At 64.0% G+C, this 57,671-nt stretch carries 48 protein-coding genes and 1 pseudogene (1 of these 49 cut by a window edge); 18 read left to right on the forward strand and 31 right to left on the reverse strand.

What is annotated here, in order from left to right; genetic code table 11:
- The 9 genes from FHR95_RS01610 to FHR95_RS01650 form a co-directional block, all read right to left on the reverse strand.
- Positions 1 to 691 carry the 5' portion of an urease accessory protein UreD gene (locus FHR95_RS01610; protein ID WP_183313105.1) on the reverse strand. It extends 218 nt beyond the left edge of the window, so the window shows 691 of its 909 coding nt (coding positions 1-691); the start codon lies at positions 689 to 691; its stop codon lies beyond the left edge, outside the window.
- A 303-nt stretch (positions 692 to 994) separates the two neighbouring features.
- Entirely contained in the window at positions 995 to 1,693 is a 699-nt protein-coding gene (gene urtE, locus FHR95_RS01615; protein WP_040186391.1) for an urea ABC transporter ATP-binding subunit UrtE, read from the reverse strand.
- Entirely contained in the window at positions 1,693 to 2,538 is an 846-nt protein-coding gene (gene urtD / locus FHR95_RS01620) for an urea ABC transporter ATP-binding protein UrtD (protein WP_183313106.1), read from the reverse strand. Before urtD ends, urtE begins: the two co-directional genes overlap by 1 nt.
- Positions 2,535 to 3,689, reverse strand: coding sequence for an urea ABC transporter permease subunit UrtC (urtC, locus tag FHR95_RS01625; RefSeq protein ID WP_183313107.1), 1,155 nt, complete (start codon positions 3,687 to 3,689; stop codon positions 2,535 to 2,537). The genes urtD and urtC overlap by 4 nt, the downstream gene beginning before the upstream one ends.
- 3 nt (positions 3,690 to 3,692) lie before the next feature.
- Positions 3,693 to 5,291: an urea ABC transporter permease subunit UrtB gene (urtB, locus tag FHR95_RS01630; protein ID WP_040186387.1), complete on the reverse strand. Its 1,599-nt coding sequence runs from the start codon at positions 5,289 to 5,291 to the stop codon at positions 3,693 to 3,695.
- 76 nt (positions 5,292 to 5,367) lie between these two features.
- Positions 5,368 to 6,690, reverse strand: a complete 1,323-nt coding sequence (urtA, locus tag FHR95_RS01635) for an urea ABC transporter substrate-binding protein (protein WP_183313108.1) — start codon at positions 6,688 to 6,690, stop codon at positions 5,368 to 5,370.
- 335 nt (positions 6,691 to 7,025) lie between these two features.
- Entirely contained in the window at positions 7,026 to 8,552 is a 1,527-nt protein-coding gene (locus FHR95_RS01640) for a tripartite tricarboxylate transporter permease (protein WP_183313109.1), read from the reverse strand.
- Complete coding sequence (locus tag FHR95_RS01645) at positions 8,552 to 9,004, reverse strand: tripartite tricarboxylate transporter TctB family protein (RefSeq protein WP_183313110.1); 453 nt, start codon at positions 9,002 to 9,004, stop codon at positions 8,552 to 8,554. The genes FHR95_RS01640 and FHR95_RS01645 overlap by 1 nt, the downstream gene beginning before the upstream one ends.
- Positions 9,004 to 9,990, reverse strand: a complete 987-nt coding sequence (locus tag FHR95_RS01650) for a Bug family tripartite tricarboxylate transporter substrate binding protein (RefSeq protein ID WP_040186383.1) — start codon at positions 9,988 to 9,990, stop codon at positions 9,004 to 9,006. The genes FHR95_RS01645 and FHR95_RS01650 overlap by 1 nt, the downstream gene beginning before the upstream one ends.
- A gap of 210 nt (positions 9,991 to 10,200) precedes the next feature.
- Here FHR95_RS01650 and FHR95_RS01655 point away from each other — a divergent pair, with 210 nt between their 5' ends.
- The 4 genes from FHR95_RS01655 to FHR95_RS01670 are packed head-to-tail and all read left to right on the forward strand — an operon-like array spanning position 10,201 to position 13,905.
- Entirely contained in the window at positions 10,201 to 10,803 is a 603-nt protein-coding gene (locus tag FHR95_RS01655; RefSeq protein ID WP_183313111.1) for a helix-turn-helix domain-containing protein, read from the forward strand.
- Positions 10,800 to 11,462 carry a response regulator transcription factor gene (locus tag FHR95_RS01660; RefSeq protein ID WP_183313112.1) on the forward strand — a complete coding sequence of 221 codons (663 nt, stop codon included), beginning with the start codon at positions 10,800 to 10,802 and terminating at the stop codon, positions 11,460 to 11,462. The genes FHR95_RS01655 and FHR95_RS01660 overlap by 4 nt, the downstream gene beginning before the upstream one ends.
- Entirely contained in the window at positions 11,459 to 12,832 is a 1,374-nt protein-coding gene (locus FHR95_RS01665) for a sensor histidine kinase N-terminal domain-containing protein (RefSeq protein WP_183313113.1), read from the forward strand. Before FHR95_RS01660 ends, FHR95_RS01665 begins: the two co-directional genes overlap by 4 nt.
- Positions 12,829 to 13,905, forward strand: coding sequence for an ABC transporter substrate-binding protein (locus FHR95_RS01670; protein ID WP_183313114.1), 1,077 nt, complete (start codon positions 12,829 to 12,831; stop codon positions 13,903 to 13,905). Before FHR95_RS01665 ends, FHR95_RS01670 begins: the two co-directional genes overlap by 4 nt.
- Positions 13,906 to 13,934: 29 nt before the next feature.
- Here FHR95_RS01670 and FHR95_RS01675 read toward each other — a convergent pair whose 3' ends face one another.
- The 5 genes from FHR95_RS01675 to FHR95_RS01695 all read right to left on the reverse strand — a co-directional run bounded on the left by FHR95_RS01675 (position 13,935) and on the right by FHR95_RS01695 (position 18,746).
- Entirely contained in the window at positions 13,935 to 14,321 is a 387-nt protein-coding gene (locus FHR95_RS01675; RefSeq protein WP_040186378.1) for a septal ring lytic transglycosylase RlpA family protein, read from the reverse strand.
- Positions 14,322 to 14,369: 48 nt separating this feature from the next.
- Complete coding sequence (gene cobA / locus FHR95_RS01680; protein ID WP_183313115.1) at positions 14,370 to 15,251, reverse strand: uroporphyrinogen-III C-methyltransferase; 882 nt, start codon at positions 15,249 to 15,251, stop codon at positions 14,370 to 14,372.
- A 162-nt stretch (positions 15,252 to 15,413) separates the two neighbouring features.
- Positions 15,414 to 16,874: a sodium-dependent transporter gene (locus FHR95_RS01685; RefSeq protein WP_040186377.1), complete on the reverse strand. Its 1,461-nt coding sequence runs from the start codon at positions 16,872 to 16,874 to the stop codon at positions 15,414 to 15,416.
- A 168-nt stretch (positions 16,875 to 17,042) separates the two neighbouring features.
- Positions 17,043 to 18,143: a 4-hydroxyphenylpyruvate dioxygenase gene (gene hppD, locus FHR95_RS01690; RefSeq protein ID WP_040186376.1), complete on the reverse strand. Its 1,101-nt coding sequence runs from the start codon at positions 18,141 to 18,143 to the stop codon at positions 17,043 to 17,045.
- A gap of 297 nt (positions 18,144 to 18,440) precedes the next feature.
- The gene (locus FHR95_RS01695) at positions 18,441 to 18,746 is read right to left on the reverse strand and encodes an MTH1187 family thiamine-binding protein (protein WP_040186375.1); all 306 of its coding nucleotides are present in this window, start codon (positions 18,744 to 18,746) and stop codon (positions 18,441 to 18,443) included.
- A gap of 144 nt (positions 18,747 to 18,890) precedes the next feature.
- Here FHR95_RS01695 and cfa point away from each other — a divergent pair, with 144 nt between their 5' ends.
- A complete protein-coding gene (gene cfa / locus FHR95_RS01700; RefSeq protein ID WP_183313116.1) occupies positions 18,891 to 20,042 on the forward strand; it encodes a cyclopropane fatty acyl phospholipid synthase in 1,152 nt (383 codons plus the stop codon).
- Between the two features lie 207 nt (positions 20,043 to 20,249).
- On the forward strand, positions 20,250 to 21,164 hold the full coding sequence (locus FHR95_RS01705; RefSeq protein ID WP_183313117.1) for a GGDEF domain-containing protein: 915 nt from the start codon (positions 20,250 to 20,252) through the stop codon (positions 21,162 to 21,164).
- An 8-nt stretch (positions 21,165 to 21,172) separates the two neighbouring features.
- On the opposite strand, the gene FHR95_RS01710 is transcribed toward FHR95_RS01705, so the two are convergent.
- Entirely contained in the window at positions 21,173 to 21,820 is a 648-nt protein-coding gene (locus FHR95_RS01710) for a dienelactone hydrolase family protein (protein ID WP_040186372.1), read from the reverse strand.
- A 155-nt stretch (positions 21,821 to 21,975) separates the two neighbouring features.
- On the opposite strand from FHR95_RS01710, the gene FHR95_RS01715 reads away from it, so the two are divergent.
- Positions 21,976 to 23,937: a RecQ family ATP-dependent DNA helicase gene (locus FHR95_RS01715; RefSeq protein WP_183313118.1), complete on the forward strand. Its 1,962-nt coding sequence runs from the start codon at positions 21,976 to 21,978 to the stop codon at positions 23,935 to 23,937.
- 5 nt (positions 23,938 to 23,942) lie between these two features.
- Here the strand turns inward: FHR95_RS01715 and FHR95_RS01720 are convergent, their stop codons facing one another.
- Complete coding sequence (locus FHR95_RS01720) at positions 23,943 to 24,587, reverse strand: hypothetical protein (RefSeq protein WP_183313119.1); 645 nt, start codon at positions 24,585 to 24,587, stop codon at positions 23,943 to 23,945.
- Complete coding sequence (locus FHR95_RS01725; protein ID WP_040186370.1) at positions 24,587 to 26,146, reverse strand: sigma-54-dependent transcriptional regulator; 1,560 nt, start codon at positions 26,144 to 26,146, stop codon at positions 24,587 to 24,589. The genes FHR95_RS01720 and FHR95_RS01725 overlap by 1 nt, the downstream gene beginning before the upstream one ends.
- A gap of 277 nt (positions 26,147 to 26,423) precedes the next feature.
- Between FHR95_RS01725 and phhA the strand changes: the two genes are divergently transcribed.
- From phhA to FHR95_RS01740, 3 genes are all read left to right on the forward strand, one after another.
- On the forward strand, positions 26,424 to 27,260 hold the full coding sequence (gene phhA, locus FHR95_RS01730) for a phenylalanine 4-monooxygenase (protein WP_183313120.1): 837 nt from the start codon (positions 26,424 to 26,426) through the stop codon (positions 27,258 to 27,260).
- Between the two features lie 214 nt (positions 27,261 to 27,474).
- Positions 27,475 to 27,813 carry a 4a-hydroxytetrahydrobiopterin dehydratase gene (locus tag FHR95_RS01735; protein WP_040186369.1) on the forward strand — a complete coding sequence of 113 codons (339 nt, stop codon included), beginning with the start codon at positions 27,475 to 27,477 and terminating at the stop codon, positions 27,811 to 27,813.
- Complete coding sequence (locus FHR95_RS01740) at positions 27,814 to 29,001, forward strand: amino acid aminotransferase (protein WP_040186367.1); 1,188 nt, start codon at positions 27,814 to 27,816, stop codon at positions 28,999 to 29,001. It begins immediately after the preceding gene.
- A gap of 60 nt (positions 29,002 to 29,061) precedes the next feature.
- On the opposite strand, the gene FHR95_RS01745 is transcribed toward FHR95_RS01740, so the two are convergent.
- Positions 29,062 to 30,360 (reverse strand): MATE family efflux transporter, encoded by a 1,299-nt coding sequence (locus tag FHR95_RS01745; RefSeq protein WP_183313368.1) that lies wholly within the window; start codon positions 30,358 to 30,360, stop codon positions 29,062 to 29,064.
- 119 nt (positions 30,361 to 30,479) lie between these two features.
- Positions 30,480 to 32,306: a putative bifunctional diguanylate cyclase/phosphodiesterase gene (locus FHR95_RS01750; protein ID WP_183313121.1), complete on the reverse strand. Its 1,827-nt coding sequence runs from the start codon at positions 32,304 to 32,306 to the stop codon at positions 30,480 to 30,482.
- A gap of 327 nt (positions 32,307 to 32,633) precedes the next feature.
- On the opposite strand from FHR95_RS01750, the gene FHR95_RS01755 reads away from it, so the two are divergent.
- Positions 32,634 to 33,428 carry a 2OG-Fe dioxygenase family protein gene (locus tag FHR95_RS01755; RefSeq protein WP_183313122.1) on the forward strand — a complete coding sequence of 265 codons (795 nt, stop codon included), beginning with the start codon at positions 32,634 to 32,636 and terminating at the stop codon, positions 33,426 to 33,428.
- Positions 33,429 to 33,717: 289 nt separating this feature from the next.
- Here FHR95_RS01755 and FHR95_RS01760 read toward each other — a convergent pair whose 3' ends face one another.
- Both FHR95_RS01760 and FHR95_RS01765 read right to left on the reverse strand, forming a co-directional pair.
- Entirely contained in the window at positions 33,718 to 34,302 is a 585-nt protein-coding gene (locus FHR95_RS01760; RefSeq protein WP_040186361.1) for a YceI family protein, read from the reverse strand.
- Positions 34,303 to 34,345: 43 nt separating this feature from the next.
- Positions 34,346 to 34,900: a cytochrome b gene (locus tag FHR95_RS01765; RefSeq protein WP_183313123.1), complete on the reverse strand. Its 555-nt coding sequence runs from the start codon at positions 34,898 to 34,900 to the stop codon at positions 34,346 to 34,348.
- A gap of 469 nt (positions 34,901 to 35,369) precedes the next feature.
- Here FHR95_RS01765 and FHR95_RS01775 point away from each other — a divergent pair.
- Positions 35,370 to 36,572: pseudogene (locus FHR95_RS01775) on the forward strand (transposase).
- A 285-nt stretch (positions 36,573 to 36,857) separates the two neighbouring features.
- Here the strand turns inward: FHR95_RS01775 and purU are convergent.
- Entirely contained in the window at positions 36,858 to 37,712 is an 855-nt protein-coding gene (gene purU, locus FHR95_RS01780) for a formyltetrahydrofolate deformylase (protein ID WP_183313124.1), read from the reverse strand.
- 202 nt (positions 37,713 to 37,914) lie between these two features.
- Between purU and FHR95_RS01785 the strand changes: the two genes are divergently transcribed.
- Both FHR95_RS01785 and FHR95_RS01790 read left to right on the forward strand, forming a co-directional pair.
- A complete protein-coding gene (locus FHR95_RS01785) occupies positions 37,915 to 38,667 on the forward strand; it encodes a M15 family metallopeptidase (protein WP_183313125.1) in 753 nt (250 codons plus the stop codon).
- A 78-nt stretch (positions 38,668 to 38,745) separates the two neighbouring features.
- A complete protein-coding gene (locus FHR95_RS01790) occupies positions 38,746 to 39,405 on the forward strand; it encodes a hypothetical protein (protein ID WP_183313126.1) in 660 nt (219 codons plus the stop codon).
- A gap of 89 nt (positions 39,406 to 39,494) precedes the next feature.
- On the opposite strand, the gene FHR95_RS17075 is transcribed toward FHR95_RS01790, so the two are convergent.
- Positions 39,495 to 43,478, reverse strand: coding sequence for an EAL domain-containing protein (locus FHR95_RS17075; RefSeq protein WP_246378296.1), 3,984 nt, complete (start codon positions 43,476 to 43,478; stop codon positions 39,495 to 39,497).
- 276 nt (positions 43,479 to 43,754) lie between these two features.
- Positions 43,755 to 43,982: a DUF2835 domain-containing protein gene (locus FHR95_RS01800; protein ID WP_183313370.1), complete on the reverse strand. Its 228-nt coding sequence runs from the start codon at positions 43,980 to 43,982 to the stop codon at positions 43,755 to 43,757.
- Between the two features lie 87 nt (positions 43,983 to 44,069).
- Between FHR95_RS01800 and FHR95_RS01805 the strand changes: the two genes are divergently transcribed.
- Together FHR95_RS01805 and FHR95_RS01810 are read left to right on the forward strand one after the other, a co-directional pair.
- Positions 44,070 to 44,846, forward strand: coding sequence for a putative metalloprotease CJM1_0395 family protein (locus tag FHR95_RS01805; protein WP_246378299.1), 777 nt, complete (start codon positions 44,070 to 44,072; stop codon positions 44,844 to 44,846).
- A 141-nt stretch (positions 44,847 to 44,987) separates the two neighbouring features.
- Positions 44,988 to 45,530 carry a FlgO family outer membrane protein gene (locus tag FHR95_RS01810; protein ID WP_183313127.1) on the forward strand — a complete coding sequence of 181 codons (543 nt, stop codon included), beginning with the start codon at positions 44,988 to 44,990 and terminating at the stop codon, positions 45,528 to 45,530.
- A gap of 8 nt (positions 45,531 to 45,538) precedes the next feature.
- Here the strand turns inward: FHR95_RS01810 and FHR95_RS01815 are convergent, their stop codons facing one another.
- A complete protein-coding gene (locus FHR95_RS01815) occupies positions 45,539 to 46,528 on the reverse strand; it encodes an OmpA family protein (protein WP_183313128.1) in 990 nt (329 codons plus the stop codon).
- A gap of 302 nt (positions 46,529 to 46,830) precedes the next feature.
- The gene (locus FHR95_RS01820; RefSeq protein WP_183313129.1) at positions 46,831 to 48,969 is read right to left on the reverse strand and encodes a methyl-accepting chemotaxis protein; all 2,139 of its coding nucleotides are present in this window, start codon (positions 48,967 to 48,969) and stop codon (positions 46,831 to 46,833) included.
- A gap of 409 nt (positions 48,970 to 49,378) precedes the next feature.
- Between FHR95_RS01820 and FHR95_RS01825 the strand changes: the two genes are divergently transcribed.
- Complete coding sequence (locus FHR95_RS01825; RefSeq protein ID WP_343065154.1) at positions 49,379 to 50,893, forward strand: methyl-accepting chemotaxis protein; 1,515 nt, start codon at positions 49,379 to 49,381, stop codon at positions 50,891 to 50,893.
- A gap of 116 nt (positions 50,894 to 51,009) precedes the next feature.
- Here the strand turns inward: FHR95_RS01825 and FHR95_RS01830 are convergent, their stop codons facing one another.
- Together FHR95_RS01830 and FHR95_RS01835 are read right to left on the reverse strand one after the other, a co-directional pair.
- A complete protein-coding gene (locus FHR95_RS01830; RefSeq protein ID WP_183313130.1) occupies positions 51,010 to 52,977 on the reverse strand; it encodes a PhnD/SsuA/transferrin family substrate-binding protein in 1,968 nt (655 codons plus the stop codon).
- The gene (locus FHR95_RS01835; protein WP_183313131.1) at positions 52,974 to 53,936 is read right to left on the reverse strand and encodes an ABC transporter substrate-binding protein; all 963 of its coding nucleotides are present in this window, start codon (positions 53,934 to 53,936) and stop codon (positions 52,974 to 52,976) included. The genes FHR95_RS01830 and FHR95_RS01835 overlap by 4 nt, the downstream gene beginning before the upstream one ends.
- A 321-nt stretch (positions 53,937 to 54,257) precedes the next feature.
- Here FHR95_RS01835 and FHR95_RS01840 point away from each other — a divergent pair, with 321 nt between their 5' ends.
- A complete protein-coding gene (locus tag FHR95_RS01840) occupies positions 54,258 to 55,910 on the forward strand; it encodes a methyl-accepting chemotaxis protein (protein WP_183313132.1) in 1,653 nt (550 codons plus the stop codon).
- Between the two features lie 52 nt (positions 55,911 to 55,962).
- Here FHR95_RS01840 and FHR95_RS01845 read toward each other — a convergent pair whose 3' ends face one another.
- From FHR95_RS01845 to FHR95_RS01855, 3 genes are all read right to left on the reverse strand, one after another.
- Positions 55,963 to 56,601 carry a transglycosylase SLT domain-containing protein gene (locus FHR95_RS01845; protein ID WP_183313133.1) on the reverse strand — a complete coding sequence of 213 codons (639 nt, stop codon included), beginning with the start codon at positions 56,599 to 56,601 and terminating at the stop codon, positions 55,963 to 55,965.
- A gap of 180 nt (positions 56,602 to 56,781) precedes the next feature.
- Positions 56,782 to 56,997, reverse strand: a complete 216-nt coding sequence (locus FHR95_RS01850) for a hypothetical protein (RefSeq protein WP_183313134.1) — start codon at positions 56,995 to 56,997, stop codon at positions 56,782 to 56,784.
- Positions 56,998 to 57,147: 150 nt separating this feature from the next.
- On the reverse strand, positions 57,148 to 57,369 hold the full coding sequence (locus FHR95_RS01855; protein WP_183313135.1) for a hypothetical protein: 222 nt from the start codon (positions 57,367 to 57,369) through the stop codon (positions 57,148 to 57,150).
- Positions 57,370 to 57,671 lie beyond the last annotated feature (302 nt).

A 57,671-nucleotide genomic window follows, 5' to 3' on the forward strand; every position in this document is an offset into this window, starting at 1 on the left:
CCGCCCACAAGGTGGCCTGCACGGTGGCCCCACCCTGTCCCCAGCGCCCCAGGAAACGCGGATGGGCAGGATCCAAGGGCTGGCGCTCCAGCCATAGTGGCCGACCATCACGGGTCAGCCGGAAGCGCTGCTCGATGCGCCCGCTGGCAAAGGGCAAGGCACTTGCCGGGCGACCCAGCGCCATCACTTCCCAGCCCAGGCAGCGGGCATCGCCCTCGAGCGCGATCTCGGTGACCTGCTCGCCGCAGGAGCCGTCGAAGGCCAAGGTCTCCTGGGGCAGCCACTCCAGCACCCCCTCGGCGGCCACATGAAGGCGGGTGTGCTGGTGCCAGGCCACCCCGTGACTGTCGGCCTTGTAGAGCCTGTTGGCCGCGGGCGTGGTCAACAGCGCATGGGCCTTGGCACCGACCCTGGCACCGATCGACAAGGCATCGCCGCTGACCAGGCCGCCGGGGGGATGCAGCAGGTAGACATGGCAGGCACCGGGACGGCCTTCCGCGGGGCGCTCTTCAGGATGAAAAGGACGCTGAACGCGCAGCGGGCCCCGGTGTCGAGACCGCGTCATGCGCGTCACCCCCTCACGAATTTCGAAGCCGAGCTCGAGAGAGGCCGCCCAATGACGCCCGTCATCAAAGCGATGGCCGGAATCGTTCGGCAAGGGGGCATCAAGGGAGGTCTCGAAGGCGGTCATGGGCAGCTCATAGCCAGGGTTCTCTGCCCAACTAACAGCAAGGGATGTACCAGAATGGGGAAGCTTGAGGTTTTTCTATTAAAGTCAGCGACTTGAGAGAGAGGGCAAGCGCTTGAAGAAGAACCACCCTGTCTCATTGGGGTGCAACCGCCACCCCTCGACGCTCCCTCCAGGTGCAGTCGCTCGGGCGATCGCTCCAAAAATGCGCAGGTGCCCTTGCTCCTTGCTCCTTGCTCCTTGCTCCTTGCTCCTTGCGCCTCGGCGCCTCGGCGCCTCGGCGCTCGGCGCTCGGCGCTGCGCAGCCTAGACCGTCAGGTGCTCCTTGATCAACGCATCGGAGAGCTCATCGATACTGCCCCTTGCCATGGGGCGTCCCCGGTCCATGATCATGAAACGGTCGGCATACTGGCGGGCGAAGGGCAGCTTCTGCTCCACCAGCAGCACGCTGAGCCCGTCCTCCTGAATCAGCCGGCGAATGACGGCGCCGATCTGGGCCACGATATTGGGCTGGATCCCCTCTCCCGGCTCGTCGAGAATCAGCAACCGTGGTTCAAGCACCAGCGCCCGACCGATCGCCAGCTGCTGCTGCTGCCCACCGGAGAGGTCCCCGCCACGGCGATGTTTCATCTCGTCGAGGACAGGAAAGAGCTCATAGACGCGCGATGGGATTCGCTTGAGCCCATCCGCCCGTGCCGCCAGGCCGGTGCGCAGGTTCTCCTCCACGGTGAGCAGGGGAAAGATCTGGCGACCCTGGGGCACGTAGCCGATGCCCAGTCGCGAGCGCTCCTCCACTCGACGCCTGGTCAGCTCGATATCATCGGCATAGCGGATGCTGCCCGAGGCGAGCGATACCTCGCCCATGATCGACTTCATCAGGGTGGTCTTGCCGACGCCATTGCGACCCATCACACAGGTGCATTCGGCGGTCGGCACGCTCAGGTCGAGATCCCACAGCGTGTGGCTCTCGCCGTAGAACTGGTTGAGCCCGTCGATCGTCAGCATCAGGCGGCCTCCTCGTCGGGGTCGGCACCCAGGTAGACCTCGACGACCTTCGGGTCATTAGAGACCTGATCCATGCTGCCCTCGGCCAGCACGCTGCCCTGATGCAGCACCGTCACCGTGCGGGCGATGGAGCGCACGAAGCCCATATCGTGCTCCACGACCACCACGGACTGCTTGCCCTTGCCGGCCAGCCCCGTCAGCAGCTCCGCGGTGCGCTCCATCTCCTGCTCGGTCATCCCTGCCACCGGCTCATCCACCAGCAGCAGCCGCGGACGCTGCATCAGCAACATGCCGATCTCCAACCACTGCTTCTGTCCATGGGAGAGGATACCCGCCGGACGCTGGCGTAGCTCGGTCAGGCCGATGGTGACGAGCACCTCCTCGATGCGATCGCGAGTCTCGCCGGTCATGCGGGCGGTGAGCGTGGGCAGGATGCGCTTGTCGGCCGCCATGGCCAGCTCCAGGTTCTCGAACACCGTCAGCGCCTCGAAGACGGTGGGCTTCTGAAACTTGCGCCCGATACCGAGGCTGGCGATGTCGGGTTCGTTCATGGCCAGCAGGTTGTGACGACTGCCGAACCACACCGAGCCGCGATCGGGGCGCGTCTTGCCGGTGATGATGTCCATCATGGTGGTCTTGCCCGCCCCATTGGGGCCAATGATGCAACGCAGTTCGCCGTCGTCGATGGTCAGGTTCAGGTCATTGATGGCCTTGAAGCCGTCGAAGCTGACGGTGACATCCTCCAGATAGAGGATCGGACCATGGCGAACATCCACCGGCGAGCTGGCGGGGATCAGGAAGTCGAAGACGCGTTCGCGATCGGTCAGGGATTGCAGGAAACTCATGCGGAGACCTCCCGGGGAGACGTGGATGGATCATCGGGCTTGCGCGCAGAACGCTGGGGGTTCACGCGATAGGCGAGCAAGCCGGCGATGCCCTTGGGCAGCAGCACCGTGACCAGCACGAACAGGCCACCGAGAGCGAACAGCCAGGCGTCGGGCATTACCCCGGTGAAGACTGTCTTGGCGTAGTTGACGAGAATCGCCCCGATGACCGCCCCATAGAGCGTGGCCCGCCCACCCAGCGCCACCCAGAGCACGATCTCGATCGAGAAGATCGGCGAGAACTCGCTGGGGTTGATGATGCCGACCTGGGGCACATAGAGCGCACCGGCCACCCCGGCCAACATCGCCGAGACCACGAAGATGAAAAGCTGGAAGCGCTCGACGCGGTAGCCGAGGAAGCGCGTTCGTGCCTCGGCGTCGCGGGTGGCCACGCTGACGCGGCCCAGCTTGCTGGCGACGATGGCCCGGCACAGCACATAGCCCAGCGCCAGAGCGATCCCGGTGGCAAGGAACAGCCCGAGCCGGGTGGCGTCGCTTCTCAGGTCGAAGCCCAGCAGCTCCTTGAAGTCGGTCAGGCCGTTGTTGCCACCGAAGCCCATCTCGTTGCGGAAAAAGGCCAGCATCAGGGCAAAGGTCAACGCCTGGGTGATGATCGACAGGTACACCCCGGTGACCCGTGAACGGAACGCTAGAAAGCCGAACACCAGGGCCAGCAGGCCCGGCGCCAGCAGCACCATGAGGAAGGCGAACCAGGCCATGTCGAAGCCCAGCCAGTACCAGGGCAGGCTGTCCCAGTCGAGGAAGACCATGAAGTCCGGCAGTACCGGGTCGCCGTAGGTGCCCCGGTCGCCGATCTGGCGCATCAGGTACATCCCCATGGCATAGCCACCCAGGGCGAAGAAGGCCCCGTGGCCCAGGCTCAGGATGCCCAGATAGCCCCACACCAGGTCCACGGCCACCGCCAGCAGGGCATAGCTCAGGTACTTGCCGAGCAGCGTCACGGTATAGGTCGAGACATGCAGCGGATGCCCCGCCGGCAAGGCCAGGTTGAGCAGCGTCACCGTTGCCAGAGACGCCAGCAGAATACCCAGGAAGAGCTGCGTCGCACGTTCACGAAAGGGTCTTGCCAGCCACGATGTGGACGAATGCATGAATCAGCCCTCCGCCGCCCGGCCCTTCTGCGGAAAGAGTCCGCGGGGGCGCTTCTGGATGAACAGGATGATGAACACGAGCACCAGGATCTTGGCCAGGACGGCGCCCGCCCAGGGCTCGAGGACCTGGTTGATCACGCCCAGCGAGAGCCCGGCCACCAGCGTGCCCCAGAGGTTCCCCACCCCGCCGAAGACCACCACCATGAAGGAGTCGATGATGTAGTTCTGGCCGAGGTTGGGCCCCACGTTGGTGAGCTGGGAGAGCGCCACGCCGGCCAGCCCCGCCACCCCCGACCCCAGGGCGAAGGTCATGATGTCCACGCGGGTCGCCCGAATGCCCATGGAACGCGCCATGGCACGATTCTGGGTCACCGCCCGGACTTCCAGGCCCAGACGCGTGCGGCGCATCACCAGCATCAGGCCGGCAAACACCACCAGCGCGAAGCCCAGCACGTAGAGACGATTGAGGGTCAGCGAAAGTCCCTCGTTGATCATGATGGAGCCGCTCATCCACTCGGGGGTGACCACGGTACGGTTCAGCGGCGAGATTACGGTGCGCACCAGCTGCTGGAGGATCAGGCTGACGCCGAAGGTCGCCAGCAGGGTCTCCAGTGGACGTCCCTTGAGGAACTGGATGACGCCACGCTCGATAGCGATGCCGGCCAACGCCGCCACCAGGAAGCCGGCAGGAATCGACAGCACCATCGCCAGCCCCGGCTGACCGGGCAGCAGCTGCTGCATGGCCCAGGTGGTGTAGGCACCGAGCATGATCAGCTCACCATGGGCCATGTTGATCACGCCCATGACGCCGAAGGTGATGGCGAGTCCGATAGCCGCCAGCACCAGCACAGAGCCCAGCGAGAGGCCGAAGTAGAGCGTCTCGAGCCCTCGGTTGAGCTTCATCTGTTGCTCGATGTCGGCCAGGGCCACGCTGGCGGCCTCAGCCAGTGCCGGATCGTCGCTGCGCGCGGCGGAGTTGAGGGCGGCCCTGACCCGATTGTTGAGGCTTCCCTGCAGTGACGCCACGGCCTCGAGGCTGCCCTGCTCGAGACGATGGATGGCCAGCCCCTGCTCCAGCAGGCGGCGCACTTCGGCATCTTCCTCGACGCGGATAACGGCCTCGAGTGGCTCGACCAGGCTGGCATCGACGTCACCGAGCAGCGCACGGGCGGCCTCGCGGCGATCCCGGGTTTCGGGAACATGCAGATCGAGCACCGCCAGCGCGCTCTGCAACTGGCCGCGCAGCGCGTTGTTGATGCCGAGTCGGTCGAGATCGCGCCGCGACATCTCGCCGATGGCCTCGCCGGTCAGCGCATCGGCCACCGGCCAGTCACGGCCTCGATTCTCGAGCACCACGACAAAGCGGCCCGTCTCCTTGTGCCGCTGCAGCTTGCCGTCCAGCAGCGCCTCCAGCCAGCCTCGACTGCGTTCGTCGCCACTGGTGATGATGGCCTCGATGGCCTCGCCCATCTGGGTGAAGGACGCGGCATCCAGGGATTGGAGGAGCTGCTGGCCATCGTCATCCTGCGCACTGGCTGCCAGCGGTAGCCAGGCCAGCAGGAACAGGACCAACATCCGCCTGAGACAGGGGGAGATCGTCATGGGAATTCCTGAGAAGCTTCGTCGAGTGGCGTGTCACCACCACCGGGCCAAACGCCGGCCCGGTGGCAGACCGGTCTTATTCTTCAGCAGTGGTCTCTTCCTGAGTCTCGCCGCCGCCGCAGCTCCCCGTGACGACGTTGTAGTTGCCGCACGCCATGGGCTTGCGCCAGTCGCTGATCAGGTCACGGGAACCCGGCAGATAGTCGGACCAGGCATCGCCCGCCACCGTCGAGGGGGTTTCCCAGACGATGGAGAACTGCCCGTTGTCCTGGATCTCGCCGATCAGCACCGGCTTGGTGATGTGGTGGTTGGGCATCATCGCCGCGTAACCGCCGGTCAAGTTGGGCACGCTGACACCGATGATCGCGTCCTTGACCGCGTCGACCTCGGTGGTGCCGGCCTTGCGCACTGCCTCGATCCACATGTTGAAGCCGATGTAGTGGGCCTCCATGGGGTCGTTGGTCACCGCCATCTCGTCGCCGGTGTAGTCGATCCAGGCGTCGATGAAGTCGTAGTTGGCATCGGTGTCGACGCTCATGAAGTAGTTCCAGGCCGCCAGATGCCCGACCAGCGGCGCCGTGTCGATGCCGGTCAGCTCCTGCTCGCCCACCGAGAAGGCCACCACCGGAATATCGGCCGCATCGATGCCCTGGTTGCCGAGCTCTCGGTAGAAAGGCACGTTGGCGTCGCCGTTGATCGTCGAGACCACCGCCGTCTTCTTGCCCTCGCTACCGAAGGCCTTGACCTCCGAGACGATGTTCTGCCAATCGGAATGCCCGAAGGGCGTGTAATTGACCATGATGTCTTCATCGGCGACGCCGAAGGACTTGAGGTAGGCTTCGAGGATCTTGTTGGTGGTGCGCGGATAGACGTAGTCGGTACCGGCCAGCACCCAGCGCTCCACGCCAACGTTGTTCATCAGGTAGTCAACCGCGGGGATCGCCTGCTGGTTGGGCGCCGCCCCGGTATAGAAGACGTTCTCTGAGGACTCCTCGCCCTCATACTGCACCGGATAGAAGAGCAGCCCGTTGAGCTCCTCGACCACCGGCAGCACCGACTTGCGCGAGACCGAGGTCCAGTTGCCGAAGATGACGTCGACCTCCTCCTGGGCCAGCAACTCGCGCGCCTTCTCGGCAAACAGCGGCCAGTCCGAGGCCGGATCCACGACCACGGCCTCGAGTTCGCGACCGAGCAGACCGCCCTCGGCGTTCTGCTGCTCGATCAGCATCTCGACGGTATCCTTGAGCACCGTTTCACTGATGGCCATGGTGCCGGAAAGGGAGTGCAGGATGCCCACCTTGATGGGGTCTTCCTGAGCCAGAGCGGGGGTGGCCAAGGCCGCACCAAGCAGCGGTGCGGCAAGCCAGCGGGACGTGCGGTAAACGGATGACGGGATCATGGGATCTCCTTGCGATCGAGGTTGTTGTCGATGCGTCCAGCGAGGGAGCCATCGCAGGATGCCTCTCACTGCAACTGCAAGGGATGTGCCATATCGCTTCGCTACCGCTTTTTATCTTGTTATTCAGCCAATTGGATGATCGCTTCAGAAGAGCCGAAAGCATTGCAGGGCAAGATCCTGGTGCAACACATACATGCGCCTGCCCCAGCATCGTCCGCGGCGTTGGTGCAGCGCACTGTTGTAATGCAGGCCGGCCTGAGGGCAAAACGGGGGCGTCGGCTCGACCGACGCCCCCGCTGGGCCACTATCTTGAGAGACTCCGTCTTGAGAGAGGATCAGTCGCCTTCGGGACCGCCAGTGCCGGTGGCGACCCGCATCCGACGACGCAGGATCGGCCCGACAATATAGGGCAGGATCAGCCCCATGCCGGCAAACACCCAAAGGCCGATGGCCAGGCCGCTATCCCACAGGATGGTCCAGTCGCCGTCGGCGATGTCCATGGCGTGGCGCAGGTTCTTCTCCATTTCCGGGCCCAGCAGCAGGCCGAGGATGATCGGCACCAGCGGGATCTCCAGCTTGCGGAAGATGTACCCCGCCACGCCGAAGGCCACCATGAAGTAGAGATCGAAGGTGGTGTTACTGATCGAGTAGATCCCCACAAAGGCGATCATGGTCACCACCGGCAGCAGGTACATCGGGGGCACCGACAGCAGCTTGACGAAGATACCCACCAGCGGGATGTTCAGAATCAGCAGCAGGAAGTTACCGATCAGCAGCGCCGCAATCACGCCCCAGACGATGTCGGCGTTCTGGGTGAACATCAGCGGCCCAGGGGTGATGTTGAGCGAGATCAGCAGCGCCAGCAGCACCGCCGTGGTGCCGCTGCCCGGCACGCCCAGCGTCAGCATGGGCACGAGTGCCCCGCTGGAGGCACCGTTGTTGCCGGCCTCGGGACCGGCTACACCGCGCGGGTCACCTTGGCCGAAGTAGCCCTTCTTGCCGACCACCTTCTTCTCCAGGGTGTAGCCGATGAAGCTGCCCAGCGAGGCGCCTGCGCCGGGCAGCACGCCGGCGATAAAGCCCAGCACCCCGCCACGCAGGCTCGACGGCAGAATGTTGCGGATGTCGGCCCATTTCAGGGTCAGCTTGTTGACCGCCATCTTCTCCTTGCCGCCCCCGGCCTTGTCCTCAATGAAGAACAGCAGTTCAGAGATGGCGAACAAGCCGACAATGGCAATGATGAAGTCCACGCCCTCGTAGAGCTCCAGCGTGCCGAAGGTATAGCGCTGCACCCCGGTGTTATCGATGCCCACGGTAGCAATCATCAGGCCGATGGCCGCCGCGACGACGGTCTTCATGGGATTCTTGCCGGTAATCCCGCCCAGGGTGGCAAAGGCCAGCAGGAAGAGCGCGAAATACTCGGCCGGCCCGAAGGTCAGGGCGAAGTCGGCGAGCAATGGCGCCAGCAGGATCAGGCCGATGGTGGCGATCAGACTACCGATAAAGGAAGCCACGGCAGAGATGGCCAGCGCCTCGGAAGCCTTGCCCTGCTGGGCCATGGGATAGCCATCCAGGCAGGTCATCATCGCCGGCTCGTCACCGGGGATGTTGAGCAGTATCGAGGAAATTCGCCCGCCGTACATCGCCCCGGCATAGACCGAGGTCAGCATGATCATCGCCGTTTCCGGGGCGAGCCCCAGGGTGAAGGCCAGCGGAATCAGGATCGCCACGCCATTGGCCGGGCCGAGCCCCGGCAGGGCGCCGATCAGGGTACCCAGGAAGGCCCCAATCAACGCAAACATCAGGTTGTGCGGTGCCAGGGCGACACCGAACCCGTCCATCAAGAAGCCAAGCGTTTCCATCACCCCACCTCCATGAACGACAGCAGGCCCAGTGGCAACGCGAGGTCGAGGGCGAAGCTGAACAGCAGGTACACCGCCACGCCGGATATCGCCCCGGTGACATAGGCCTTGACCGGGCGAGCCCCCATGCGCCAGCACAGGGTACCCACGGCCAGGGTGGTGCTGATGATGAAACCAAGCGGTTGTAGCAGGGCGGCATAGAGGATCAGCACCACCACGGCGACGATCAGCTCGATGCCGGTGCGGCTCCATGGCCAGGCATTATCCGGGTCCGGCCGCACGATCATGTAGAGGCTGGAAAGGGCCAGTACGACGGCCAGCAGTCGGGGAAAGGTTTCGGGGCCGACAGCCTCGGCCCCACCGAAGGGTTCGTTGAACTGAGTGGTGCCCCAGCCGTACGCGACGGCCAGGACAATCATCAGTATTCCGAAGATGCGATCGTTGGAAACCATTACTGAATCAACCCGATATCCTTGGACAGCTGCTCGATATCGTCGATCTGACCCTTGACGAAGGTCTCGAACTCACCGGCGCTCATGTGGAAAGGCATCAGGCCATTGTTGGTCATGACGTCCTTCCACTCCTGGCTTGCGTAGATGGTATCCATGGCATCGACCCAGTACTGCTTGGCGTCGTCGGAGATATCGGCCGGCATGTAGAAGCCGCGCCAGTTAGGGCCAACCGCATCGATGCCCTGCTCCCTGGCGGTGGGAATATCACTGTAATCGCCAGGCAGGCGCTCTTCGGAGAGCACTGCCAACACCTTGAGGTCACCGGACTCCATGAAGCCCTGGGCCTCGGTAATATCGCCGGTGAAGGCATCAACATGGCCGCCGATCACCTGGGTCAGCGCCTCGCCGCCGTTGTTATAAGACAGATAAGGAATCCGTGGCAGGTTCTCGACATCGGCCGCCTGGGCGGCGATCAGCACCTTGAGGTGGTCCCAACCGCCCTTGGCGCTGCCGCCGGCAAACTTGACGCTTCGCGGGTCTTCCTTGAGGGCGCTCATCAGCTCGGGCAGGTCATCGTATTCAGAGTCGACGGATACGCCGATTACGCCATAATCCGCACCGAGGGCTCCGATCCAGTTAACCATGTCGGCGTTCATGTTGGGGAACTGCCCCTGCGCCAGGCGGGTGGTGGTCGCGGTGGAAGCCGCCACCAGCAGCTGTTCGTCGCCGGCACGCTTGCTGACGGTGTGAGCATAGGCCACGCCACCGCCGGCACCGGCCATGTTGATGGTCTGCACGCTGCGCGGGACGATATCCAGATCCTCCATTACCTTGCCCACGCTGCGGCAGGTGAAGTCCCAGCCGCCGCCGGGGTCCGCAGGTGCCAGGCACTCCACCTTGCCTTCTGGCTCGAAGGCCATGGCGCTAGTGGCACTGGCAGTGAAGGCGGCAATCGCGATGAGTTTTAGCGGCGTTCTCGTGGACATTGTTGTTGTCCTCCTGGTCAGACGATGACGGAAAGTGCACTTGCGGAACCTGTCGGCCTTCCTTACAATTCTGTAAGGCAGAACATCGTTCCTCAGGATGGAAAGTTAGGCTTGGGGTCGAGGGGCGTCAACGCTTGTCGCCTCGATTGCGACCAAAGTTCAACGCTCCGCCGGGTTCAACACCACGACGTTAAGAGGCGCATTCGATCAATGGCACAAGACCGCGTCGAGGCCGTGGAGCGGGCACTGACGGTGCTCGAGGCCTTCGACTCCCCCCAGGAGCACTTCACCCTGGCCGAGTTGGCTCAGGCCACCGGGTATTACAAGAGCACCCTCTTGCGGCTGCTGGGGTCACTGACCCGCTACGACTATGTGCAGCGCGACGAACAGGGGCGTTGGCACCTCGGCCATGCCCCGGTACGCCTGGCGCGACGCCACCTTCCCGGCCGACACCTGACGACCCGGATCCAGCCCCTGCTCATCCGCCTCTCGGAGGATAGCGGCGAGACCGCCGCCCTGCTCGAGGGGGAAGACGGCATGGTGGAGTGTCGCCTGGTCACGCTTCCTGACGCCGCCCTGCGCCACGATCTTCGCCCGGGAGACCGCTGGGCGGCGGCAAAGGATGATCCTCGCCCGGTGCTGCCCGGCGGCATGATGGTGTGTCAGGCACTGCCGGGCGACGCCATCGAGCCCCCCATGTGGCTCGCCCTGTCGGGTCCCGCCGGACGACTGGACCCGCAACAGGCGCACCGCCTGCTGGCCGACGCCCTGTCATCGCTGACGGCCGGCGAGGCCCGGGAGGCAGCGCCATGACCCTGCTGCTGGTGGAAGATGATGCCCTGCTGGCCGAGACCCTGGCGGACTCCCTCGTTCTCGAGGGCCACGACGTCTGCCACCTCGCCGATGGAGAGGCAGCACGGGCACGTCTCGCGGTGGCGGGGCATGGTGCCGAACTGGTGCTGCTCGATCTGAACCTGCCGGGATGCAATGGCCTGGCGGTCCTCGAGGCACTGCGGCGTCACGACCGGGACACCCCGGTGCTGATCCTGACCGCCCGAGGCGCCGTGGAGGACCGCGTGCGGGGCCTCGACCTGGGCGCCGATGACTATCTTGCCAAGCCCTTCGCCCTGGATGAGCTGGAGGCCCGGGTGCGCGCCCTGCTGCGGCGCCGCAGCCCGGATCCACAGATCAGGATCGGCGCCCTGGTGCTCGACACCCAGCATCAGCGTTTCACCCTGGAAAATGCCTCGCTCGCCCTGCCGCCCCGCGAACAGCGCCTGCTGGCCTGTCTGATGCGCCATGCCGGCGAGCCGGTGGACAAGGCGAGGCTCACCGAGGAAGCCTTCCAGGGTGATGCCATGGGGGACAACGCCATCGAGGTCTATGTCCACCGCCTGCGCAAGCGCCTCGGCCACAGTGGCGTGGCCTTGCGAACCGTGCGCGGCTTGGGTTACCTGCTGGAGGAAGAGTGAAACGGGGTGACAGCCTCTATCGGCGCCTGTTGGGATGGCTGCTGCTTCCCTTGCTGGTGCTGGGCAGCTTGATCCTGATCCAGGCATGGGTGGACGCACAGCGCACAGCCGACCGCGCCTTCGACCGGCTGCTCGAGGCCGCTTCGCTGGCCATCGCCGAGCAGGTGCAGTGGCAGGATGACCGCCTATGGCTCGACCTGCCGCCGGCGGCCCTGGAGATGCTGGCTACCGATGCCCAGGAGCGCGTCTTCTACAGCCTGGTGGATCGCCAGGGCCGGCTGATCACCGGCAATGCCCTGCTTCCCGGGGATCCACGGCAAGGGGCAGAGGACGAGGACACGCTGCTCTACCGCCATATCGACTGGCAGGGCCTCTCGCTGCGCCAGGGGGTTCGCCGCACCCGCGTTGAAGACTGGCGCGTGCGCGAACCCTTCGAGGTCCGCGTCGCCCACAGTCGCGAAGGGCGTGATGCTCTGGCCGCCAGGCTGTGGCGGGCCAACCTGGCGATGATTCTGGCCATGGCGGCGCTGGCGACGGTGGGCTTGCTGCTGGCGATCCGTGCCGCCCTGACGCCGCTGACCCGGCTGCGCCGCGCGATCCGCGCCCGCGACCCGCGCACCCTGGCCCCCCTGGAACTCTCACTGCCGCGGGAACTCGCCGAGCTGCGCGATACCGTCAACGAATTGCTCGCCAGGATGCGCCGGGTGCGCGCCAATCAGGAGCGTTTCATCGGCGATGCCTCACACCAGTTGCGCACCCCGCTGGCTGGCCTCTCGGCGCGGGCCGAGCTGGCCCTGCGCCAGGACGATCCGATGCGCTGGAAAGAGGCCCTGATCGCCATGCAGGCCACCAGCGCACGCACCGCCAGGCTAGCCGTACAGCTGCTGTCGCTGACCCGGCTGGCCAACCCCGAGTATCGCCCGGACCGCGTGCCCGTTGAGCTCAACGCCCTCGCCTGCCAGGCGGTCCGTGACCACTGGGCATCGTGCCATCGACAGGGGGTCGACCTGGGGGTGGAAACCGCCGGGGATGAGGTCTGGATTCACGGCATCGACTGGCTGCTCGCCGAGGCCATCGGCAACCTGATCGACAATGCGAGCCGCTACGGCGGACGCTGCGTCACGGTAAAGGTCGAGCACTGTCCTCCCCGTCTGATCGTGGAGGACGACGGCCCGGGGATACCTGAACCAAGGCGAATGCTGATGCTGCGCCCTTTCCACCGCGACCGCGACGACCTGGCGGGATCGGGGCTGGGGCTGGCAATCGTCGATGGTATCGCGCGAACCCATGGCGCACGCCTGCAGCTGTCGACAGGCCATGACGGCCGTGGACTGCGGGTGGTACTGCAGTTTCCGGGAGACACCTCATGAATCGCCCGAGTCGAGTTGCCAGTCGCTGGCTGCTGCTTATCAGCCTGGTCGTTACGCACGCCGTTGCCGACGAGACCCTGCACTACCCCGCCGCGCCCGACAGCGGGCCCGCCACATCGCTGGTGGTCCACGGCGCACTGGACCTGCCCCAGATGCAGCCCCTGCTGGAGGGCTTTCATCGCCAGAATCCCGATGTGGCGGTGCGCTACCGCAACCTGACCACCCTGGCGCTACACGAGCGCTTCCTGGCGGCGCCGGACGAGGCCGATGTATTGCTCTCCTCGGCCATGGCGTGGCAGTACCGGCTGGCCAATGAGGGCCATGCCCGCGCCCTGGCGAGTCCCGCCGCACAGCACTGGCCGGCCTGGGCGCGCTGGCGTCACGAACTCTTCGCCATCACCTTCGAACCCATCGTCATGGTCGTGAACCAGGCGGTCATCGAGCGCTTCGGGGAGGTGCGTGGCCATGCCGACTTGCTCGCGCTGCTGGAGCGCCATGCCGGGGCCCTGCAGGGCCGGGTGGTCACCTATGATCCGGCCACCAGTGGCGCGGGCTATACCTATGCCATCGAAGAGTCGCGGCTCTCGCCTCGCTACTGGGATCTGGTGGCAGCACTCGGCAAGGCCGAGACGGCGCTGGCGGATACCACCGCAGAGATGCTGGACGGACTGATCGAGGGGCGCTATCTGGTGGGCTACAACCTGCTGGGCAGCTATGCTCAGGAGCGCTTGGCCAACCAGCCGCAGCTGAGGATCGTGGTCCCCGAGGACTATGCGCTGGTCACCCAGCGTCTGGCGTTGATACCGCGACAGGCACCTCACCCACAGGCGGCCGAACGCTTTCTCGACTACCTCATCAGCGAGACAGGACAGACGGTCCTGGCCCGCGAGACCCCTTTGGGTGCCATCCATCCCGCACTCGACGGGCCAGGCACCGCCACGGCATTACGCCAGGCAAGAGGCGAGGCACTGAGGCCGATCGCCGTGGGTCCCGGCCTGCTGGCCACCCTCGACGACCTCAAGCGCGAGGCACTGCTGACCCGTTGGCAGCGCGAGTTCGCTCGCGGGGAGTGATGGCGAGCGCATCGCCCGCCACGACCGAATCACTGCACGTAGGAGATTTCTACCGGGACGGTCCCGCGCTGCAGCATGCCGAGTTCCTTGGCGGCGCGCTTGGAGAGATCGATGATGCGCCCCTTGGCATAGGGGCCGCGATCATTGATCAGCACTTCGACCTCACGGCCGTTGTCCTCGCGTGTCACCAGGACCTTGGTCCCGAACGGCAGAGTGGGGTGGGCGGCCGTCAGGGCTCGCTGATCGAAGGGCTCACCGCTGGCCGTAGTCCGACCCTGGAAGCGGTCGCTGTAGTAGGACGCGACACCCTGCTGGGTCTCTGACGTCGTGTCGTGAGCCTGTCCCTGTCCGGCAAAGCCGGTCAGCAGCAGGGCGGCCAGGCCGCCGCTCAGCATCAGGCGGGAGGATTTCCGCATATGTCACCTCATGACGTACCGTGTTGCGCCGAATCTCGCATCCAGCGATCAGGCGCCATGATCGGTTACTGCCGGCGAAGGATGCTTGCCCTTCAACCAACCCGAACTCGTGGCCAACCCCTGGTCAAACCAGGCCAGTCGGCCATGCAATGTTACCACACTGCCGACGATTATCAGCGTTGGCGGTCGGATAGTAACCACTTCGGCTGCCGGCGGCAACTCGTGGAGGGTGCCGATGTGCACGCGCTGCCGTGCCGTGGTGCCCTGCTCGATCAAGGCCACAGGGGTTTCCGGAGGCAGTCCGTGCCCTGTCAGCTGCTCGCCGATCAGGGCCAGGCTGCCCAGCCCCATATAGAACACGAGCGTCTGGCCGGGACTCGCCAGCGTCGGCCAATCGAGGTCGCTGCTGCCATTGCGCAGATGCCCGGTGACGAAGCGCACCGACTGGGCATGATCGCGATGCGTCAGCGGGATACCGGCGTAAGCGGCACACCCCGAGGCCGCGGTAATGCCGGGAATTACTTCTACCTCGATGCCGGCCGACACCAGTGCCTCGAGTTCCTCGCCACCGCGGCCGAAAATGAAGGGATCGCCACCCTTGAGGCGAACCACCCGCTTCCCGGCTTTGGCCCATTCGACCAGCGCCTGGTTGATGCCGTCCTGGGGCACGCTGTGGCGCGAGCGCTCCTTGCCCACGTACAGACGCGATGCCTGGGGGGCCGCCAGCGCAAGGATCTCGTCGCTGACCAGCCGATCATGCAGGATCACTTCGGCGGCCTGCAGGCGGCGCAGCGCCTTGATCGTCAACAGTTCCGGGTCACCCGGGCCAGCGCCCACCAGGCTGACCCCACCGCACGGAAAGGCCGAAGCGGTCGGCCACCTGGCACCCGGATCGAGCGCATCACCCGCCTGGGAGGGATCGACCTGCATATTCCCACTATCTCCGGATTTCTTGAAGGCTTATGCTTTATGGTAATTAAACCGCCCAGGATATGCCACTAACGACTCGGCACATGCCTATAACCCGAGGTGCCAACGACGTCGCCCCCGCAGAGCGGGGGCGACGATGGATCGACACGGCGTTTCGAGAGCTCAGGAACCGAGAACTCGACGCAGGCGGGGACTGGCCAATTCACCGACCAGGGTAATCGCCACCAGTACGGCCAGCAGCCAGGGCCAGTGAAGTGCAAACTCCACCCGAGTGATCCCCAGTGCATCAACGAAGATCACCAGAATACCCAAGGGGCTCACATAGCGGACCATGAACAGCCACAGCGCATGCCAGCCTGCGGACAGACCGAGTTCGTCGCGGAAGGTCTCGTTCTTGAGCACGAAGCCGGCGAGCAGCACCATGCCCAGACCACCCAGCGGCATCATCCAGCGCGAGGTCAGATAGTCCAGCCAGTCGAAGAAGTGCTTGCCGGCCAGGGTCCAGTCGGCGCCGACATTGAACGACAGCATGGCCAGGGTACTGACCAGCCACAGCACGATACCGGTACCCCAGGACGCCGTGCGCCGTGAGATGCCCTTGTTGTCACACAGCCAGGAGACCGTTGCCTCAACCATCGAGATCGAGGACGTCAGGGCCGCCATGGAGAGCATGACGAAGAACAGGATGCCGAACAGGGTCCCCAGCGGCATGGCCTGGAAGGCCAGCGGCAGACTCATGAAGATCAGTCCGGGGCCACTACCCGGGCTCATGCCGTTGGCAAAGATCACCGGGAAGATGGCCAGTCCCGCCATCAGCGCCACCAGGGTGTCGGCCAGCGCCACGGCAAGGGTGGTGCGCGCGATGGAGGCCCGCGACGGCAGGTAGCTGCCGTAGGTCAGGATGGCCCCGGAGGCCAGCGACAGGGTAAAGAAGGCATGCCCCAAAGCGGCGAGCATGCCCTCGCTGGAGAGGCTGCCGGCATCGAAGGAGAACAGGAAGCGCACTGCCTCACCGAAGCCGCCGGAGAAGACCCCGTAGCCGATCAGGATCAACAGCATCACCACCATGCCGGGCATCATCCAGCTGACGCTCTTCTCGATACCGGCCTGGACGCCCTTGCCCACGATCACCATGGTCGCCACCGTGACCAGCGTGCTCCAGAACCCCAGGTTCAAGGGACTAGCGTTGTTGGCACCGAAGATCGCCGCCATTTCTTCCACGCTGGAGGCCGCCAGGCCACCGCTCAGCATCTTCCACAGGTAGGAGAAGGACCAGCCGGCCACCACCACGTAGAACGACAGGATCATGAAGCCGGCAAGCATCGCCATCCAGCCCAGCAGTGACCAGGCCGAACCACGACCGGACTCGCTGACCACACGGCGAATCGCGTCGATGGGACTGCCGCGACCGCGGCGCCCGAGCGCGATCTCGGTCATCATCACCGGCACTCCTACCGCCAGAATGCAGGCCAGATAGACCAGCACGAAGGCGCCGCCACCGAACTCGCCGGTGATATAGGGAAATTTCCAGATGTTGCCCAGGCCGACCGCGGAGCCGGTCGCCGCCAGGATAAAGCCCCAGCGGCCGAGCCACTGGGTTCGGGATTGTTGATTCGTTGTCATATCACACCAGGGAGGGGTCACGGAGTTTGTCGTTCCGACACGGCAGGGAGCTCGCCGGCAGAGCGCCATTGTGACAAATTTTATCGTTATTGGGCAGGCGGACAGTCTATTGTGCTGCCTTTGACCGCTCACGCCTGCCCCAGGCTCAGGTCGGAATCACGCTGAGGATCAATCCTCTTTCAGGACGCCGCGGCGAATCTGATCTTCCTCGATCGACTCGAACAGGGCCTTGAAGTTACCTTCGCCAAAGCCGTCGTTGCCCTTGCGCTGGATGATCTCGAAGAAGATCGGACCAATCACCGTCTCCGTGAAGATCTGTAGCAGGACACCCTCATCCGGCCCGCCATCAATCAGCAAGCTGAGTTCGCGAAGGTCCTCGACGTTCTCCTGATGGTTGGGCACCCGCTGGTCGACCTTCTCGTAGTAGGTATCCGGCGTGGAGAGGAAGGTCACGCCATTCGCCCTCAAGGCCTTCACGGTGGCGTAGATATCGTCAGTGGCCATCGCCAGGTGCTGAATACCTTCGCCGTTGTACTCGCGCAGGAATTCGGCGATCTGCGAGGTGTCATCGGCGGACTCGTTGATCGGAATGTGCATCTTGCCGCAGGGCGCGGTCATCGCCCGAGAGTGCAGGCCGGTCTTCTTGCCCTTGATGTCGAAGTAACGATTCTCGCGGAAGTTGGCGATACGCGTGTAGAAGTCCGCCCAGGGGTCCATACGGCCACGGTCGACGTTATGCGTCAGGTGGTCGAGGACCTGCAGGCCAACGCTGTTGTCCTGGGGACTGCGTCCCGGGATTGCCTCGAAGTCAATGTCATAGATGGTGCGGCCTTCCCCATCGACCTTGTGGTCGACGAAATAGAGCAGCGAGCCGCCGATGCCCCTCACGGCGGGAATACCCACCTCACCGGGACCTACCGGGTTTTCCATCGGCTCGGCACCGTTGGCCACGGCATAATCGAAGGCCTGGCGCGCATCTTCCACCTTCCAGGCCATGGCACAGGCACCGGGGCCGTGCACGTCGGCAAACGCCGCTGCGTGGCTGTTCGGCTCGGCATTGAGCACGAAGTTGACGTGTTCCTGCTGGAAGAGGAATACCTCCTTGGAACGATGCTTGCGGGTTTCGGTGAACCCCATGCGATGAAACAGCGCGCGAAGCGACTCGATGCCTTCGGCCGTCGGTGCGCTGTACTCGACGAACTCGAAGCCGTCGGTGCCAATGGGGTTCTTGCTGTCGATAACGTCAGGGGTAGTAGCGGGAGCGTTCATGCGTCCTCCAGGGGCTGTTGTTGTGGTACGTCACTGAAACGATCATTGCCCATGGCGACCCTCGCCGGGTCGCCGTAGGGCTCTCGATGACGCTCAGCCTAGTGCCTCGGATCGCCTCCCGGAATGCGCCAAAGCGCCACCGATGCCCCGCTCGGCGCGGGACAAGCCGGGGTCTTCGTAACGATTTCCTTACAATCAATCAAACCCCTTCGATTCAGGCCTCGGCGTGGCGAGAATCCCTGACAGCATGTAACGAAAGATTTACGGCCAGGCTGCCAAGGCGCACCACTCCCGACGTCAAGGCCTCTCCATCAGCGTCTCGACACTCGCCACCTTGTCGTCCATGTGCTGGTCGCGATCAATCCGCGTCCCGAGCTTGAGGGTGGTGGTGATGCGCGGCGCGCCCATCTCATGCACCACCTCATGACAGCGCTTGACCACCGCCATCACCTCATCCCATGGACCCTCGATGTTGGTGCCATAGGCATGCATCCGGTGCTCGAGACCCGCCTCCTGAATCACCCGCTGGCAGGCGGCAATATGTGGCGAGACCGACACGCCAACGCCCAGTGGCACCACGCAGAGATCAATGATCACGTTCATTCGTTTTCTCCTCATTCGTTAACCTGGCTCAATACACGTGGCGAGCATGCTGGTCTATTCTGAATCGCAAATGTGAGATTGCCACAGAGCAATGCGCCATGTGTTCGCCAGCCCTGACATCCCTCACCGGCCTCGGAGGACTCCATGACCAGCGAACCTCAAATCGGACCTATTGCCCTTCCCGACACCCGGGCCCGTCGGGTCATCGAACAGCTACTCGCTGGATCGGGGGTCACGATCAATGGCGATGCCCCCCACGATATCCGCGTGCTGCATCCCGACTTCTTCTCGCGGGTGCTGCATCAGGGAACCCTGGGGCTGGGTGAAGCCTACATGGATGGCTGGTGGGAGTGTGACAGTATCGACGAGTTGGCGACGCGGCTGCTGCTCAACGGCCTCGGCGACCATGCCCGCTCGACCACCGAACGCCTCAAGTACCGACTGCAGGCCGGCTTCCTCAACCTGCAGAGCAAGGCGCGTGCCTACATGGTGGGGGAAGCCCACTACGACCTGGGCAACGACCTCTTCGAACGCATGCTCGATCCCACCATGTGTTACTCCTGCGGTTACTGGAAGTCAGCCGACAACCTGCATCAGGCTCAGCGCGCCAAACTGGAGCTGGCCTGCCGCAAGCTCGACCTCAAGCCGGGCATGAAGGTTCTCGATATCGGCTGTGGCTGGGGCAGCTTCGCCGAACATGCTGCCCGCCATCACGACGTCGAAGTCACCGGCATCACGATCTCTCGGGAGCAGGCCGCCCTGGCCAGGGAACGCTGTGAGGGCTTGCCGGTGGAGATCCTCCTGCAGGACTACCGCGACCTGGACGGGCTGTACGACCGCATTGTCTCCATCGGCATGTTCGAGCACGTCGGACACCGCAACTATCCCACCTATTTCGAGACGGTAAGGCGCCTGATGCCGGCCGATGGCCTCTTCCTGCTGCATACCATCGGCTCCAACCGTTCGGAGGTCACGGCGGATCCCTGGATCAACCGTTACATCTTCCCCAATGGGGTCCTGCCTTCTGCCATGGACATCGCACGGACCAGCGAGGCGCATCTGCTGATGGAGGATTGGCAGAACTTTGGTCCCGACTACGACAATACGCTGATGGCCTGGCTGGACAACTTCGACGCCCATTGGCACGAGATCGCCCATCGCTACAATGAGCGCACCCGTCGCATGTTCCGCTACTACCTGGCGATCTGTGCCGGCGCCTTCCGCGCCCGCCACCTTCAGCTGTGGCAGGTCGCCTTCTCGCGCGGTCGGCCAGGTCGCTACGACGCCCCGCGATGACCTCGCGCTCCCGTTGCGCTAGACGCTGTCCGCCAGCCGGTTGTAGGCGATCTCCTACATCGTAGGGAGGATGCCGCACGCTTGCCGTCAGCGTATGATAGTGCGCTTGATCAAGAGATCCACGCGTCCCTTAACCTGCCAACATTTAAAGGCAGGACAATAACCAAGAACGAAGAACCTGTTCGCAGCAGGGAAAAGGACACCCGCATGCCTTCCAATGATGTCATACCGGGTGGGGGAAAGCCGCCGCCGGACTGGATCCTGGAACTGACCGAGCAATTGCCCGGCGTGATCTTCCAGCTGCACCGGGACCCGGACGGCCGAATGCATTTCCCCTATCTGGCAGGCAGCGGCGCGCAGCTGACCGGGATCGACCGGCGTGACCTGGCCCAGAGTGCCCTGCCGGCCCTCGAGCGCCTGGCCGAGGATGATCATCCTCGCGTGATGGCGGCCATCGAGCGCTCGGCCCGCTGGCAGCGTCCCATCACCACCAAGTTTCGGCTGCGAATGGCCGATGACCGCCTGAGCTGGATCGCCCTGCGCGCCCAGCCCCGCAAGGTCGAGACCGGCGTACTCTGGTACGGCCTGATGATCGACATCAGCGAACAGATGGTCGAGGAGGAGCGATTGCGCCGGCTGTCCGACACCGACGACCTGACCGGCCTCGCCAACCGGCGCAAGTTGATGCAGCGCCTCGAGGAGGAGATTTCCTTGAGCAATCGGCATGCCCTGCCGCTATCGCTGATGATGCTCGACCTAGATCACTTCAAGTCGATCAACGACACCTGGGGACACCTCCGCGGCGACCAGGTGCTGACAGAGCTAGCGACGCTATGCCGGGAGGTGCTGCGTGAAGAGGACCTGGTGGCCCGGTTGGGCGGCGAGGAGTTCGCCCTGCTGCTGCCGCTGCCCCCCGAGACTCACTGTCGACAGCTGGCAGAACGCCTTCGCGAGCGAATCGCCGCCCACGACTTCGGCATCGGTCAGGGGCGTATCACGGTCAGCATCGGCGTCGCCGAGCACCGTATCGGGGATTCTTGCGAGACCCTGATCCGGCGTGCCGACGAGAGCCTCTACGCGGCCAAGCACGGGGGTCGCAACCAGGTGATGACGGGCGCCTAGACCTGGCGCTAGAGGTAGTCGAGGAACCACCGGGCGGCATGGGCCTCGACCTTCTCCAGCGTGCCAGGCTCCTCGAAGAGGTGGGTAGCACCGGGCACGATCAGCAGTTGACGTTGACAGGTCATGCGCGCCATCGCCGCTTCGTTCAGCTCAATCACCTGAGTATCCTGCCCGCCGACCAGCATCAGACTTGGTGCCTTGACATGCGCCAGGGCGTCACCGGCGAGATCGGGACGCCCACCCCGAGAGACCACGGCTTGAACCAGCTCGGGCTTATCGGCGGCGGCAATCAATGCCGCCGCCGCCCCCGTGCTGGCCCCGAACAGGCCGATCGGCCACGCATGGGTCTGCGGTGATTCCGCCACCCAGCTCACGGCCCCACTCATGCGCGCCCCGATCAAGGCGATGTCGAAGCGAAGTGATCGCGTACGTTCATCGATCAGACTCTCGTCAGGCGTGAGCAGGTCGAACAGCAGGGTCGCCAGCCCCTGCTCGGCCAGCTGCCGCGCCACATGGCGGTTGCGAACGCTGAAACGGCTGCTTCCACTGCCATGGGCGAACACCACGATACCCGCCGGGTCTGCCGGTTGCAGCAGATTGCCCTCGAGGGTGACGCCGCAGGTCTCGAGTTCGAGACTGTGCTCGGTAATCGACATGAAACCTCTCCCTGCCTCGACTTAGGGTGGCGACAGTACTCCCAGTGTAGCGACAGCCAGCGTCGAGATGCCATCGGGCACGGACGCAAGCCGAGGATCACGTTATACTGGAAAAAATCCCAGTATTTTTGCAGATAACACAGCAGGCAGTCCCCATGCTCCAGCAGACCCTCCAGAAGGTCTTCGGCTATGACGACTTTCGCCCGGGACAGCGACCGGTCATCGAGGCCATCATGGCCGGCCGCTCGTCGGCGGCGATCTTCCCCACCGGCTCCGGCAAGTCGCTCTGCTACCAGCTGCCGGCCCTGCACCTGCCGCACCTGACCCTGGTAATATCGCCGCTGCTGGCCCTGATGCAGGACCAGCTGGCCTTCCTCGACCGTCACGGCATCCCCGCCGCCAGCCTCGATTCGGGCCAGAGCCGCGAGGAGGCGGCAGCGGTCATGGACGGGGTCAAGCGCGGTGAGACCCGCATCCTGATGGTCTCGGTAGAGCGTCTCAAGAACGAACGGTTCCGCGCCTTCATCAGCCGGATACCGATCTCCCTGATGGTGGTGGATGAAGCCCACTGCATCTCTGAATGGGGCCACAACTTTCGTCCCGACTACCTCAAGCTGCCGGACTACCGCCGCGACTTTGCCATCCCGCAGGTGCTGCTGCTCACCGCCACGGCCACCCCGCAGGTGATCGACGACATGCGCACGCGTTTCGACATCGCCCCGGGAGACGTCACCGGCACCGGCTTTTACCGCGCCAATCTCGACCTCCAGGTGACGCCGGTACCCGCCGCCGAGCGTCCCCGCCGGCTGGTCGAGTGGCTACGCCCACGGTTCGAGCAGGGGCCACCCGAGCCGACCATCGTCTATGTCACCCTGCAGCAGACGGCGGAACGGCTGGCGGCCTACCTGGCGAAAGCGGGCCTGCCGGCCACCGCCTACCACGCCGGACTCGACGGCGAGCGGCGCGACGCGATCCAGCGGGACTTCATGGTCGGCCACACGCCCTGCATCGTCGCCACCATCGCCTTCGGCATGGGCATCGACAAGGCCGATATCCGCAATGTGGTGCACTTCGACCTGCCCAAGTCCATCGAGAACTACAGCCAGGAGATTGGCCGTGCGGGTCGTGATGGCCTGCCCTCCCGCTGCCTGATGTTGGCGGGACGCGACCACATGGAAGTGCTGGAGAACTTCGTCTACGGCGACACGCCCGAGCATCATGGCATTCGCCGAGTGATCGACGACTTGCGCGGCGCCGGACGCCAGTGGGAGCTGATGCTCAATACGTTGTCGCGGTACAGCAATATCCGCCCCCTGCCACTCAAGACCCTGCTGGTGCAGCTCGAGCTGCGCCGCCTGATCGCGCCTCGCTACAGCTACTTCGCCGACTACCGCTTCCGGCTGGAGGAAGACGCCGAAACACTGGTCGCACGCTTCCAGGGCGAGCGGCGTGCCTTCGTCCAGGCGATCCTCGACGCTTCCTCCCGCGCTCGCACCTGGTACAGCCTGGATTTCGCCGCGCTGGAGGCCCTCGGCGCAGAACGCGGTCTGGATACCCGTCGCGGCCGGGTGATCACCGCCCTGGACTACTTCGTCGAGAAGGGCTGGCTGGTGCTCGAAAGCAAGCAGATGACCGAGGTCTATGAGGTGCTCTCGGCCGAGATCGCCCCCGAGATGCTGGCCGACGACCTGTTCGCCTACTTTCGCGACAAGGAACGCGCCGAGATCGAGCGCCTGCATGCCATGCTCGCGCTGTTCGAGAGCGACCGCTGCCTGAGCCGGCGACTGGCCGAGTGGTTCGGCGATACGCGGGCCCCGGAGCACTGCGGTCACTGTTCTGCCTGCCGCGGCCAGGTGGCCCGCCTGCCGGCCGCCGAACCTGACCCGCCGCTGTCATCATGGGACGTCGGCGACCTTTGCAGCGACTTCACGGTACGGCTTGCCAAGGACGGCGAGGGACATCCGCCTACGCCGGACCTGCTGACGCGCTTCCTGTGCGGGATCAGCACACCGCTGTTCACGCCCATGAAGGCGAGAAAACTGGCGGCGTTCGCCTCCCTGGAGGGATATCCCTATGCCGAGGTTCGCCGGCGCGTCGCCGAGCATCTCGCCCGCTGAACGGATCAGCCACCACGACGACGCGACAGCGCCAGGGTCAGCCCATGCACCGGCAAGTAGATCAGCACCGGCCAGAGCAGCATTAGCGCCATCAGGTAGATGGGTGCGTCCACCATCGTCTGGGGCTGACCGAAAGGTCCCTCGACCCAATTGATATTGCGCTCGGCCTCGGTAAAAAGATAACTGGCCGGGACCACCAGCCAGGTCAGTCCCGTCTGCCAGACAAGCGCACGCCGATCGTATCCCAGGCGCCACACGGCATATCCGGCCACCGGCGGCAACAGCAGGTGATACATCGACATCAGGCGGGTCACGAGGGGATTGCGGTCATCGAACATGTACTCGGTGCCGCCGATGGGATGCCAGCCGGTCAGCCAGGCGGTGCCCACATCCAGCGCCCAGAGGCTGCCGACCAGGGCCACCGCCAGCCACTGCATCGAGACCAGCTGTCGGCTTTCGCGCCACAGGCCGGCAAGCAGCAGAAAGTTGGCCAGGTTGCACAGCCAGAAATAGTTCTGCGGGCCCACCAGCACCCAGAAGGTGGGCGCCCAGAGAAGGATCCAGGCGGTAAACACCAGCTTGAGCCAAAGCGGCAAGCGGGTCTTGGGCCGATCCTCCTGAGTCCCGGATTTCTCGCTCGCCCTGCGCATTACGCCTCCCCGCCGATCCCGTAGCGTCTGAGCTTGTTGGCGATGGTGGTATGCGAGACCCCGAGACGCTTGGCCAGCAATCGGCTGGAGGGGTGTCGCGGATAGAGTTCAGCGAGTACGCGACGCTCCACCTCACCCAGGATATCGGCGAGCGAACCCTCGAATTCGATACCCGACAGGCCTGCCGACTCTCCGACATCGGGCAGGCGCAGGTGAGCCGGCTCGATGGTTTCCCCTTCGCACAGCGAAACTGCCTGGAAGAGCACGTTCTCGAGCTGGCGGACGTTACCCGGCCAGTGGTAGGCAGCGAGCCGGGCAAGGGCCGATGACGATAGCCTCGGCAGGCGACAGCCGATCTGGCGGGCCGCGCGATCGATGAAGTGCAGGGCCAGCGCCTCGATGCCATCCCGACACTCGCGCAGCGGCGGCACCTGAAGCGAAAGCACGTTGAGGCGATGGTAGAGATCGTGGCGAAACAGCCCCTCGGCACAGAGCGCCGGCAGGTCCTGCTGAGTGGCGCAGATCACCCGCACATCCAGCCAGGTCTCCTCGTCGCTGCCCACCCGACGGAAACCGCCATCCTGCAGGAAGCGCAGCAGCTTGACCTGCAGCCGTGGGCTCATCTCGCCCACCTCGTCGAGGAAGATGGTCCCGCCTGCCGTCAATTCCAGCAGGCCCAGCTTGCCCTCGGGTCGTGCACCCTCGAAGGCGCCAGGCGCATAGCCGAATAGCTCGGTCTCGGCCATGGACTCGGGCAGGCCGGCACAGTTGAGCGCCATGAACGGCGCCTGCCCCCGCGCACTGGCCAGGTGGCAGGCCCGAGCCAGCAGCTCCTTACCGGTGCCGGTCTCGCCCTGGATCAGCAGGGGGGCATCCAGTGGCGCCATCCGCCGCGCCTCGCGAATCAGCGCCTGCAGCCGAGGGCTGGCCTGAAAGATCGCCTCGAAACCACGAATCTCCTGGCGCTGCACCTGATAGATACGCTCCCCGATGCGATCGGCGCGATGCAGGGTCACCACGGCACCGGCCAGGGAGGCCACGTCATCCTGGTGCTCCCGGTGCAGCGGTGCGATATCGGCCAGAAAGGTGGTGTCCCGCAGCTTGATGCGCAAGCCATTGACCCGGGCATTGTTGCGCCGGATCAGCGCCGGCAGGTCAAACTCGGGAAGATGGCGATCCAGCGACAGCCCGGGCACCTCATCGACGCGCACGCCCAGCAATTGGCCAGCCGCCCGGTTGGCGGCCACGATATGCCCCTCCATGTCGATGGACATCACCGGGTCGGAGAGCGACGACAGCAGCGCATCCAGCTCGAGGTGTCGCCGCTCGCTGGGCATCAGGTTGACCTGGCGCACCCCGAAGACCCCCGGGACCGCCTCCAGCTCAGGCCTGAGGGTGGCAAGTTGCGCGTGGAGCAGGTTCGGCACGTGCAGGTAGATGGCATTGCCATGCTCGCCACCGACCTCCCCTCGGGCCACGTTGAGGCCGTAGTCGGAGAAGTGGGCGACGATGTCGCGCAGGATGCCGATCCGGTTCTGGCAGTGAAACCTCAGTCGCATCGATAAAGATTCTCGCGTCAGGTCGGGAAAGTCGTCACGTCGACGTGACTGAAGTGTCAAGATAACGTGACGGTCATGCCACCTCAAAGCCACACAGCCTGCATCTTCGCGCTGAGCGGCCGAAAAACGAAAAATACGTCACGTTTTCTTTACAGTTCGTCGGCTTCGCACTGCCAAATCATCGTCTTCTCTCTCCCGCACGCCGTCCCACCCCGCCTAGACTCGAAGGGATTCCGCAAGGCCGACAACAACCCACAAGTGACGCCACGGAGAGATCATGACAACACCATTGAGTGAACTGAGCGAGTTCGCCAGCAAGACCGGCTACCGTGCACGACTGCCCGACGCCCGGGGCCATATCACCTACAGCGACACCGAGCATGGCACCTGGCAGGCGCTGATGCAGCGCCAGCTGGGCATGATCGAGGGGCGCGTCTGCCAGCAGTACCTCGACGGCCTGGAGCGCCTGGCGCTGCCCGAGTCGCGCATTCCCCAGCTTGGCGAGGTCGACCGTGTCCTGCAGGCCGCTACCGGTTGGCAGACGGCCCAGGTCCCGGCCCTGATCCCCTTCGATACCTTTTTCGAGCTGCTCGCCAACCGGCGTTTTCCGGTGGCCACCTTCATCCGCACGCCTGCGGAGATGGACTACCTGAAGGAACCGGACATCTTCCACGAGATCTTCGGCCACTGCCCGATGCTCACCGACCCCTCGTTCGCCGAGTTCACCGCCACCTATGGTCGCCTGGGCAAGGCCGCCTCCCCCAAGGAGCGGGTCTACCTGGCGCGCCTGTACTGGATGACGGTGGAATTCGGCCTGGTCGATACACCCGCGGGTCGACGCATCTATGGCGGAGGCATCATCTCCTCGCCAAAGGAGACCTTGCACTCGCTCTCCGACGTGCCGACGCATCGCTCCTTCGATCCCGTGGATGCCCTGCGAACGCCCTACCGCATCGACATCCTGCAGCCGCTCTACTACGTGCTCGACGACCTCACGTCCCTGCACGACCTTTCTCGGCAGGACATCATGGGCATGGTGCACCGCGCCATGGAACTGGGCCTGTTCGAGCCCCGCTTCGAGCCAGCCACCCGCAGCCCCAAGGCCAGCGCCTGATCATCACTAATCAGCCTGCCCTATCGCGAGAGGCGCCGGGAAAAGGTTGTAGAGGGGGTCCTACGCCACGGATGGCGTCGGTAGCGCCCAGGGAGGGGTTCACAGCGCCCCCGCGAAAACCTGTTGCCGGATCAGCCTCGGAGGCCATCACCCCGTGCGACCTTCATGACCGATCACCCCTGACGAAGATTTTTCGAGACTATAAGGAGATACCATGAGCCAGCTTTCCGATCAGCAGTGCGAAGCCTGCAGTTGGGACGCCCCCCACGTCACCGACGCCGAGATCGAGCAGTACAAGACAGAGGTGCCCGAGTGGCAGATCGTCGAGCGCGATGGCATCATGAAGCTGGAGCGGGTGTTCAAATTCCGCAACTTCAAGCAGGCCCTCGACTTCACCAACCGCGTCGGCGAGATCGCCGAGGAAGCCGGTCATCATCCGGCTCTGCTGACCGAGTGGGGCAAGGTCACTGTCACCTGGTGGTCACACGAGATGAAGGGCCTGCACCGCAATGATTTCATTCTTGCCGCTAGAACCGACGAGGTAGCGAAATAAATGTTCGAGAAAATTGAGCGGGTTCCCGGGGACGCCATCCTCGGTCTGATCGAGGCCTTCAAGAAGGATACCAACCCTCAGAAGGTCGATCTCGGCGTCGGCGTCTACAAGGACGACCAGGGCAACACCCCGGTGATGCGCGCCGTCAAGGAAGCCGAGGCCCTGCTGCTCAAGAACGAGACCACCAAGACCTACATTGGCTCTCATGGTGCGCCGGCATACGGTGAAGTGATCCTGCCCATGGTGCTCGGCGAGGGATCGCCGGTGCTGGACGCCAAGCGTGCCAGCGCGACCCAGTCACCGGGCGGTACCGGTGCCCTGCGCCTGGCGGCCGACTTCATTGCCACTCAGCTACCCGGCAAGGACATCTGGGTGTCGGACCCGACCTGGCCGAACCACCTGGGCATCTTTCCCGCCGCGGGCCTGACGCTGCGCAAGTACCCGTACGTGGACGCCGAGAACCGTCTCGATTTCGACGGCATGCTGGGGGCACTCAAGGAGATTCCGGAAGGCGACGTGGTGCTGCTGCATGCCTGCTGCCACAACCCCACCGGCTTCGACCTCTCCCGCGACCAGTGGCAACAGGTGCTGGAGGTGGTTCGCGAGCGCAACCTGCTGCCGCTGATCGACTTCGCCTACCAGGGCTTTGGTGAAGGCCTGGACGAGGATGCCTACGGGGTTCGGCTGATGGCCGAGAGTCTCGACGAGGTCATCATCACCAGCTCCTGCTCCAAGAACTTCGGCATCTACTGCGAGCGCACCGGCTGCCTGATCATGGTGGCGAAGAACGAGGAGCAGATGGAGAACGTCCGCTCACAGATCGCCATCGTGGCCCGGGAGAACTACTCCAACCCGCCGGCCCACGGCGGCTCCATCGTCAGCGAGATCCTCCACTCCGCAGAACTCGCCGCCCTCTGGCGCGACGAGCTCACCGAGATGCGCGACCGCATCAATACGTTGCGTCGCGACTTCGTCGAGGCCCTGAAGCCCTATGGCCTGGAGCAGAAGTACGCCTGCGTGGCCGAGCAGCGTGGCATGTTCTCCTACACCGGCTTGACGGGCGAGCAGGTTGATCGTCTGCGCGACGAGTTCGGCATCTACATGGTGCGCTCCGGCCGCGCCAACGTCGCCGGCTTCTCCCACAAGAACCTGCCCTACCTGGCCGAGGCGATCGCCGCGGTCAACTGATCGCCACCTCGCCAAAGCCCATCAAGGAGAGGCCCGCCGGGAAACCGGCGGGCCTTTTCTTCAGCTGATAGCTCGACTCTCACGCTCCGGCTGCCGGCGGGGACTGGCGAGGATGCGCCGCAGCACCTGCCAGGCTGCCAGTCCCGCCAGCAGGTTGCCCAGCGCCGCCCCCATGGCCAGGCCCATCAAGTTAGCCAGCCAGGCCCCGGCCCAAAGACACGGTAAGTAAAAGACGAACAACCGCGCGGCCGACATCAGCATGGCGCGCAGCGGCCAGCCCAAGGCGTTACCCGCCGAGACCACGAGCATGCAGACGCCCAGCGCCGCATAGCTGGGCAGCAGGAATCGGATCAGGATCGCCAGGTCATCGCGCACTTCGGGATTGCCGGAAAGGCCCTGCGCGACCCACGGAGAGGCCAGCGCCATCAGAATCCCCAGCGACAGCTGCCAGATCACCACCACGCGCAGCGCCAGGCGCATCAGCCGGTGTATCTGGCCCCAGTCGCCGGCGCCATAGCAGCGTCCGAGCCAGGGCGGAAGCGACATGGTCATGGCCAGCACGACCATCAGCGAGAGCGTTTCAAGACGACTGGCCAGCCCCCACGCGGCCACCTGGGCCTCACCCAGAGAGGCCACCACCGAGATCGCCAGCATGGCCGCCAGGGGCGGCATCAGCTGGCTGATCATGGCCGGGCCGGCAATACCGGCAAAGGGCCCCAGCGAACGGCGAAGCTCGCCGAGCAATCCGTCGGCCGCCAGCCAATCCATGCCGCTCAGACGGCGGCCCAACACCAGCAGGCCGGTCGCGAAGGCGATCGACGTCGCCCACGCCGCCCCGGGCAGCCCCAGCCCCTGCCAAGGGCCGATGCCGAAGATCAGCAGCGGGTCGAGCAGCAGGTTGAGCAGACTGGTCATCACCATCATCTTGCCGGGTAACCAGGTATCTCCATGGGCCCGGAACAGGCTATAGCCGAAATACAGCACCGCGCCCAACCAGGCCGCCAGCAGCTGAGGCGCCCAGTAGTCCCGGATCAGTACGCGAGTCGATTCGTCGGCGCCCAGCAGGGCGAAGACCGGCGCTTGCACGGCCCACAGCAACGCCACCAGCAGCGCAATGGTCAGCGTTCCCACCAGCAGCACCAGGCTACCCAGTCGCCGTGCCCGGGCGACTTCCCCTGCCCCCAGGGCACGCGAGATCAGCGCCGCGATGGCGATCCCCATGCCGACCTGAATGCCGATGACCAGAAACGACAGCGGAAACGTGAAGGACTGGGCGGCCAGCGGTGCGGTGCCCAGTCGCGCGATGAAGGCACTGTCCACCAGCTGGAAACCCAGCAGTGCCAGCACACCAATGGCCATGGGCCAGGTTTGTCGCCACAGCGTGAGGCCAAGCGAGGAACGCGATTCGTCGAGGGAGGTCACAGCGGCTCCGTAGTCTGGCAGAAGGCAGGCATTCTACGCCAAGCGGGCGTCGAACTTCAGCCCGCGAACCCCTGACCTCCCACCACGAGACCCGTCAGGACGCGCTCCAATTCCTGGGCCGGCATGGGGCGGAAGAAGTAGAACCCCTGGACCAGGTCGCAGCGCATCTCCCGTATCAGCGCCAGCTGCTCGCGGTTCTCGACGCCCTCGGCCACGACCTCGAGCCCCAGGCGATGCCCGATGAAAATCGCCGCCTCCATGATGGCCCGATCCTCGGGCTGCTCAGGGGCATCACGCACAAAGGCACGATCGATCTTGAGGGCCGTAACAGGGAAATGCTTGAGATAACTCAGCGACGAGTAGCCGGTACCGAAATCATCGATGGCAATGCGAAAGCCCAGCTGGTGGAGCCGATGTAAACCCGCGAGGATCCTTTCGTCGGCCTCGATCAGCACATTCTCGGTGAGTTCGATACCAATGTGCCGAGGTCCCAGATCATAGCGCGCCAGACAGGCCTCGAACCGCTGGAAGATATCCGTCCGGCTCATCTGCCGACCGGAGAAATTGATATCGATGCGCTCGATGGCCAGCCCAGCCTCCCGCCAGAGCGAGCGCTGATGGCAGGCGGCCTCCATGACCCAGTCACCGAGACGATGGATCAGGTCGGAGCGTTCGGCGAGAGGAATGAACTCGGCCGGCGAGATCGACGGGCCTTCCGCCGGTTGCCAGCGAAGGAGCGCCTCCAGATTCTCGATGCGCCCGCTGGCAACGGATACCTGAGGCTGGAAATGCAGCGCGAGCTCGCCCCTCTCCAGCGCCTGCTCCAGCTTATCGATAAGATGATGCTGATGGAGCAGTTCGTCGTGGAGTTGCTGGTCGAAAAACCACACGCTACCCCGGCCGTCCAGCTTGGCCCGATTCTTGGCCACGTCGGCGTTGCGGATCAGCTCGCGCGCGGTATCGCCGTTATCCGGCCAGAGGCTGACGCCCAGGCAGGCCGTCACCTGGCGTCGGGAGCCATCCATCAGGAAGGGGGCACGCAAGACTTGCTGTACCTTGTGCACCAGCTGCGAGAGCACATCCTCGCGCTGGTAGCCCGGAAAGGCGACCACGAACTCGTCGCCGGAGAGTCGCGAGATCATGTCAGACGCTCTTGTCGCCCGACGCAGTCGCTGGGTCAGCTCGACCAGCAGCCGGTCACCCTGTTCGTAGCCGAGTGCATCGTTGATCTGCACGAAATGGTCGATGTCCAGATAGATCAGCACCAGCCCGGTATTGTGTCGTCGACAGTCGGCGATCACCTCATTCAGCAGAGCCTCGAAGGTCTGACGGTTGGGCAGATGGGTCAGCGAATCGAAGCGTGTCGCGAAATCCAGCTCGCGATGCGCCCGTTTCTGATCCGACAGGTCCACGTCGACACAGAACATCAGGGGATCATCGGTGTGTTCGCCGAGCATCACATGGTGAGAGAAGACCGGGACAAGTTCGCCGCTCTTGTGCTGGAGTTCGAGCTCTTCGGCAGGAATCTCGACCCCTTCCTGCACCCAGGCCCGATGAGCCTGAATCACCGGTTCGCGCATCGGTGACGGAATGATCAGCTCCTCCAGCAGCCGACCCTGGGCCTCATCGGGCGCGTAGCCATAGAGCCGGGTGCTGGCTTCGTTCCAGTAGATCACCCGGCGCTCACGGTCGTAGCCCTGAACCGCCACTCTGGGCAGACTCTCCAGCAGGGCGCGGAAGCGCTGCTCGCTCTCCAGGTACTGGCGACGCACGACTTCGACATCGTCCCGGAGATAATCGTCCGGGGCATCGGGCCTTCTCGCGGTGGCCTGTCGCCACCGACGCGCCAGCCAGTGTCGGAAGCCGGTATCGCGACCGCTCATTCGTGCCTCATCATCGGAAGACGGCAATACAACGCATCACAGTATAGGTTCACCCACCCTGGTAAGCTCACCCACTCTGCAGGCTCACCCCCACCCCGCGGGCCATGGAACCTTCATCCTACCTGCATATGTAAGCGATATCCTACACGCAATGTGTATCGACCCGGCGTTGTCGTGCGTCGTTGCAACGAAACGGCAAATGACACTTCGAGATAAATACCCTGTTTTTTTTGACATTTCGCTGCAGATCTTCTCCTTTTCCTAGGGTTGCCACGACATTCGGGCAACCACCGGGCAATCACGCCCACATCCAATGGAGAAGATCCCATGAAACTCGATACCCTCAAGTACGGCTTCGATCCCGCCACCATGCCCCTCGACCCGATGGCCGACTACTGGACGCCGGACGTCACTGACGCCCTGCAACGCCATGACTGGGCCATGACCGAGGTGCGCTCCCGGGTGGATCTCGAAGCCTGGCAGGCATTTACCACCGACCTGCCCCGTGATCCCTACGTCAACCGTCGCTGGAAGCGCATGTCGTGGCTGACCCTGGACGAGCGGGGCGAAGCCTATGACATGGGCCATTGCCCCATGGCGCAGGGAGGGGCCTTCAATGATGCCGAGAGCATGGCGGACCGACTGCGTTACTACGAGCCACTGACGCCCGAGTTCATGGCCCGCCCGGATGTGAAAGCCTTCGTGCGCGCCTGGGCCCGGCTCTGGGACCTCAAGCCGAACGAGCCCATCCTGATGCAGATCACCGGCGTTCGCGGCGAAGGCATGGTCGACCCCCTGCAGGGTCAGGGGATCCACGCCGATGGCTGCAAGGCGCTGAGCATTCTGGTATTGAACCGCCACAATGTCGCGGGCGGCGACAACCACCTGTATGCCGACAAGGCCGGAACCCGGCCCCTGGTCGACACCACACTCGCCCCTGGCGATATCCTGCACCTGCGCGACGATCGTCTCTTCCACAGCGTGGACGGTATCCACCAGCTGGATGAAGAGGCGCCCTTCGAGCGCTTCATCATCATCATCAACAGCCGCTTCGTGGACGAGTTCCAGAACCGCATGCTGCGTCGGCACTTCCCCGCGGCGGTGCTCAACGAGACCTGCTGAACCCCGCCATTAACCCTAGAGAAAAAGGGTAATCGCGTTTTGGCGTGAAGGAGATGAAGTCCCCCTGTGGGAGCGCAATTTATTGCCGGTTCGACGCCTCGACGATGGCGCCGACAGGCGCCCCGGAGCTGAGTGCTTATAGCCGGGAAGGCCTCGGGCCTTCTTTCGCGATCTGAAGATCGCTCCTACAGGGCAGCATCACGCCACCTTGCGATACTCCGAAAAAGACACCCCCCGGCGCAACGCTGGGGGGTGTCATGCTGCCTACAGGACGTGTCGCGGGGTTGCCTTACTGGCGAACACCCTCGAACGTCACGTAGAGCTCGACGTCATGCATCACCTCGGGAAAGTCGCTCATGTCGATGCCATAGTCGGCCAGCGTCAGCAGGGTAGACCCCTCGAAACCGGCACGATACCCCCCCCAGGGGTCCTCGCCCTCACCCACCAGGGTGACCTGCATCTCAATCTCGTTCGTCTCGCCGTGCATGGTCAACTCGCCGGTCAGGACGCCTGCATCGTCGCCGGTCGGTGAAAAATCGCTGGAGGTGAAGGTGGCAGTCGGATATTGCGCCACATCCAGGAAATCATCGCTCTTGATGTGCTTGTCACGCTCGGCATGGTTGCTGTTGAGGCTAGCCACCTCGACATCAATGTTGACCGATGACGCTTCCAGATTGTCGGGATCATAGCTGAAGCTACCGGAGAAATCCTCGAGGCTGCCAAGGATGTAGGAGTAGCCCAGGTGGCTGACCTTGAACTGCACGAAGGCGTGTTGGCCGTCGGTATCGATGACATAGTCGGCGGCCTGGGCCTGGCTGACGCCCATCAGGGCGGTGGCGCCCAGCGCAGTGGCAATGGCGGTCTTCTTGAACATCAGGTGTCTCTCCTTGCTGATGGTTTCGGGGAGGGATATCGCCTCAGGGGCGACGGGAACGGCGCGGATCGACCATGCGCAACATGACATCGTTGCGATCGACCCAATGGTGTTTGAAAGCGGCCAGGCTATGGCCTGCGGCAAGCAGCATCAGCGCCAGGGCGCCGTACCAGTGAACCTGACCGGCCACGGTGGCCTGATTCGGCAGGTCGCTGATCAGGGCGGGCACCACGAAGGCGTCGAATACGCTGATTCCCTTGCCGTCAGCGGTGGAAATCAGATAGCCACTGCACAGCACCACCAGCATCAATACATAGAGGCCAATATGGCCGAAATGGGCCGCCAGGCGCTCGAGGCGATGGCCCTTCTCCACCGGCGTCGGATTGGCGAAACGCCACCCCAGGCGAAGCAGAGTGGCAAACAGCAAGAGCATACCGACGGAGCGGTGCCACCAGGGTCCCAAGTTGTACCAGTTGTCGTAGTAACCGAGCCCGGTCATCCACCAGCCAAGGATGAAGAGGCCGATAATGGCCAGTGCAGAGACCCAGTGCAGCAGAATACTGACCAGTCCCCAGCCGCTGCGGGTGTTCTTCCACATGTTCAGGCCCTCTGGCGCGCGTCGCTACGATCACAACAGCCTATCGCAGCGCGCCATCGGTATCCGCTGAAAAAAGCCGAATGCATCATTCGGAAAAACCAGATGCCATCAGCGAAGGCGATATCGCGGACCGCCAGACCGGCGCAAGAGGTGACTCAGTCCGGCTCGTCAAGAGTCTCGAGCAAGAGTCGGGCGGTAGAAGCGCTGGAGGCCCGATTCTGGCCGGTCGCCAGCAGGCCATCGTGCACCTAGAAAGGGGCGAAGTCATTGCGGCTGCACCGTAGCGAGCGCCCTACGTTTGAGGGCATCCTCCAGCCAGAAACCCGTCTCGTCGCCGGTGTCCCCCATGCGGTCGTGCGACGTCAGTACCATCAGGATCTTCACCGTCGCCTCCTCGAGCGGGCGTGAACCCGGGATATTCCTGAGGGAGTGCTGCAAACGAAGATAGCGGGTGGTGAAATCTAAGGGAATCAACCAGTTCCGGCAAGAACACGATTCCAAGAGGCCATCCGCTATAGGTGAAAGCGTATCTCCCTGGATTCCGTCCTGCAACGGGTCTATCCATGTTGAAATGAGCAGTCAGCGAACCACCAGCGACAGCGGTGCTCTGCTCCTCCGTGAAGCCCTCGATAACAGCGGTGTCATTGATGCGCTGGAAGACCATCTGGTCGATCGGCGCGACCCGGATCGCGTCCGCCACACCTTGGCCAGTCAGTTGCGCACCGTGGTGCTGCAGCGTGCAATGGGCTGGATCGATCTCAAAGATACCACCACGCTGCGCCGTGATCCGCTCTGGCAACTGGCGTGCAGCGACGCGCGGGGCACGACGCCATTGGGACCGACCGTCTCAAGCCGCGCCGTCGCGCTTGCTGACCTGCTTGGGCCGCAACGACAACATCGATACCGTGCACGAAGGGTTGCTACGGCTGGCGACCTGGCGCCTGACCTCGCTGACGGGCGGCAAACGCCCCGAGCAGCTGATGCTAAATATCGACGGGTTGCCCATCGAGGTCCACGGTCACCAGGGCGGCTCGGCGTTTCATGGGCACGTGGGGGCACGAATCTATGAGTACGTGGGGCGACTGCGCAGTCACTCGGGGCTTCAGAAGCTAGCGGCACCGTACCTGAAGCGCCCACCAGACCGGACACCCGAACAGCCACGGGAGTGGTGCCACGGCCTTGAGTCCCAAGCCGGTTCCTGGCCAACGCCGCGGCGCGTCGTGCTGGTGGTGCAGGAGCTCCCCGATGACCTACTGCTTCATGCCTTCTTCCTGGTCACCAACCTCGGCAAGTTCGACTGGCCGCCGGAGAAGGTCCTGGCGCTGTACCGCAAGCGTGGCAGCGCCGAGGCGCACATGGGCGAGGTGAAGTCGGCGCTCGATGTACATCTTTCGTCGACCGATCGCGGTGTCTGTGCCTCCACCATCCAGGACGTGATGGCCCGCAACGAAGTGAGCCTGCTGCTGAGCCTCTACGCCTACCAGGTCCTGCCTGGGCTGCGGCGCTTGCTGGAGAGCCGTACGCCCTGATGCGGCTGCGCGAGCAGGTGCTCAAGGACGCGGCGACGTTGTCGCTGCATACCCGGCGCATCTCGGTTCACCTCGGCGATGCGGCCGACAAATGGTGGCCCACCTTGCTTAAGGGGCTACCTCGGCTGACCGCCCTAGTCTGACTCCCGGCGTCACCACGATCTATGCAGCAGGCAAGGCGACCACAAAGGGGGTCGGCGGGGACGGCTGCGCTGACGCTCGACATCAATTCTTAAAAGTCATGAAAAGACCAGTCAAAAGCCGATTCAGGTATATATCAACCGTCTATCAAGCGGCCGCATGACGTTGAAGTGGGCCTATACGGCAACCCGTCGGTTGAAAACCCTCATTCGTCATCGTGATGAATGAGGCGGGTTTGCCCGTGTTGGCTTCGACGCGGACGATCACAGCCTCATCGGCTCACTCCATCAGGCAAAGACCACGGTCTTGTTGCCATGGATCAGCACGCGATCCTCCAGGTGCCAACGCAGGCCGCGCGCCAGCACCGCCTTCTCCACGTCCCGGCCGAAACGCACCAGGTCATTGGGCGTATGGCAATGGCTGACCCGATGGATATCCTGCTCGATGATCGGCCCGGCATCGAGCTCCTCGGTCACGTAGTGGCAGGTGGCGCCGATCAGCTTCACGCCGCGCTGGTGCGCCTGATGATAGGGCCGGGCGCCGGCGAACGAGGGCAGAAAGCTGTGATGGATATTGATCATCCGGCCCTGGAAGCGCTGGCAGAGCGCGGTCGGCATGATCTGCATATAACGCGCCAGCACCACGCAGTCGGCACGGGCCTCGTCGACCAGCCGTTGCACCTCGTCGAAGGCGGCCTGCTTGTCATCGGCCTTGACCGGCACATGGTGATAGGGGATGCCGTGCCACTCCACCAGGCCGCGCATGTCCTCGTGGTTGGAGATCACCCCGGCGATGTCGCAGTCGAGCTCCTGCGCCGTCCAGCGATAGAGCAGGTCCACCAGGCAGTGGGTCTCCCGCGAGACCATCAGCACCACCCGACGCCGCTGGCGGGTATCGGTGAGCGCCCAGGTCATCTCGAATTCGTCGGCGATGGGGGCGAACGCCTCGCGCAGCGCCTCCGGCGGCATGCCCACCGAGTCGGCGAGGATCTCGTAGCGCATGAAGAAGCGCCCCGCTTCCAGGTCGGAATGCTGGCTGGCCTCGGTGATCGAGCCGCCGTGGCCGGCGATGAAGTTGGAGACTCTGGCGACGATGCCCAGGCGGTCGGGACAGGAAACCACCAGGCGGTAGTAGTGTGACATCGGATGATCCCGGGTTGCTACGGTGGCTGGGGGCAACAGTGTAGCCAAAACAGGGGTTTCGGGCACGTGCGGAGGGCGGTTCGAGACCCTTCACCCGACGTGGCGCCTTCCCCGCCAGAGAACGAGGAGCCACTGCGGTGCGAGGTCCGTCGGGTTATGGTGACATCATTCCATCCACGACCGACACGAGGCACTGCGGACGATGCTCAACACCCGCTCCCTGTCATCGCCCATCGACCGCCGCCCCGACCCCGACTGGTCGGTGGTGAGCCGCATCCCCATCACGGGAAGTGACGAGCCACTGGTGCCGTTGAGCCTGGCACCGTCACCGATCAAGATCTTCCCGGTCTATGCCAAGCAGGACATTCCCGGGGCCGTCAACGAATGCTATGTCCGTGAAGGGGTCTACCGGCGGCTGCAGAAGGTGGCCCGCTCCCTGCCCGCCGAGGTCGGCCTGGTGATCCTGGACGGCTGGCGGCCCTGGCGCGTGCAGCAGTATCTCTTCGATACGCTGCAGGAGGCTATCCGCTCTCACCATCCTAAACTCAGCGACGAGACACTGCTGGAGCGAACGCGGGAATTCGTTTCCGTGCCGAGTCGCGAGGCGAGTTCGCCGAGCCCCCACCTTACCGGCAGTGCCGTGGATGTGACCCTGAGCGATGCTGACGGGCTGCCGCTGGACATGGGCACGCTATTCGACGAGGCCGTGGCGGCCTCCCACAGCGTCGCGCTGGAAGAAATTGCTCGCCCGGACGCCCGACAGCGACAGGCCCGCGATAATCGCCGCCGCCTCTATGGGGCCATGCGCGAACAAGGCTTTACCAACTTGCCAAGCGAGTGGTGGCACTACGATCTAGGCGACCAGCTGTGGGCCCATTACAGCGGCCATGCCCAGGCCCTCTATGGGCCGGCGGAACTCGAGACCATTGAAAGCCGCTGGCGGCGACAGCTGTAAGCCAAGGCGGATGAACCCTTGGAAGGTTGCCTTGTCCATCCGGGTATAGAGCCTTCATGTACCGAGTGGAATCGCGCCATGAGCAAGCTGAGTCGCGCCATTCGTGCGGTCGTCACCACCTCTCGACAGAAGCGTGCCCGCTACCTGCGCGCCCTTTCATCGCTGGGTGATCACGTGATGGCGCTGCGTCACGAATTCCTGCAGTGTCAGGGGGCTCTCCTGGGGGCTATCCGGCACGATCCACCCTCCTTGTTTGTCGAGCACCTAGCGCAGACCCAGGAGCGGATGACGGACTTAAAGCGGCGCCTGGAAGGTGTTCTCGCCCGGGTCGAGCGTCGCCGCCTGGAAGCCGGCACTCGCGTGACCCGACACACGCAGCACCATATCGAAAGCATGCATGACCTGGAACGCCGGCATCGACGCTCCACCCAGGGCGCCGACACGCTGCTCGCGGATATCGATCAGCTCATCCTGCTGACGCGTCACCTGGCCGAGGGGGGTAACCGCCATACTGCCGCCGAGATTCTCGCCGAGGTGGCGGGTCACTACGCGCCCGCGCCGTCGTCTCGCAGCCCAAGCCTCACCTACCATGAAGGCCCCGTCCGTCACGCCGGCCGAGGGCTGATCGTCGAACCTATCCCGGCATCGGAGTGGGAGCGTCACGCCAGCGCTGCAGGGCGTCTCGACTGGTCGTTCGTTGGTCATGAAGCGGCGTCACCCGCTAACAACTCCCACTAACCCCGTCCTGGAGTGATCCCCAACCTCTGAAGACAAGACTAGCCCCTTCCGTCGGCATTCAACTCTTGTTGTGGCTGAAGACGGCAACCCTAATCGCCCGAGTGAACCGGTTGGCGCTCCAAGAGAAATTCGATCAGCGTTTCCAGGGGCATGGGGCGTGCGAAGTGGAAGCCCTGGAAGAGATCACAGCCATGCGTCAGCAGCAGCTGGTGCTGAGCCTGGTGCTCGATGCCCTCGGCGACCACCTGGAGACCGAGGTGATGGGCCATGGAGATGATGCCCTGGATGATGGCGGCATCTTCGACACTATGCGTGACCTCACTGACGAAGCTGCGATCGATCTTCACCGTGTCGATGGGCAGGTTCTTGAGGTAGCTGAGACTGGAGAAACCGGTACCGAAGTCGTCGATGGCAACGCCAACCCCCATGCCCCTGAGGGCGTGCAGGGTGTCAATGGCACTCTCGGTATCGTTCATCAGCACCCCTTCGGTCAGTTCCAGCGTCAGTTGCGGTGCCGGTAGCCCGGTCACGGCCAGGGTCTGGCGCAGGTTGCCGAGAAAGCTCGAACGGTGGAACTGCAGTGGCGAGAGGTTGACCGCGACGTCTAGGGTGTCCTGCCCCGCCTGGTCGAGCATGCGCAGATCCTGGCAGGCCCGGTTGAGCACCCACTCGCTGATGGAGATGATCTGTCCGGTCTCCTCCGCCAGCGGAATGAACTGTGCCGGCGAGACGTAGCCGCGCCGCGGGTGGGGCCAGCGCAACAGTGCCTCCACGCTTGCTACCCGCCCCTGGCGATCGATCAACGGCTGATAATGCAACTCGAAGGCCTGCGTGTCGATGGCCTCCTGGAGCTCATTACGCAGCGCCACGCGATCGCCCAGTCGGTGGGTGATCTCGGGGGTAAACCACTGGTAACCATTACGCCCCTCCTGCTTGGCCCGGTACATGGCCATGTCAGCCTGCTGAATGAGCTCGAGCGGCTGAGCGACCTCCGTGTTGCTGACGGCAATACCGATGCTGCACGACAGGGAAAGCTCATGCTCGCCGACCCGGTAGGGCCGCGCAATGATCGTCAGCAGCCGCTCGACCACATGCAGCGCCTGCTCCTCATTGTGCAGATCGGGCAGCAGTATCACGAACTCGTCACCTCCCAGCCGCGCCAGGGTGTCACCCGCGCGCATGGCCGCAGACAACCGCTTTGCGACCCCTCGCAGCAGCTGGTCGCCGATGGCGTGGCCCAGGCTGTCGTTGATGGGCTTGAATTCGTCGAGGTCGACGAAGAGCACCGCCAGCAGCTGCCCCTGGCGCCTGGCCAGTTCGAAATCATGGGCCAGTCGATCTTCGAGCAGCGCCCGGTTGGCCAGACCCGTCAGCGCATCGTGACTGGCGTGATAGGCCAGGCGGGCCTCATAGGCCTTGTGTTCGGAGATATCGTGCTGGATGCCCACGTAGTGGCTGACCCGCCCCTCTTCATCGCGCACCGGGGCGATGAAAAGATCGTTCCAGAAAGGGGTGCCATCCTTGCGGTAGTTGCACAGCGTGACATGCACCTCACGCTGGTGGGCCAGCTGCTGACGAATCTGCTGCACCACTGCCCTGTCGGTCTCGCTGCCCTGCAGGAAGCGGCAATTGCGGCCAATCACCTCCTCTCGCGTGTAGCCTGTCATACGCTGGAAGGCGTCGTTGGCGTAGATGATCGGCAGGTCGGGTTCGGCGGCGTCGGCGATCACTACTCCGTTGACACTGGCTTCCACCCCGCGCTCGAGAATCCGTAGCCGGGTCTCGTATTCGCGGCGGCGGGTCACGTCCTTGGCAATGCCGTAGACGCCCTTGATCCGCTGATCGACCACGACAGGCAGGTTGGTCACGTCCAGCCAGCGCATCTTGCCGTCACGATTCGGAATCTGCAGCTCGTAACGGATGGGGTCCCCGGCCGCGGCGGTCTCGAACATCTGCTGAACATGAGCCAGGTCGTCGGGCTGGAGGAACTCGGCATAGTGCGCACCCAGCATCTGTTCAACGCTATAGCCGGTCAGCGCAGCACAATGCGCGTTGGCCGCGACGAAGTGCCCCTTGAGGTCCAGTGAAAACACCGCATCCGGGTTATAGGCGAACAGCGACCTATAGCGCTGCTCGCTCTCCCATAGCGAACGTCGATCCTGTTCGCGCTCCACCGCCAGCCCGACCAGATCCACGGCCTGACGAAATATGTCCAGCTCGTCATCGCGCGGACTCGCCGGTTGGCGGTAGTAGGTCGCAAAGGTCCCCAGTAGCCGACCGTCGCTTGCGATCACCGGATAGGACCAGCAGGCTCTGAGCCCCTCACGGGTCGCCACAGTCCGGAATCCTTTCCAGCGCGGGTCGTGGGCGAGATCCTCGCAGACCACCACCTTGCGGTCGTGAGCCGAGCTGCCACAGGCACCGATGCCAGCGCCCACGGGAATCGAGCGCACGGCGTCGCGATAGCCCGTCGGCAGGCTGTTCCCTGCCACCAGGCGCAGTACGTGGCCATCATCATCGGCCAGCATGATCGAGCAGATCCCGCCATTCAACTGGCTCTCCAGCATGAGACAGATGGCCTCGAGGATCTCGTCGAGTGGCCGATCCTCGGCAATCATTGCCTGGATAGCCTGATGCTGTTCGAGCTGCTCCCGCGCGGCGATCAGTTGCCGCGAATGCCCCAGCGCCAGCCTTGCCATTCCCAGGCTGAACACCAGCAGATAGCTCAGCACCAGGCCCCCCAGGGCAACTGCCGAGGGCACCACACCGGCCTGCAGCCAGCTCGTCGCGCCGCGGGCCTGTACCGATGGGCTGAGCATCGGCCCACCCGGCAGGCCGATATGACGTGATGCCAGCGTGGCCGCGGGCATGACGTCATGGGGCTTCATGCCCGGCGCCACCAGCGAGGTGAGCACCGCATCATCGCGCGAGAGGTTGACCTGAAAGCCGCTCAACTGGACGCGCAGCTCATGCTTCAGGAGCGTGGCCATGTCCAGCACGGCCACCAGCTGCTGGTCGCGACGAGGCACCGAGATCGCCATGATCGCCAGCGCCGGGGCGTTGTCATCGGGCAGCGTGATGCGCGGCTGGGGAAACGGCATGCTGAGCCAGTCGCTAACGCGCTCGGTGTTCGTCCACTGGACCAGCCAGCGCTGAAGCTCGTCGCTACGCGCCTCGCGCCAGCGCCACGTCTGCCGGTCATCGAGCAGGCCGATGACCTCGAGACTTGGCGTATCCCGCAAGTGGTTGGCCACATCGCGGCCGAGCACGGCGGGTTCCAGCCCATCTGCAGAGGCGTCCAGCCGCTCGGCCATGCGCTGCATTAACGAAAGGTGCGACGCCATCACCTGTTCGGCATTCAGGCGGATGTTGTCGAGCAGGTTCTCGGCATGAAGGTGAACCCGCTGTTGCTGCTGCCAGCTGAGCAGGGCCCATGCCAGGCTGCTGACCAGCACCCCCGCCAGGCCTGCCATCACGGCCGCCCGTCCCAGCTTGATTTTCCGCTGGGCTCCACTGACACCCGCTGCCAGCATGGCGGCACCGAAAAGCAACATGAACATCGCCACCACCAGCGGTGATGACGTCATACCTGACAGAACGTGGCCCTGCGCCGAAAAATCGTGCAGCAAAGCCAGCAGGACACTGCCGATACCCAGCAGGAGCGAGCCCACCGTCAACCAGACGCCCCGCTGTACTCGCCCCTCGACCCCCGACAACAGACAGCCAGCCACCACCACCAGGATGGTGGCTAGCCAAGAGGATAACCGCGGCTCTGCGGACAGCCAGGAGACACCCACCTGGCTCCCGCCTGCCTCGGCATTGTGCCCCAAGGTATAGAGCATCAGGGCAAGCAGCGCGCCACCGGCCACGAAACGCGCCTGCTGCCAGTGCTGCACCACGGCCAGCAGGCCGACACCGGAGAGGATGGCGGCCAAGGCGGCGTCTGGTACCAGCAGGGTTTGCAGGGAGTTAAGCAGTCCCTGCACCACCCCCGCCAGCCCCATCAGCACAAACGCCGCCGAGACCATCAGCAGCCAGCTATCCAGGGCAATATCACGGGTCTTGAACGGCATGAATGGTGTGCTCCCTGCGCGGTGGCGACGACTGGCCAGGCCTAGACTAGGCCCGTCATCACCTTATCGTTGTGCCCCTAATGGTGCAGTGCTTCGCGCGAGGACACCAGACACTCTCCAGGCACCAAGCAGCACCGGCATTCCCTATACACTCCCCAGGATATCGGCCTTCGACCTCACAACTTGATGCACCAAGCGACGGTAGACCCGTCGTCACACGCGCCATGCCCCGCCTGATGAAGCGCTACGTCGAGCAGACTGGCAGCAGTGGTTAGATCAACGCACCCCCAGCCGCGTTATCGAGCAGAAGCGCCCCGCATCGGTGAAGGTCAGTCGAAAGCGGCCATGCACGCCGTCGCGTGTGACCACCCGCCTCATCGCCTCGGCGGGAAACAGCACAACACGCCCATCCAGGCTACGCGTCTGCACGTTGGCTACCTGGCCGGCATAGTGCGACAGGCAGGCCTCGTATGAGAGATCGATGATCACGTCGATGCTGGGCATGGTCGCCACGGACTTGTCGTTCTGATGGAGATCGCTAATACTTTACCATTAACCGCCCTTGCTGCAGGGCATTCATCGGAACCCGCTATGTTCGCGTCCACCGTCGTTGGTCCCATTCCGCTTCCCGCCCAACAAGGCGTGTCGGGCACGATGCACGCCTCGGCGCAAGGGGGTGAGGCACGCAACGCACGCGGAGAGGCTGCTAACGCCGAGACCCGGGCGGGTCGCGACACGCCACGTCCCACGCAGGCGGACGACGACAAGCACGTCACCCCGGGCGACAAGCCAACCAAGCCCGGCGCCGAGACGCTGACCGAGGCGGAGCTGCGCCAGGTCGAGCAGATGAAGGTCACCGACCAGGAGATACGCCGGCATGAACTGGCGCACCAGGTTGCCGGCGGCGCCTATACCGGCGGCGCCAGCTATTCCTACGAGCGCGGTCCCGACGGCAAACGCTATGTGGTCGCGGGTGAGGTGCCCATCGATTACGGCCCCGTACAGGGTGACCCGCGCGCCACCATCGACAAGATGCAGCAGGTCATCAGTGCGGCCCTCGCCCCGGCCGACCCCTCCCCCAAGGATCATCAGGTGGCGGCGCGTGCCCGCGGCTACATGATGGCCGCCCAGCTCGAGATGGCCAGGCAGCAGGGCGAGATGGATGGCGCCCGCCGTGAAGCGCAGTCGGCCCAATCCCCCGTGGGTTCCGCCGATACTCGGCAGACCGGCAGTGACGCGCCCCAGCGCGCTGCCGCGTCTGACCGCCTCCAGGCAGAGCGCACAGCGGTTGCCGAACTCAGCCAGTACGACATCATCGCCCGCACTGCCAACGTCGGGGCTCAGGAAAGCCTGCGCAGTCTCGCCTAACGCCGATCACTGGATGCATCCCGGTCGACACGCCACTCCTCGACAGTGCCCTCCGCCCAAGGGTGACGAGCCAGGCCTGCTTCAAGTTTGTCGGCGTCTCGCCGATCAATGCATCGCCTTTGTTCTGGAGATGTCGTCATCATGCCCTACCCTCTGCGCCTGGCCTGCCTGCTGTTGCTCATGCTACTGAGCCTGAGCGGATGCGCTCGCCATGAAGGCGCGCTCTACAACGCGCCGCCCGCACCGGGGCTCGCCGATGCCCTCGATAAGGCCATGCGGGACATGGTCGAGGCCTTCCCCGAGCTCACCGATCAGGGCCCGCTGATCGCGGCCTCGTTTATTGACGTGGAGGGGGTAGAGCCGCCGTCAGCCTTCGAGCGCATCGCCGCAGAACTCTCGGCATCGGCACTGGCTCGCGCGGGCATGCCGGTGCACGACGTATTGCTCGACGGCCGCCAGCTACGGCAAGTGCGCGGCGGCGACGGCCTGCTATCTTGGCAGGTCCGAGACCTGGGGAACCGACAGGATGCCGATGCGCTGCTGCTCGGCACCTATGCCCGAGGGCATGAGCATCTCTACCTGGCACTGCGCGTGGTGGAACTGCACAGCGACCGCATCCTGGGCAGCAGCAGTCTTGCGCTCAAGCTCGATGGCGATCTGCGAGAACTGCTTCGCCCGCGCTGACGCGACGCTCAGCGCGTCTGAATCACCACCTCCACCCGACGGTTGCGGGCACGCCCCTCGGCGCTAGCGTTGCTCGCCAAGGGGCGCGTATCGGCGAGCCCCACGGCACGCAGGCGCGATGGAGCGATGCCGGCCTCCACCAGCGCCTCGACGATGGCAATGGCCCGGGCACTGGAAAGCGCCCAGTTGGAGGGGAATCGCTCGGTATTGATCGGCTGGCTGTCGGAGTGGCCCTCCACCGCGACTTCCCCGGGGTGACGTTCAACCATTTCGCGCAAGCGCTCCATGACCAGCGTGCGCCCCTCCTCGGTCAATTCCGCCTCGGCGGTGGGGAACAGCAGGCGATCCTCCACCCGCAACCGAATGCCCTCGGGAATCCTGGAGACTTCCATGCCCTCCAGGTCTTCCAGATACGGGATGCTCTGAAGCGATTCGGCCACCCGGCGCGCCCCGCCAATGGCGCCCGGGTCGAGCTCCTCGACACCCACGGGGGGACGATCGGTCAGTACCAGCAGGTAGTCGGCCAAGGGCCGGGCGGGATCATCGGCCGGCATCACCAGACGCGGCCAATCGATAGCCGCGTCGCCAGACGGCACGTCAATGATCGTGGCGATGTCGGGGAGGGCCAGCATCGGCGGCGGCGTTTTACGGGACGCGGGCAAGCCGGCCACCCCGAGGGCGGCCGAAATCGCGCGGGGCGACAAGGTGCCGTTCGGCACAGGCTTGATGCGTCGACGCTTCAGCACCTGTTGCAGGGGCTCGGGCAGCGGCACACCGAGGTTGCCCTGGACGGCGAGAATGCTTGGCGATTCCGCGACCGCATCCTCAGCCCCGTCGCCCTTGCCGACCTCGCTGAGCGTGATGATCAGCACCAGCAGCGCCACCAGCAGCGTCATGACGTCGATATAGCTGACCATCCAACCGCTGGCATCTTCGTCCGGCGGCAAGGGGCGCATCAGGTCGTCGTGGCGGCCCCGGCCACGGTGCTCGTCGATCATGCGCCCTCCGGGTAGAGCTCAGGCAAGTGGCAGAAAGCCGCCAACCTTAGGCGCAAGCGGGGCCAAGCACAACCACCCGCGGTTGCGGTGCTTCCGCAGCGATCCAGTTATATGGCAGCCCAGAGCGTGGTTTTACCCTGAAATACGAAGACGGCACACAATATCATTCCACCCGTGATAGCTCGCTGATAGACCTGGATTCAGCAAAAAAAGGCAACGCCCTGAAGCGGTGCCCTTTATCGATACAAATGCCAACGGGAAATAGCGCTGCTAATCACCTATCATGTCGTGCACTTCCTTAATCAGAAAGATTCCCACTGATCTTCCACCACCGGCGTTACGCGATAGTTTTTTTGCGTCTTACTTCCTTTAACTTCATCAATCGCCGGCTGAGATAGCGTTTCTTTCGTCAACGGATGTTCGTTCGCTACATTCGCCGCATCAGCTGCTGAGAGAAAAGCCTGCGCGCTATGGGAAAGTGCCAATATCTCCTGACGCAGCGACTCGGTAGAGGCATTATAAGTATGCATGGCCACAGAACTTTCCTGAGTGCTCTGATCAATCTCTGAGATCGCTTGGCTGATCTGGCCAATCCCCTCATTCTGCTCGGTGGTTGCTGCGCTAATCTCACCCATGAGATCGTTCACACGTTGGCTAGCCAACCTGATACGCTCCATGGCGTGCTCCGCATCGGTTGCATGCTTTTCGCCATTGCTGATTCCATCTTGAGCACTCTGAATTAAATCCTGAACTTTCTTGGCCGCATCCGCCGATTGGCTTGCCAGTTTACGCACTTCTTGAGCAACGACGGCAAAACCGCGACCGTGTTCACCGGCACGTGCTGCCTCCACGGACGCATTGAGGGCCAGGATGTTAGTTTGGAACGCAATAGAATCGATAGTACCAACGATACTGGCCATGTTCTCGGCCTGCTGGGTAATGTCCCTCATGGACTCCCCCAGCGACTGCATTATGCGGCTGGCATCATCAACTTCCTTGACATTACCCACAGACGCTTTGCTGGCCAGCTTCGAATTCTCGGCACTCTGTGACACCGTGGAGGAAATCTCTTCAGTGCTGGCAGCCGTTTCCTGCACGGCAGACGCTTGTTGCTCAATGCGGCTGCTCATCGACAAATTGCTCTCCATCAATTCGTTGACGGAAGGACGCACTACGCCGACGCGCTGATTGACTTCACCGATCAAGAAACTCAGGGATTTTCGCATAAAGTTGAGCGAATGAAGCGTTTGCCCTACTTCATCTCTGCCGGTTTCAGGCATATTCGATTTAAGGTTTCCCGCCGCCACCTGCAATGCGAAATCATTGGCCTTTAACAAGGAAATGCGAATGTAGCGTGCCATACGCCAACCCAGTACCGCTACCAGCAAGCCTCCCAGAAGCGCTATCAGGCCAAAGGCCAAAGCCAGCTTTCGCTCCTCTATGGGCAGATCGATTTTTTGCTGGCTTGACCACTCGGCTAACCCGGCATGAAGTGCTTCAAGTTCACTGGTCAGTCGTGGAGACTGTTGATTCTCGAACCCCTCGAATACCGACCTTGCCTCTTCGAAGCGTCCGGCCTGCAAATGCTTATGTACCGCCACCGTGACTACATTGATCACATTATCGAGCCGCTCCTCAAGCTCATCACTGTACAGCACATCATAAGCATCCAGTGCTTCCTGCAACGCCCCCCACGCAATTTCGAGTTCGCGTGCGTTCTCAGCCAAGCTTTCTGCTGCTGTCCGCGCCTCGTACCGACTCTCGGCCTCGACAGCAGCATCCATGTCACGCTCGTTTTGCAGTAAATGCCGTTCAAGGCTATAAGCCTGACTGCGGAGCTGTAACCGCTCAACGTCTGCTGCCTGCTGATGGATCAGGTAGCCACCGCCAAGGCCCGTAATACCCAACATCACCAGCGTCAGAATACTGATACCACCGATACGAGTGCCAACGGAATGGAAATTAATACGGCGCAGACGGCTGAATAAGCCGCGGCGATACCACATGCCACGCCACACCAGGTACCGGCCTTTCCCCTGGCGGATATCGCGATAAACCTCCTCGGCCATGCGTACTTCGTCGTCATTCGGCTTGACACGAATGGACGCATACCCCTTCACAGCGCCACCCTCACTCAAGGGAACCACATTGGCTCTAACCCAGTAATGATCACCGTTCTTGCGCCGATTTTTGACCAACCCCGACCAGAACCTGCCTGATTTCAGGGTATCCCACATATCCTTGAAGACGACTTCCGGCATATCGGGATGGCGTACGATGTTGTGGGGTGATCCTAATAATTCTTTGAAATCAAAGCCACTGACTTCAATGAAACGACCGTTCGCGTAGGTGATGTGACTGTGAGTATCAGTCTTCGAGATCAACACATCGTCGGGGTCAAGTGGGTAGTTCACATTCGTAACAGGGCCGTTGTCGCGCACTAGGTGCCTCCTGGGGCATGGCTTACGTCATCAATCTTGCCGAGGATCGGCATACCAACTCCCGGGCATGCTGCCTGACGTTGCCTCGACATCTGCATGTGATGCCGAGCAGGCGTATGACTCGGACCAGATCCTTTCCTAAGCACCTAGATCGGTAGGCTTGCCGGAGACTTTAGGGAAAATTTTACATTTTTCTAGATTTGTACATGTATTGTTCATGAGAGGGATCCATCGAGGCGCCGGGTCCCCGTACGGCGCAGAGCATGCGGTCGATCCCCGCCGACCCGATCGACGGGCGTTGACGTCTCAGCAGCAAGCGTAAAGATCGTGATGCGCCGGCCGATACAGCGTAGAGAGGCGGTCGCTCTGTTGACGCGCGCCCCCCGCTCAATCGACAAGAGGCAACACCGTGCCCTCACAGCAGACTTCTCCCCCCAGCCCCCGTGCCGGCAACGATCATCGGCGCCGCATCGACCGCCTGATGTGGATGCCCGCCGGGTTTCACCTGGCGCTCTGCCTGGCCGTGGGGGCTTATAGCGGCACGCTGCTTCTTGCCATCGCCTTCGGCGCCATCGCCTTTCCGCTGGTGGCCCTGCTGCAGTGGCGGATGCCGGGCCATGGCATCAACGGCTTTGTGATGGCGGCCCTGTTCATGGGGCTCTCGGCGCTGCTCATTGAACAGAGCGGCGGTCAGATCGAAGCGCATTTCAGTATCTTCATCATGCTGTCGGCGCTGATCCTCTACAGCAACTGGCGAGTGATCGTGTTCGGCGCCGCCGTGATTGCCGTGCACCACGCCCTCTTCACCTGGCTTCAGTATCTCGGTGCCGTCAGCCTGTATGCCGGCATGGGCGAAGCCGGCCATCAGGGGGCCGCAGCGCTGCTTGTCTGCCTGGCACAGCATGGTGGCGCCGTGGTGGCCCAGGCCGTGGTGCTGGGGTATCTCGCCCAGGTGCTGAATCGCATGGTGCAGGACGGTCTGCGAGTCGCTACCTTCGCCGAGCAGGCCGGCCAGGGGCGGCTGGATATCGGCTTCAGTGAGGCCGAGCGCCGCCGCCCGGCCCTGGCAGCCATCGATTCCATGCAGCAGCGCGTGGCGGCCACCCTGCTGAAGGCTCAGGATACCGGCCAGGAGGTTGGCGCCTTGAGCGATGCCTTGTTCTCCGGCCAGGCCAACCTGCGCCTGCTGGCCGAGCAAAATGCCGCCCAGGTGGAGCGCGTCTCGGCCAGCGCCACGCAACTGAGCGCCACGACACGCGAGAGTGCCAGCGAAGCCAGCCGGGTGCGCGAGCTAGCGGGCACAGCAGCCGACCAGGCGCGTGGCGGCCAGCAGGAAGTCCTCGCCCTGCAGCAGGCCATGCAGGGGCTGGAAGCCAACGCCGCCGGCATCGCCGAGTTGCTGAGAGATATCGACGAGATCACCTTTCAGACCAACCTGCTGGCCTTGAACGCCTCCGTGGAGGCCGCCCGAGCCGGCGAGGAGGGCCGCGGCTTCGCGGTGGTCGCCGGCGAGGTGCGCAAGCTCTCCCAGCGTACCCGCGATACTGCGGAGCAGATCCGCTCGCGCATCCGCCAGAACGACGATAGCGTGCAGGCCGGCGTGAACCGCACACGGACCGCCGGCGACGCCATGGCCAGAGTGCTGAGCGCCTTCGACGAGGTCGCGCAGCGGCTGCGCGAAATCGACGGGGCCAGCCACCAGCAGCATCAGGGCATCGAGGAGCTGGAAGGCAGCGTACTCGAGATGCAGGCTTCTCTGCAGAAGTCGTCGAGCGCGCTGGACGGCGCCCATGCCACCGCCGAGAAGCTGGCCGACGCCGCCAGCGAGCTGATGGCGGCAGTCGGCTCCTTCACCCTTGGCGTCTCCTCAAACGAGCGCCCGCCGGCAGCAAGCCCCCGGCGGGCGGCCGATACGGTCGGCTGACAACTCGGCATTGCCTCTCCCCTCATCGCTTCATTCCCACGTCGACTCGAGGGGTGTGGGACAAGGCTGGGGGATGAAGGTGGGGAGATGAACAAGAACCGTGGACGCGCCTAGCGTCAGCAGTCGCACGCCGCCTGTTCAGGCAGCGATGCACCACTGTCCTCGAGTTCCGGCTCGAAATAGGCATAGCGATTCTTGCCCAGTTCCTTGGCCCGATACATGGCCTGGTCGGCATGGCGCAGCAGCTGATCGGCATCCAGTTCCTGCCCTGGTGGAGAGAAGGCCACGCCCATGCTGGCGGAGACCTGGAGCTTCACCCCGTTCAGCTCCATGGGCGTGGCCACCACCGATAGAAGACGCTTTAGCACCACGCGACAGGCCTCGGTGGATTCCAGATCCCCCAGCACCGCCACGAATTCGTCGCCCCCCAGGCGCCCCAGCGTATCGCTTTCACGCAGGGCCGCCTGCATGCGCTGCGACAGTTCGACCAGCAGGCGGTCCCCCATGTCGTGGCCATGCACATCGTTGACCGCCTTGAAACCGTCCAGGTCGATGAAGACCAGCGCCAGGCGATGCTGATGCCGTCTGGCCGATGCCATCGCCTGATGGATGCGGTCGGCGAGCAGCACACGGTTGGGCAGACCGGTCAGGGCATCATAGTGGGCGATGTACTCCAGTTCCTGCTGATGCGCCTTGACGCTGGTGATGTCTTCCATCAGGCCCACGTAGCGCTTTACCTGACCGTGGTCGTCGCGCACGGCACTGATGGTGAGCCGCTGCGCATAGTCTCGCCCGCACTTGCGACGGTTCCAGATCTCGCCAAACCAATAGCCGTTTTCCTGCAACGCCTGCCATAGGTCAAAAAAGAAGGCGGGCTCGTGGCGGCCCAAGCCGAGCAGGTTCGCGTTGTGCCCGATGACGTCCTGGCGGTCGTAACCGGTGATCGTGGTAAAGGCCGGGTTCACCGCGATAATCCGCCCGTCCGGTGAGGTGATCATGATGCCCTCGTGGGTGTGGTCGAACACGCTGGCCGCCAGCCGCATCTGCTCACGCTGACGCTTCAGCTTGCGGTTGCGCCGCGAGAGCTGGGCCAGCAGCAGCAGCACGATCAGCAAGGCGCCCAGCAGGGCCAACAGGTAGGGACGTTGCTGTTCCCAGATATCCTGCCAGGTCACGTCCGGCGACTGATCAAAGGGCGGAAGACGCAGTTGGCGCGCCAGCTTCTCGACGGGCAGATAATCCATCGGCGGCGCGAAGCCCGCTATCCCGGCGGCCTGGGCCACCTCGTGGTCGGGCGTCAAGGCAAACAGCGCCGAGGAAATACGCTGAACGATCGCGCGTTCGACCTGGGGCAGTGCCATCAGCGGCCATTCCGGATAGAGCCGCGTGGAGATCACATAAGGGAAGCCCGAGAGCTGCTGGGCATTCACGACCTTGAGCCGGTCCAGATCGATGCGACCCTCGCGAGCGAGGCTCTCCAGCACGCCGGTTCGCACGAAGCCGACATCCACTCGCCCCGCCGCGACGGCGGATACCACGGCGTCGTGACTCCCCAGCTCCAGCGTGTCGATATCTCGCGAAGGCGACAGCCCAGCCTGCTGAAGCTCGTAAGCCTGGGTCTGGTATCCCCCCAGGAAACGCTTGCCGGGGATCCCGACACGCTGCCCCTTGAGATCGCCAAGTTCACTGATGTCGTCACGGTTCGCTCGGGTGATGATCACGCCCCCCAGGGAACTGACTTCCTGGCCATGGGCGAGGCGAATCTGCGTGGCCAGGGCACCGGTGAGGCTGTTGCGACTGCGCACCAGCAGGTAATGGCTGGGATTGGTCATCAGCAGATCGACCCGGCGATGGGAGATCGCACGCTCGATGGCATCCAGCCCCAGTGTCTCCAGCGATACCCGCGTGTCGGGTAGCTGGGCATCAAGATAGTCGGCCAGGGGCTGGTAGCGCGCCTGCATCACCGCCGGGTCGCGGTAGGCAAAGATGCCCAGCACCAGGGAGTCGCCGGCCTGGGCCGGAGGGACGGTCGAGACGCTTACGGCCAACAGCACAGCCAGCCAATGTCGTGCCAATGACCTCATGTCACTTCGCCTCGGGGCAGGTAGCGATCGTCCATCAGCCCCTCCAGGGACGATGGTGCTTCCAGCAGCCCGCTGGCGACCATGACCTCGTTGAGGGTCTCCGCCGCCGCCAGCAGGCGCCCCTCGGCGCCAAAGTAGTGGCGATTGCCCGCGACACCGGGAAGCTCCATGCCGGCGTAGGAGAGGCGAACCTCATCGAAGGTCAGTCCACGCCAGGCAGCGATGCGGCGCATGGCATCCTCACGATTGACCCTCAGGTGGGCCAGACCGCGGAAGTGAGCCGCTACCAAGGCTTCGAGTGTTCGGGTTTGCCAACGCAGGCGATCGCGTCGGACCGCCAGCACATCGAGAATCATGTCGGGAAACTGGCTGCTGTCGAAGAGCGAGTGCGCCCCTTCGCGCCTCAGCTGGCTGGCGATCGGCTCGTAGGTCACGGCGCCGTCGATATCTCCCTGGCGCCAGGCGGCCAGTTGGCGATCCGGTGGCAGATCCACCACCTCGATCTCGCCCGCTTGTAGCCCCGCCGCCGCCAGCAGCTGATGCAGGACGAGGCTGCCCACGGCACTGCGCTCCACGGCCACTCGCCTGCCCGCCAATTCGGCGAGCGACGTAATCCCCGGCCTTGCCAGCACCATGTCGGCACCCACCGAATCATTGAACACCAGGATAACCGTGAGTGGCAGGCCCTCGCCGCGGGCCTTGAGCACTTCGTCCAGGGTCAGCGCCGCCCCATCCAGTTCACCGCGGCGCAATCCGGTCAGCGAGGCGCCGGCGTTGGCGCCACGCTGAAGCGACACGCCGCCTGGCAGCCAGCCGAACTCGCCCGCCAGGAAGAGTGACTCGTACCCCGGCCAGGGATGAAGGCCGAGCGTTAGATCATCACGCAGCGAGCAGGCCGACATCCAGAGCGGTAGGCTGGCCATGCCGGCCAGCCAGCCTAGACACTCTCGACGCTTCATGCTCCCTCCCCTCATCCCGTGCCATGTTCAGTGATGTCATCGCGAACGACCACCCGGCCGCGCCGGTAACCTAACGTAAAAGCATGAAATACTACATTAAAAGACGTGTTAATGCGTCATGCCGGACGGAAAACGCTTGAGGCATTGGTCGAAATGAGGATGAGATTCCAGCGATGCGCGCCACGGCAGTGCGACAAAAGGCGCGGGTCTCGCCGCTCCCCGGATGCTACAGCACGGCAGTTTGGGGACCAGTCAAGTTTCTTTCGCCTGGGCCGATGAACCATAAGACAGCCCCTCCACAACAACAGCGGCGGAACTCCTATGCTCTCACGCCTCAATCGCATCAACGTCAAGTACACCCTAGCCTTCATCGGGGTCGCCCTGGCATTGCTGGTTGTCTTTTCCGCCAGCACCCTGCTTGTGCACTCCATCAAGCAGCGCATGACGGAATTCAGCAGCGCCTTCAACCCCGCCATCTCCGCCGTACTGAACGCGGACCGCGACCTCTACCAGGCGCGCCTGGCCGAGCAGCAAGTGCTGGATGCCGACCCCGGCAGCGAGGTCGCCGAGACGCTGCGGGCGGAGTACCGGGAAAATGCCGACCAGGCCCGGGAGCGGATGCATGCCTTCCTCGACACCCTGAGCGGCTACCCGACCATTACCGATGCGCTGGGCGAGTTCGCGCCACGATTCGATGCGTGGGAGGAAGTCTCCTCGGCGGTCTTCGCACGTCACGCCGCGGGAGACATCGACGCCGCTGCCCAGCAGGCCAATGCCTCTCAGGCCGCCTTCGACGCCCTGCGCGAACTCTACAATATCGCCGGCGAGCGCGCCGACCAGGTCGGCCTGGCCCTCGAGGAGCAGACGCTGGCGAGCGTCGCCGCCCAGCAACGTTGGCTGGCAGCCTTCTCTGCCGTGGTGTTCCTGCTGGTACTAGCGCTGGCCCTGGTGGGCCCGAACCTGATGTCGCGCGCCATTCGCCAGGTGAGCGAGCGCATTCGCGATATCACCCAGGGAGAAGGCGACCTGAGCGCCCGCATCGAGAGCCGGCGTGGCGACGAGATCGGCGTGCTGGCCCGCGAGTTCAACGCCTTCATCTCGCGCATGGACCGCAGCTTCCAGGCCGTTCGCGACAGCGCACAGACCGTGGGCATGGCCTCCACCCAGATCGCCAGCGGCAGCGAGGACCTCGCCTCGCGCACCGAGCAGCAGGCCTCGGCGCTTCAGGAAACCGCGGCCAGCATGGAAGAGATTTCCTCGATCGTGACCCAGAACAGTGATACCGCCCACCACGCCGACAGCGTTTCCAGCGCTGCCGCCGAGAAGGCCGAGAGCGGGATCGCCGAGGTAACGCACCTGGCCGAGATGATGCAGGCCCTCGAGACCAGCTCGCGCCGGGTCGGGGAGATCATCGAGGTGATCGACTCCATCGCCTTCCAGACCAATATCCTGGCCCTGAACGCCTCGGTGGAAGCGGCACGGGCCGGCGAGCACGGCAAGGGCTTCGCCGTGGTGGCAAGCGAGGTGCGCACCCTGGCCAGTCGCAGCGCCCAGTCAGCCCAGCAGATCCGCGGCATGGTCGAGGAAATCCGCTCAGGCATCGCCGGCGGCGTTAGCCAGACCACGCGCAGCAAGGAAAGCATCGAAGCGACAGTCGGCGACATTCGCCGGCTGGCGGGCCTGATGAACGAGATCGCCCTGGCCGTCAAGGAGCAGGACGCCGGCATCCAGCAGGTGGGAACCGCCGTCACGCAGATGGATAGCGCCACCCAGCAGAATGTCAGCCTGGTCGCCGAAACCTCGAGTGCCGCCGCCGAGATGCAAGCCGCGGCGCAGCGGCTGATCGATATGGTCACCGCCTTCAAGCTCAGTGAGGACAGCGCCAGCCAGGTCCATCACCTCGCGCAGGATACGGCGCCGGCTAACGCCAGCCAGGACGAGGCCGCCTGGTTACCGCAGCGGGCCACCGCCTGACGCCTCGCTGTCAGGTTCTACCCCAGGGCCAGTGATCGACGCATCGCGTCGGTCACTCGCTGCGGCAGAAGGGCCAGATCTCGAGCAGGCCGTCGCAGCGAAACTCCGCCTCGCAAGCGGCGAGCTGACGGCGATAGCGCGAATCGGTGGTGGCCACCTGGCGAGCGGCGCGCTTTACGGCAGGCTTGCCGCGCCAGCTGCCGCGCCGATAGCCGCCCTGCCCCTCGTGGTACGCGAGGTACAGGTGCTCGGGATTGTGCAGCGAGACCCCTGTCATGCGTCGGGTGCGGGCGTTGTACCAGCCGATGAAGTCAGTGGCGTGCTTCATGTGGGTGCGCCGTGCAAACAGCCGGCCGGCGTCGTCCTCGTACTCCCCCCACACCGGGTCCTGGGCCTGGGCGTAGCCGTAGGCCGACGACGGCCGCGTCCAGGGAATGAAGCCCAGCAGCCTGGTCCGGGGCGGCTTCACATGGCTGCGAAAGCTGGATTCGCGTTCGATGATGGCCATCTGGGTGGCGATGGGGGTGCCCCACTTTTCCTGGGAGTCACGCGCATAATCGTACCAGTCGGGCTGCTCGCGAAAGATCTCGCAGACGTTCGACTGACGCTCGGGCGGCGCCGGGGCCAGCATGGCGCAGCCGGTGAGCATCACCGACAGACCCAACGCCATCAGGGGCCGGAGGTAGGCCATTCGGCAAACTGCAACTCGCATGATCGTTGAACGCCTCTCACAGGAAATCGAGCCGATGGGAATCGGCACCGGGGCGGCTCGGGGCCCGGCAGCCTCCCCTCGAAGAGTACCGATCACCCCGTCGCTACGCCTCTCATGCAGCGTACCGCGGGTAGCGGGCCTGCTCCACCCGCCGGCACTTCAGAAGTACCATGACACCCCAAGGCTCACCTCGTGGGCATCGTCGTCGCCCTCTACTCCGGCGCGCAGGTCGAGCGCCTTGCCCAGGGCCAAGCGGTGCTGGAGCTGCCAGCGGGTACGGCGGCCAGCCTCGCCCTTAGGCGCATCCACATGCGAGACCTGCACCAGGCTGCGCTGATGGGCACTCCAGCTACTGAGCACGCCGAGCTGCGCCATGGGGACGGCTGAACCAGCAGCTGCTCGTTGCGAGCGCGAAGGTAGGTGACATGGGAAAGCTTGAACCGGGGCTATGTGGGCGGGCAGCAATGACGTTGCCAGCAGCTACGGGAGTGGGGGCAGGCTGCGCCCCACTCAAGCCGACCGATCTCAGCGGAACAGGCCGGTCTTGTGGCTCACATCGGAGTTGGACATGGAGTAGCGATGCACGACATCGTCTTCATCGAAGAGAATCGTCAGATCCTTCTTCTTACCGGAGGCAGAGGAGCCGAACAGGTTGACGACCGGCACGAAATTGATGGCATCAGCTGACACCTCGGAGAGGCTGTACTCCCAGATTTCCATGCCGCCGTCGGTGAAGCTGGTGTCCATCGGCGAGCCGAACCGCTCCCGAACTTCTACCTGGGTGGTAACCCCTTCGGTAATGACCTCGGATACACTGGCCTCATCCTGGCCCTAGAGCGACTGATTGCCACTGGAAGCACATCCAGCAAGAACCAGCAGAGAGCATGCGACGACGATATTCTTCAACATGATAATTTCCTGTTGCGATAGTTATGACAGTGCCCACTTCCATGGGGCAGACAATCTATCGGCCGTCAGCGCCACAGCTTTAGGCCCCAGCATACTCGCCACCTCATAAAGCCAGCTATGACCCCTTAATGTTGTGATGG

This window comes from Halomonas fontilapidosi (assembly GCF_014192285.1).
In the GTDB taxonomy this organism is placed as follows: Bacteria; Pseudomonadota; Gammaproteobacteria; order Pseudomonadales; family Halomonadaceae; genus Halomonas; species Halomonas fontilapidosi.

Bases quoted from the DNA above. Each gene is read 5' to 3' on its own strand.
- urtE (WP_040186391.1), bottom strand. From the start codon at position 1,693: ATGCTGACGATCGACGGGCTCAACCAGTTCTACGGCGAGAGCCACACG.
- urtD (WP_183313106.1), bottom strand. From the start codon at position 2,538: ATGAGTTTCCTGCAATCCCTGACCGATCGCGAACGCGTCTTCGACTTC.
- urtC (WP_183313107.1), bottom strand. From the start codon at position 3,689: ATGCATTCGTCCACATCGTGGCTGGCAAGACCCTTTCGTGAACGTGCG.
- urtB (WP_040186387.1), bottom strand. From the start codon at position 5,291: ATGACGATCTCCCCCTGTCTCAGGCGGATGTTGGTCCTGTTCCTGCTG.
- urtA (WP_183313108.1), bottom strand. From the start codon at position 6,690: ATGATCCCGTCATCCGTTTACCGCACGTCCCGCTGGCTTGCCGCACCG.
- FHR95_RS01640 (WP_183313109.1), bottom strand. From the start codon at position 8,552: ATGGAAACGCTTGGCTTCTTGATGGACGGGTTCGGTGTCGCCCTGGCA.
- FHR95_RS01645 (WP_183313110.1), bottom strand. From the start codon at position 9,004: ATGGTTTCCAACGATCGCATCTTCGGAATACTGATGATTGTCCTGGCC.
- FHR95_RS01650 (WP_040186383.1), bottom strand. From the start codon at position 9,990: ATGTCCACGAGAACGCCGCTAAAACTCATCGCGATTGCCGCCTTCACT.
- FHR95_RS01655 (WP_183313111.1), top strand. From the start codon at position 10,201: ATGGCACAAGACCGCGTCGAGGCCGTGGAGCGGGCACTGACGGTGCTC.
- FHR95_RS01660 (WP_183313112.1), top strand. From the start codon at position 10,800: ATGACCCTGCTGCTGGTGGAAGATGATGCCCTGCTGGCCGAGACCCTG.
- FHR95_RS01670 (WP_183313114.1), top strand. From the start codon at position 12,829: ATGAATCGCCCGAGTCGAGTTGCCAGTCGCTGGCTGCTGCTTATCAGC.
- FHR95_RS01675 (WP_040186378.1), bottom strand. From the start codon at position 14,321: ATGCGGAAATCCTCCCGCCTGATGCTGAGCGGCGGCCTGGCCGCCCTG.
- cobA (WP_183313115.1), bottom strand. From the start codon at position 15,251: ATGCAGGTCGATCCCTCCCAGGCGGGTGATGCGCTCGATCCGGGTGCC.
- FHR95_RS01685 (WP_040186377.1), bottom strand. From the start codon at position 16,874: ATGACAACGAATCAACAATCCCGAACCCAGTGGCTCGGCCGCTGGGGC.
- hppD (WP_040186376.1), bottom strand. From the start codon at position 18,143: ATGAACGCTCCCGCTACTACCCCTGACGTTATCGACAGCAAGAACCCC.
- FHR95_RS01695 (WP_040186375.1), bottom strand. From the start codon at position 18,746: ATGAACGTGATCATTGATCTCTGCGTGGTGCCACTGGGCGTTGGCGTG.
- cfa (WP_183313116.1), top strand. From the start codon at position 18,891: ATGACCAGCGAACCTCAAATCGGACCTATTGCCCTTCCCGACACCCGG.
- FHR95_RS01705 (WP_183313117.1), top strand. From the start codon at position 20,250: ATGCCTTCCAATGATGTCATACCGGGTGGGGGAAAGCCGCCGCCGGAC.
- FHR95_RS01710 (WP_040186372.1), bottom strand. From the start codon at position 21,820: ATGTCGATTACCGAGCACAGTCTCGAACTCGAGACCTGCGGCGTCACC.
- FHR95_RS01715 (WP_183313118.1), top strand. From the start codon at position 21,976: ATGCTCCAGCAGACCCTCCAGAAGGTCTTCGGCTATGACGACTTTCGC.
- FHR95_RS01720 (WP_183313119.1), bottom strand. From the start codon at position 24,587: ATGCGCAGGGCGAGCGAGAAATCCGGGACTCAGGAGGATCGGCCCAAG.
- FHR95_RS01725 (WP_040186370.1), bottom strand. From the start codon at position 26,146: ATGCGACTGAGGTTTCACTGCCAGAACCGGATCGGCATCCTGCGCGAC.
- phhA (WP_183313120.1), top strand. From the start codon at position 26,424: ATGACAACACCATTGAGTGAACTGAGCGAGTTCGCCAGCAAGACCGGC.
- FHR95_RS01735 (WP_040186369.1), top strand. From the start codon at position 27,475: ATGAGCCAGCTTTCCGATCAGCAGTGCGAAGCCTGCAGTTGGGACGCC.
- FHR95_RS01740 (WP_040186367.1), top strand. From the start codon at position 27,814: ATGTTCGAGAAAATTGAGCGGGTTCCCGGGGACGCCATCCTCGGTCTG.
- FHR95_RS01745 (WP_183313368.1), bottom strand. From the start codon at position 30,360: ATGGCCATTGGTGTGCTGGCACTGCTGGGTTTCCAGCTGGTGGACAGT.
- FHR95_RS01750 (WP_183313121.1), bottom strand. From the start codon at position 32,306: ATGAGCGGTCGCGATACCGGCTTCCGACACTGGCTGGCGCGTCGGTGG.
- FHR95_RS01755 (WP_183313122.1), top strand. From the start codon at position 32,634: ATGAAACTCGATACCCTCAAGTACGGCTTCGATCCCGCCACCATGCCC.
- FHR95_RS01760 (WP_040186361.1), bottom strand. From the start codon at position 34,302: ATGTTCAAGAAGACCGCCATTGCCACTGCGCTGGGCGCCACCGCCCTG.
- FHR95_RS01765 (WP_183313123.1), bottom strand. From the start codon at position 34,900: ATGTGGAAGAACACCCGCAGCGGCTGGGGACTGGTCAGTATTCTGCTG.
- purU (WP_183313124.1), bottom strand. From the start codon at position 37,712: ATGTCACACTACTACCGCCTGGTGGTTTCCTGTCCCGACCGCCTGGGC.
- FHR95_RS01785 (WP_183313125.1), top strand. From the start codon at position 37,915: ATGCTCAACACCCGCTCCCTGTCATCGCCCATCGACCGCCGCCCCGAC.
- FHR95_RS01790 (WP_183313126.1), top strand. From the start codon at position 38,746: ATGAGCAAGCTGAGTCGCGCCATTCGTGCGGTCGTCACCACCTCTCGA.
- FHR95_RS17075 (WP_246378296.1), bottom strand. From the start codon at position 43,478: ATGCCGTTCAAGACCCGTGATATTGCCCTGGATAGCTGGCTGCTGATG.
- FHR95_RS01800 (WP_183313370.1), bottom strand. From the start codon at position 43,982: ATGCCCAGCATCGACGTGATCATCGATCTCTCATACGAGGCCTGCCTG.
- FHR95_RS01805 (WP_246378299.1), top strand. From the start codon at position 44,070: ATGTTCGCGTCCACCGTCGTTGGTCCCATTCCGCTTCCCGCCCAACAA.
- FHR95_RS01810 (WP_183313127.1), top strand. From the start codon at position 44,988: ATGCCCTACCCTCTGCGCCTGGCCTGCCTGCTGTTGCTCATGCTACTG.
- FHR95_RS01815 (WP_183313128.1), bottom strand. From the start codon at position 46,528: ATGATCGACGAGCACCGTGGCCGGGGCCGCCACGACGACCTGATGCGC.
- FHR95_RS01830 (WP_183313130.1), bottom strand. From the start codon at position 52,977: ATGAGGTCATTGGCACGACATTGGCTGGCTGTGCTGTTGGCCGTAAGC.
- FHR95_RS01835 (WP_183313131.1), bottom strand. From the start codon at position 53,936: ATGAAGCGTCGAGAGTGTCTAGGCTGGCTGGCCGGCATGGCCAGCCTA.
- FHR95_RS01840 (WP_183313132.1), top strand. From the start codon at position 54,258: ATGCTCTCACGCCTCAATCGCATCAACGTCAAGTACACCCTAGCCTTC.
- FHR95_RS01845 (WP_183313133.1), bottom strand. From the start codon at position 56,601: ATGGCCTACCTCCGGCCCCTGATGGCGTTGGGTCTGTCGGTGATGCTC.
- FHR95_RS01850 (WP_183313134.1), bottom strand. From the start codon at position 56,997: ATGGCGCAGCTCGGCGTGCTCAGTAGCTGGAGTGCCCATCAGCGCAGC.
- FHR95_RS01855 (WP_183313135.1), bottom strand. From the start codon at position 57,369: ATGGACACCAGCTTCACCGACGGCGGCATGGAAATCTGGGAGTACAGC.